Annotated in this window: 51 protein-coding genes; 26 read left to right on the forward strand and 25 right to left on the reverse strand. The window is 67.5% G+C overall.

The annotated features are described in order from the left end of the window. Positions 1-54 precede the first annotated feature (54 nt). The 3 genes from AC6LJ2_RS17610 to AC6LJ2_RS17620 form a co-directional block, all read right to left on the reverse strand. The gene (locus AC6LJ2_RS17610; RefSeq protein ID WP_263912363.1) at positions 55-849 is read right to left on the reverse strand and encodes an ABC transporter ATP-binding protein; all 795 of its coding nucleotides are present in this window, start codon (positions 847-849) and stop codon (positions 55-57) included. Between the two features lies 1 nt (position 850). Then, positions 851-1,741 carry an ABC transporter permease gene (locus tag AC6LJ2_RS17615; RefSeq protein WP_263912364.1) on the reverse strand — a complete coding sequence of 297 codons (891 nt, stop codon included), beginning with the start codon at positions 1,739-1,741 and terminating at the stop codon, positions 851-853. 388 nt (positions 1,742-2,129) lie between these two features. Then, positions 2,130-3,101, reverse strand: coding sequence for an ABC transporter substrate-binding protein (locus tag AC6LJ2_RS17620; RefSeq protein WP_025137870.1), 972 nt, complete (start codon positions 3,099-3,101; stop codon positions 2,130-2,132). A gap of 271 nt (positions 3,102-3,372) precedes the next feature. Between AC6LJ2_RS17620 and AC6LJ2_RS17625 the strand changes: the two genes are divergently transcribed. Then, complete coding sequence (locus tag AC6LJ2_RS17625; protein ID WP_263912366.1) at positions 3,373-4,329, forward strand: aldo/keto reductase; 957 nt, start codon at positions 3,373-3,375, stop codon at positions 4,327-4,329. A gap of 86 nt (positions 4,330-4,415) precedes the next feature. On the opposite strand, the gene AC6LJ2_RS17630 is transcribed toward AC6LJ2_RS17625, so the two are convergent. From AC6LJ2_RS17630 to bktB, 10 genes are all read right to left on the reverse strand, one after another. Then, positions 4,416-6,854, reverse strand: a complete 2,439-nt coding sequence (locus AC6LJ2_RS17630; protein ID WP_498151830.1) for a TonB-dependent siderophore receptor — start codon at positions 6,852-6,854, stop codon at positions 4,416-4,418. A 99-nt stretch (positions 6,855-6,953) separates the two neighbouring features. Then, a complete protein-coding gene (locus AC6LJ2_RS17635) occupies positions 6,954-7,985 on the reverse strand; it encodes a FecR domain-containing protein (RefSeq protein ID WP_498151831.1) in 1,032 nt (343 codons plus the stop codon). Beyond that, positions 7,910-8,410, reverse strand: a complete 501-nt coding sequence (locus tag AC6LJ2_RS17640) for a sigma-70 family RNA polymerase sigma factor (protein ID WP_263912438.1) — start codon at positions 8,408-8,410, stop codon at positions 7,910-7,912. Before AC6LJ2_RS17640 ends, AC6LJ2_RS17635 begins: the two co-directional genes overlap by 76 nt. A 75-nt stretch (positions 8,411-8,485) precedes the next feature. Then, positions 8,486-9,460 (reverse strand): Bug family tripartite tricarboxylate transporter substrate binding protein, encoded by a 975-nt coding sequence (locus AC6LJ2_RS17645; RefSeq protein ID WP_025137875.1) that lies wholly within the window; start codon positions 9,458-9,460, stop codon positions 8,486-8,488. A 169-nt stretch (positions 9,461-9,629) separates the two neighbouring features. Then, the gene (locus tag AC6LJ2_RS17650; protein WP_445657189.1) at positions 9,630-11,171 is read right to left on the reverse strand and encodes a malonate--CoA ligase; all 1,542 of its coding nucleotides are present in this window, start codon (positions 11,169-11,171) and stop codon (positions 9,630-9,632) included. Positions 11,172-11,176: 5 nt separating this feature from the next. Beyond that, positions 11,177-11,968 carry an enoyl-CoA hydratase/isomerase family protein gene (locus tag AC6LJ2_RS17655; RefSeq protein WP_445657190.1) on the reverse strand — a complete coding sequence of 264 codons (792 nt, stop codon included), beginning with the start codon at positions 11,966-11,968 and terminating at the stop codon, positions 11,177-11,179. A gap of 83 nt (positions 11,969-12,051) precedes the next feature. Continuing rightward, the gene (locus AC6LJ2_RS17660; protein WP_445657191.1) at positions 12,052-13,368 is read right to left on the reverse strand and encodes a malonyl-CoA decarboxylase domain-containing protein; all 1,317 of its coding nucleotides are present in this window, start codon (positions 13,366-13,368) and stop codon (positions 12,052-12,054) included. Then, positions 13,319-14,071: a GntR family transcriptional regulator gene (locus AC6LJ2_RS17665; RefSeq protein WP_263912374.1), complete on the reverse strand. Its 753-nt coding sequence runs from the start codon at positions 14,069-14,071 to the stop codon at positions 13,319-13,321. The genes AC6LJ2_RS17660 and AC6LJ2_RS17665 overlap by 50 nt, the downstream gene beginning before the upstream one ends. A 147-nt stretch (positions 14,072-14,218) precedes the next feature. Continuing rightward, on the reverse strand, positions 14,219-14,989 hold the full coding sequence (locus AC6LJ2_RS17670; protein ID WP_263912375.1) for a class I SAM-dependent methyltransferase: 771 nt from the start codon (positions 14,987-14,989) through the stop codon (positions 14,219-14,221). A 105-nt stretch (positions 14,990-15,094) separates the two neighbouring features. After that, positions 15,095-16,276 (reverse strand): beta-ketothiolase BktB, encoded by a 1,182-nt coding sequence (gene bktB, locus AC6LJ2_RS17675; RefSeq protein WP_175218453.1) that lies wholly within the window; start codon positions 16,274-16,276, stop codon positions 15,095-15,097. Positions 16,277-16,491: 215 nt separating this feature from the next. On the opposite strand from bktB, the gene AC6LJ2_RS17680 reads away from it, so the two are divergent. Next, complete coding sequence (locus tag AC6LJ2_RS17680; protein ID WP_263912376.1) at positions 16,492-17,643, forward strand: acyl-CoA dehydrogenase family protein; 1,152 nt, start codon at positions 16,492-16,494, stop codon at positions 17,641-17,643. Positions 17,644-17,652: 9 nt separating this feature from the next. Continuing rightward, complete coding sequence (locus AC6LJ2_RS17685; RefSeq protein WP_498151832.1) at positions 17,653-18,666, forward strand: acyl-CoA dehydrogenase family protein; 1,014 nt, start codon at positions 17,653-17,655, stop codon at positions 18,664-18,666. Between the two features lie 4 nt (positions 18,667-18,670). On the opposite strand, the gene AC6LJ2_RS17690 is transcribed toward AC6LJ2_RS17685, so the two are convergent. Further along, complete coding sequence (locus AC6LJ2_RS17690) at positions 18,671-19,567, reverse strand: LysR family transcriptional regulator (RefSeq protein WP_263912378.1); 897 nt, start codon at positions 19,565-19,567, stop codon at positions 18,671-18,673. Positions 19,568-19,637: 70 nt separating this feature from the next. Here AC6LJ2_RS17690 and AC6LJ2_RS17695 point away from each other — a divergent pair, with 70 nt between their 5' ends. The 3 genes from AC6LJ2_RS17695 to AC6LJ2_RS17705 all read left to right on the forward strand — a co-directional run bounded on the left by AC6LJ2_RS17695 (position 19,638) and on the right by AC6LJ2_RS17705 (position 22,465). Continuing rightward, positions 19,638-20,891 (forward strand): CoA transferase, encoded by a 1,254-nt coding sequence (locus tag AC6LJ2_RS17695; protein ID WP_263912379.1) that lies wholly within the window; start codon positions 19,638-19,640, stop codon positions 20,889-20,891. Further along, on the forward strand, positions 20,888-21,373 hold the full coding sequence (locus AC6LJ2_RS17700) for a MaoC family dehydratase (RefSeq protein ID WP_263912380.1): 486 nt from the start codon (positions 20,888-20,890) through the stop codon (positions 21,371-21,373). Before AC6LJ2_RS17695 ends, AC6LJ2_RS17700 begins: the two co-directional genes overlap by 4 nt. 126 nt (positions 21,374-21,499) lie before the next feature. Continuing rightward, positions 21,500-22,465, forward strand: coding sequence for a tripartite tricarboxylate transporter substrate-binding protein (locus AC6LJ2_RS17705; protein ID WP_263912382.1), 966 nt, complete (start codon positions 21,500-21,502; stop codon positions 22,463-22,465). Positions 22,466-22,562: 97 nt separating this feature from the next. Here AC6LJ2_RS17705 and AC6LJ2_RS17710 read toward each other — a convergent pair whose 3' ends face one another. The 5 genes from AC6LJ2_RS17710 to AC6LJ2_RS17730 form a co-directional block, all read right to left on the reverse strand. After that, complete coding sequence (locus AC6LJ2_RS17710; protein WP_263912383.1) at positions 22,563-22,937, reverse strand: tautomerase family protein; 375 nt, start codon at positions 22,935-22,937, stop codon at positions 22,563-22,565. A 144-nt stretch (positions 22,938-23,081) separates the two neighbouring features. Continuing rightward, positions 23,082-24,455 (reverse strand): quaternary amine ABC transporter ATP-binding protein, encoded by a 1,374-nt coding sequence (locus AC6LJ2_RS17715; RefSeq protein WP_263912384.1) that lies wholly within the window; start codon positions 24,453-24,455, stop codon positions 23,082-23,084. Next, positions 24,452-25,309, reverse strand: coding sequence for an ABC transporter permease (locus tag AC6LJ2_RS17720; RefSeq protein WP_263912386.1), 858 nt, complete (start codon positions 25,307-25,309; stop codon positions 24,452-24,454). The genes AC6LJ2_RS17715 and AC6LJ2_RS17720 overlap by 4 nt, the downstream gene beginning before the upstream one ends. 210 nt (positions 25,310-25,519) lie before the next feature. After that, a complete protein-coding gene (locus tag AC6LJ2_RS17725; RefSeq protein ID WP_263912387.1) occupies positions 25,520-26,521 on the reverse strand; it encodes an ABC transporter substrate-binding protein in 1,002 nt (333 codons plus the stop codon). Positions 26,522-27,082: 561 nt separating this feature from the next. Further along, positions 27,083-28,357, reverse strand: a complete 1,275-nt coding sequence (locus AC6LJ2_RS17730) for a class I SAM-dependent methyltransferase (protein ID WP_498151833.1) — start codon at positions 28,355-28,357, stop codon at positions 27,083-27,085. A gap of 171 nt (positions 28,358-28,528) precedes the next feature. Here AC6LJ2_RS17730 and AC6LJ2_RS17735 point away from each other — a divergent pair, with 171 nt between their 5' ends. The 6 genes from AC6LJ2_RS17735 to AC6LJ2_RS17760 all read left to right on the forward strand — a co-directional run bounded on the left by AC6LJ2_RS17735 (position 28,529) and on the right by AC6LJ2_RS17760 (position 34,584). Continuing rightward, positions 28,529-29,728: a Bcr/CflA family multidrug efflux MFS transporter gene (locus AC6LJ2_RS17735; RefSeq protein WP_445657198.1), complete on the forward strand. Its 1,200-nt coding sequence runs from the start codon at positions 28,529-28,531 to the stop codon at positions 29,726-29,728. Positions 29,729-30,053: 325 nt separating this feature from the next. Then, positions 30,054-30,290 carry a 50S ribosomal protein L28 gene (rpmB, locus tag AC6LJ2_RS17740; protein WP_006390601.1) on the forward strand — a complete coding sequence of 79 codons (237 nt, stop codon included), beginning with the start codon at positions 30,054-30,056 and terminating at the stop codon, positions 30,288-30,290. Between the two features lie 37 nt (positions 30,291-30,327). After that, on the forward strand, positions 30,328-30,495 hold the full coding sequence (rpmG, locus tag AC6LJ2_RS17745) for a 50S ribosomal protein L33 (RefSeq protein WP_003810296.1): 168 nt from the start codon (positions 30,328-30,330) through the stop codon (positions 30,493-30,495). A gap of 219 nt (positions 30,496-30,714) precedes the next feature. Then, a complete protein-coding gene (locus tag AC6LJ2_RS17750) occupies positions 30,715-31,938 on the forward strand; it encodes an ABC transporter substrate-binding protein (RefSeq protein ID WP_263912389.1) in 1,224 nt (407 codons plus the stop codon). A gap of 13 nt (positions 31,939-31,951) precedes the next feature. Beyond that, on the forward strand, positions 31,952-33,829 hold the full coding sequence (locus AC6LJ2_RS17755) for an ABC transporter permease (protein ID WP_498151834.1): 1,878 nt from the start codon (positions 31,952-31,954) through the stop codon (positions 33,827-33,829). Next, positions 33,826-34,584, forward strand: a complete 759-nt coding sequence (locus AC6LJ2_RS17760; protein WP_263912392.1) for an ABC transporter ATP-binding protein — start codon at positions 33,826-33,828, stop codon at positions 34,582-34,584. The genes AC6LJ2_RS17755 and AC6LJ2_RS17760 overlap by 4 nt, the downstream gene beginning before the upstream one ends. A 13-nt stretch (positions 34,585-34,597) precedes the next feature. Here the strand turns inward: AC6LJ2_RS17760 and AC6LJ2_RS17765 are convergent, their stop codons facing one another. The 3 genes from AC6LJ2_RS17765 to AC6LJ2_RS17775 all read right to left on the reverse strand — a co-directional run bounded on the left by AC6LJ2_RS17765 (position 34,598) and on the right by AC6LJ2_RS17775 (position 38,533). Beyond that, the gene (locus AC6LJ2_RS17765; protein ID WP_498151835.1) at positions 34,598-36,349 is read right to left on the reverse strand and encodes a SulP family inorganic anion transporter; all 1,752 of its coding nucleotides are present in this window, start codon (positions 36,347-36,349) and stop codon (positions 34,598-34,600) included. A gap of 73 nt (positions 36,350-36,422) precedes the next feature. Next, positions 36,423-37,295, reverse strand: coding sequence for a phosphonopyruvate hydrolase (locus AC6LJ2_RS17770; RefSeq protein ID WP_498151836.1), 873 nt, complete (start codon positions 37,293-37,295; stop codon positions 36,423-36,425). Positions 37,296-37,381: 86 nt separating this feature from the next. Continuing rightward, positions 37,382-38,533: a D-alanyl-D-alanine carboxypeptidase family protein gene (locus tag AC6LJ2_RS17775; protein WP_263912395.1), complete on the reverse strand. Its 1,152-nt coding sequence runs from the start codon at positions 38,531-38,533 to the stop codon at positions 37,382-37,384. Between the two features lie 377 nt (positions 38,534-38,910). Here AC6LJ2_RS17775 and AC6LJ2_RS17780 point away from each other — a divergent pair, with 377 nt between their 5' ends. The 10 genes from AC6LJ2_RS17780 (at position 38,911) to AC6LJ2_RS17825 (ending at position 49,008) form a co-directional block, all read left to right on the forward strand. Further along, positions 38,911-39,369, forward strand: coding sequence for an HU family DNA-binding protein (locus tag AC6LJ2_RS17780; RefSeq protein WP_049072689.1), 459 nt, complete (start codon positions 38,911-38,913; stop codon positions 39,367-39,369). Between the two features lie 211 nt (positions 39,370-39,580). Continuing rightward, positions 39,581-40,093 carry a MarR family winged helix-turn-helix transcriptional regulator gene (locus AC6LJ2_RS17785; protein ID WP_263912397.1) on the forward strand — a complete coding sequence of 171 codons (513 nt, stop codon included), beginning with the start codon at positions 39,581-39,583 and terminating at the stop codon, positions 40,091-40,093. A gap of 58 nt (positions 40,094-40,151) precedes the next feature. Continuing rightward, the gene (locus tag AC6LJ2_RS17790; RefSeq protein ID WP_263912398.1) at positions 40,152-41,372 is read left to right on the forward strand and encodes an MFS transporter; all 1,221 of its coding nucleotides are present in this window, start codon (positions 40,152-40,154) and stop codon (positions 41,370-41,372) included. An 86-nt stretch (positions 41,373-41,458) separates the two neighbouring features. After that, entirely contained in the window at positions 41,459-44,116 is a 2,658-nt protein-coding gene (gene leuS / locus AC6LJ2_RS17795) for a leucine--tRNA ligase (protein WP_263912400.1), read from the forward strand. 11 nt (positions 44,117-44,127) lie between these two features. Beyond that, the gene (locus tag AC6LJ2_RS17800; protein ID WP_263912402.1) at positions 44,128-44,790 is read left to right on the forward strand and encodes an LPS assembly lipoprotein LptE; all 663 of its coding nucleotides are present in this window, start codon (positions 44,128-44,130) and stop codon (positions 44,788-44,790) included. A gap of 3 nt (positions 44,791-44,793) precedes the next feature. Beyond that, positions 44,794-45,852 (forward strand): DNA polymerase III subunit delta, encoded by a 1,059-nt coding sequence (holA, locus tag AC6LJ2_RS17805; protein WP_263912403.1) that lies wholly within the window; start codon positions 44,794-44,796, stop codon positions 45,850-45,852. 92 nt (positions 45,853-45,944) lie between these two features. Then, positions 45,945-47,225 (forward strand): glutamate-5-semialdehyde dehydrogenase, encoded by a 1,281-nt coding sequence (locus tag AC6LJ2_RS17810; protein WP_498151837.1) that lies wholly within the window; start codon positions 45,945-45,947, stop codon positions 47,223-47,225. A 48-nt stretch (positions 47,226-47,273) separates the two neighbouring features. Next, entirely contained in the window at positions 47,274-47,654 is a 381-nt protein-coding gene (locus AC6LJ2_RS17815; protein ID WP_263912406.1) for a hypothetical protein, read from the forward strand. A gap of 5 nt (positions 47,655-47,659) precedes the next feature. Continuing rightward, on the forward strand, positions 47,660-48,442 hold the full coding sequence (locus AC6LJ2_RS17820; protein WP_263912407.1) for a fumarylacetoacetate hydrolase family protein: 783 nt from the start codon (positions 47,660-47,662) through the stop codon (positions 48,440-48,442). Between the two features lie 41 nt (positions 48,443-48,483). Next, on the forward strand, positions 48,484-49,008 hold the full coding sequence (locus AC6LJ2_RS17825) for a GNAT family N-acetyltransferase (RefSeq protein ID WP_263912408.1): 525 nt from the start codon (positions 48,484-48,486) through the stop codon (positions 49,006-49,008). 82 nt (positions 49,009-49,090) lie between these two features. On the opposite strand, the gene AC6LJ2_RS17830 is transcribed toward AC6LJ2_RS17825, so the two are convergent. Continuing rightward, positions 49,091-50,494 carry an amidase family protein gene (locus AC6LJ2_RS17830; RefSeq protein ID WP_263912409.1) on the reverse strand — a complete coding sequence of 468 codons (1,404 nt, stop codon included), beginning with the start codon at positions 50,492-50,494 and terminating at the stop codon, positions 49,091-49,093. A 142-nt stretch (positions 50,495-50,636) separates the two neighbouring features. Beyond that, positions 50,637-51,503, reverse strand: a complete 867-nt coding sequence (locus AC6LJ2_RS17835) for a LysR family transcriptional regulator (protein ID WP_263912411.1) — start codon at positions 51,501-51,503, stop codon at positions 50,637-50,639. A 213-nt stretch (positions 51,504-51,716) separates the two neighbouring features. On the opposite strand from AC6LJ2_RS17835, the gene AC6LJ2_RS17840 reads away from it, so the two are divergent. After that, a complete protein-coding gene (locus AC6LJ2_RS17840; protein ID WP_445657205.1) occupies positions 51,717-53,129 on the forward strand; it encodes an MFS transporter in 1,413 nt (470 codons plus the stop codon). A gap of 74 nt (positions 53,130-53,203) precedes the next feature. Here AC6LJ2_RS17840 and AC6LJ2_RS17845 read toward each other — a convergent pair whose 3' ends face one another. Beyond that, positions 53,204-53,854, reverse strand: a complete 651-nt coding sequence (locus AC6LJ2_RS17845) for a cysteine peptidase family C39 domain-containing protein (RefSeq protein ID WP_498151838.1) — start codon at positions 53,852-53,854, stop codon at positions 53,204-53,206. Positions 53,855-53,967: 113 nt separating this feature from the next. On the opposite strand from AC6LJ2_RS17845, the gene AC6LJ2_RS17850 reads away from it, so the two are divergent. From AC6LJ2_RS17850 to AC6LJ2_RS17860, 3 genes are all read left to right on the forward strand, one after another. Beyond that, positions 53,968-54,912: a 3-hydroxyacyl-CoA dehydrogenase NAD-binding domain-containing protein gene (locus AC6LJ2_RS17850; protein ID WP_445657206.1), complete on the forward strand. Its 945-nt coding sequence runs from the start codon at positions 53,968-53,970 to the stop codon at positions 54,910-54,912. Between the two features lie 164 nt (positions 54,913-55,076). Continuing rightward, on the forward strand, positions 55,077-55,349 hold the full coding sequence (locus AC6LJ2_RS17855; protein WP_025135608.1) for a GNAT family N-acetyltransferase: 273 nt from the start codon (positions 55,077-55,079) through the stop codon (positions 55,347-55,349). A gap of 6 nt (positions 55,350-55,355) precedes the next feature. Further along, entirely contained in the window at positions 55,356-55,745 is a 390-nt protein-coding gene (locus tag AC6LJ2_RS17860; RefSeq protein ID WP_498151839.1) for a YchJ family protein, read from the forward strand. Positions 55,746-55,777: the final 32 nt, after the last annotated feature.

Below are 55,777 nucleotides of genomic sequence, written 5' to 3' on the forward strand. Positions count from 1 at the left end.
GGCCTCGGGTCGAGGCTTGCAGCGGGCGTTTTGCCGACCGGGTCGGCGCGACGGTCAGCCGAGCAACAAGGCGTCGTCCGACAGCTTTTCGCCGCGCACACGCTCGAACATGGCCAGCAGATCAGGCACGTCCATGCCGCGGCGCTCGTCGCCGGACACGTCCAGCACCACCTGGCCCTGGTGCAGCATCACCGTGCGGTCGCCCACGTCCAGCGCCTGGCGCATGCTGTGCGTGACCATCATGGTGGTCAGCTTGTTTTCGGCCACGATGCGCGCCGTCAGTTGCAGCACGAAGTCGGCGGTGCGCGGGTCGAGCGCGGCGGTGTGCTCGTCCAGCAGCAGGATGCGCGAAGGCTGCAGCGCGGCCATCAGCAGGCTCACGGCCTGGCGCTGGCCGCCCGACAACAGGCCGATGCGGTCGGCCAGGCGGCTTTCCAGGCCCAGGCCCAGCGTGGCCAGGCGTTCGCGGAAACCGTCCTTCATCGAGGCCTTGACGGCACGGCCATAGCCGCGACGCGCGCCACGCAGCTGCGCCAGCGCCATGTTCTCTTCGATGGTCAGGTCTTCGCAGGTGCCGGCCATGGGGTCCTGGAACACGCGGGCCACGCGGCCGGCGCGGGCCCAGACGGGCTGGCGCGTGACGTCCACGCCGTTGATTTCGATCTTGCCCGAATCGATGGGCAGGTCACCCGACACGGCGTTCAGGAAGGTCGACTTGCCCGCGCCGTTCGAGCCGATGACCGTGACGAACTGGCCTTCGGGAATGTCGAGCGACAGGCCGCGCAGCGCGCGCGTTTCGATCGGCGTGCCCGCGTTGAAAGTGATCTTGAGGTCTTTTGCGGACAGCATATCAGCGCCCCTTCTTGCCGAGGAACCGGCGCTTGAGCATGGGGATGACCAGGGCGATGGTGACCAGGACCGCGGTGACGAGGTTCAGGTCTTGCGCCTTCAGGCCGATGAAATCGCTGTTGAGAGCCAACGCGATGAAGAAGCGGTAGACGATGGCGCCGATGATGACGGCCAGCGTGGCCAGCACCAGCTTGCGCGACGGCAGGATGCTTTCGCCCACGATCACGGCGGCCAGGCCGATGACGATGGTGCCGATGCCCATGGAAATGTCGGACCCGCCCTGGGTCTGCGCGAACAGCGCGCCGGCCATGGCGACCAGCGCGTTGGACAGCGCCATGCCGAACAGGATCATGCGGCCGGTGTTCACGCCCTGGGCGCGGGCCATGCGGCCGTTCGAGCCGGTGGCGCGCACCGCGAGACCCGTCTGGGTGGCGAAGAACCAGTCCAGCGCCAGCTTGGCCAGCACCACGATGACCACCAGGATCAGGGGCCGCGCCACGTAGTCCGACAGCCAGCCCGGCTGCAGGATGGTGAAGACGGTGGGTTCGGTGATCAGCGGCACGTTGGGCTTGCCCATGATGCGCAGGTTCACGGAGTACAGCGCAATCATCATCAGGATACTGGCCAGCAGATCCATGATCTTGAGCTTGACGTTGAGCCAGCCGGTGACCAGTCCGGCAGCCGCGCCGGCAAAGGTGGCCGCGATGGTGGCGACGAACGGGTCGGTGCCCGAGGCGATCAGCGTGGCACAGACGGCGCCGCCCAGCGGAAAGCTGCCGTCAACGGTCAGGTCCGGGAAGCGCAGCAGGCGAAAGGAGATAAACACGCCCAAGGCCACCAGGCTGAAGATCAGGCCGATCTCCAGTGCGCCTAACAACGAGAACAATGACATGGGTCAAATCCAATCAGGTAAGGAACGAGCATATTAGAGATTTGAAACGTCCAACTTCTTGCGTTTCGGCATCAGTTTTACCCGAGCTTTTGCAATAAACGTTTCTTGCCGCGTGATTTTCTCTCGATTCCTGCCAAGGCGTCGCCAGGCTTGGCGGCCAGGGCCGCAAGCGGGCTGCTTGATGGACGCTCCGGGGGAGCAAAACGCAGCGTGGCGGCCAGCAGCCGACATGCCGTTCAAGACCAACGCCATCGCGCCGGGCCGCGCGCACCTTGTGGATGCTGCCGCCCTGTGGACCCCGCCTGTCGGCCGGGCAAACAAGAAAACAAGATAAAAACAAGCCCCGCTCGCGCCGGGTAGGCACGAGCGGGGCGAACCAGCCGATACTTTACTTCACGACCACCGCGGCCGACTTGATGACCGCGTCGGACAGCGTCACGCCTTGCTTGGCGGCCGCGCCCGGGTTCACGTAGAGCTCGAGCTTGTTGATGGTTTCGGACGGGATGGCGCCGGGCTTTTCGCCCTTCAGGATGCGCACCACCACCTTGCCCGTCTGCACGCCCAGGTCGCGGTAGTTGATGCCCAGGGCGGCGATGCCACCGCGCTTGACGCTGTCGGTATCCGAGGCGATCAGGGGGATCTTGGCGTCGTTGCCGACCTTCACCAGCGACTCGTAGGCCGAGACCACGTTGTTGTCGGTGTTGGTGTAGATGACGTCGACCTTGCCGATCAGGCTGCGCGCGGCGGACGCCACGTCGACCGAACGCGGGGCGGCGGCTTCGACCAGGCTCATGCCCGACTTGGGCAGGATTTCCTGCAGCTTCTTGACCACCACGACCGAGTTGGCCTCGCCCGGGTTGTAGACGATGCCGACGCGCTTGGCGTTGGGAACGATCTTCTTGATCAGGTCGACCTGCTTGTCCAGCGCCAGCAGATCCGACACGCCCGTCACGTTGGTGCCCGAGGCGTCCATGCTGGACACGAGCTGGGCCGCAACCGGATCGGTCACGGCGGAATACACCACCGGCACGTCCTTGGTGGCGGCCACGACGGCCTGGGCCGACGGGGTGGCAATGGCAACGATGGCGTCGGGCTTGTCGCCGACGAACTTGCGGGCGATCTGGGCGGCGGTGCCGTTATTGCCCTGCGCGCTCTGGTACTGCCACTTCAGGTTCTTGCCCGGCTCGTAGCCGGCGGCCTTCAGGGCGTCCTGCACCCCGTCACGCACGGCATCCAGCGCCGGATGCTCGACGATGGCGGTGACCGCCACCGACTTCTGCTGCGCCGACACGGGCGCGGCGATAGCCATCGCCAGCGCCATGGCGCCAACCGTCAGAAAATGTTTTTTCCCGATCAGCATAGATAAGCTCCTTGAACCCTTGGTATTTGTTCATTGTTACGGCTGTACCGCAGGCTTCCCTGCGGTTCCGGTCCAGCCGTAAAGCCGTATAGTCTAACGTGTCGCAATACAAATTAACTTGGGGGGAATCCCTGAAATGGTGCATGCGCAGCACGCCTGCCCCATGCCGGGGCGAGCGGCGCCAATATACTAAAAGCGCCGCCCCCGCGCGACACGACATCCGCGACATAGTCGTCGCGGTACCTGATTGGCGCCACCCAAAGGCCTTACCATGATCAAACGCGCATTGGGCCGTTCCGGCCTGCAGATCCCTCCCCTGACTTTCGGCGGCAACGTCTTCGGCTGGACCGTCGACGAGGCCGGCACGTTCTCGCTGCTGGACGCCCTGGTTGACGCGGGCCTGAACTTCATCGACACGGCCGACGTGTATTCGCGCTGGGTGCCCGGCAACCAGGGCGGCGAATCCGAAGCCCTGATCGGCAAATGGCTCAAGCGCTCGGGCAAGCGCGACAAGATCCTGATCGCCACCAAGGTCGGCATGGAAATGGGCCCGGACGCCAAGGGCCTGGCGCCGGCGTACATCCGGCGGTCGATCGACGCCTCGCTGGCGCGGCTGCAGACCGATCACGTCGACCTGTACCAGTCGCACAAGGACGACCCCGACACCCCGCTGACCGACACCTTGGGCGAATACGCCAAACTGATCGAAGCCGGCAAGGTGCGCGCCATCGGCGCCTCCAACTACACGCCGGTGCGCCTGTCAGAAGCCCTGATCGCGGCCGAACGGCATAACCTGCCGCGCTACGAAAGCATCCAGCCCGAATACAACCTGTACAGCCGCGAGCCCTTCGAGGCCGGCTTGCAGGCGCTGGTGAAAGCGCAGGACATGGGCACCATCAACTACTACGCGCTGGCCAGCGGCTTTCTCAGCGGCAAGTACCGCAGCCCGGCCGACGTCGGCAAGAGCGCGCGCGGCAAGAAGATCGTCGACACCTACCTGAACGACCGCGGCTACCGCATCCTGAAAGCGCTGGACGAGGTGGCCGAAGACGCCCGCTGCACGCCCGCGCAGGCGGCGCTGGCCTGGCAGATCGCGCAGCCGGGCATCACCTCGCCGATCGTCAGCGCCACGTCGCTGGCGCAGCTGGAAGAATTGGTGAAAGCAGCCAGCCTGACGCTGACGCGTGACCAACTGGCGAAACTCAGCCTGGCCAGCGACTGGCGCTGACAGGCGGCAGGGCCGGTTCGGGCGGCGGCCCGCAGCGGTCCTCATGGTCGCGCGCCTGGCGGCGCGCGGCCCTCAACGGAGCGGCCTCAGAAGCGCTGCGTCAACGTCACCAGCGCGCTGCGGCCTTCGCCGTAGAACACCGAGTTATAGAAACCCATCGAGCGGTAGTACTTCTTGTCCGCCAGGTTGCGCACGTTCAACTGCACCTGCGTCCTGTCGCTGAAGTTGTACTGCGCCATCAGGTCGAACAAGGCATAGGGCTTCTGCACGATCGCCCCCGACTGCAGGCCGTAATAGGTCTGCGCGCTGGTCTGGCTCTGCCAGCGCACGCCGCCGCCCACCGTCAGCTTGTTCCATGCGCCCGGCAGGCGGTAGGCGGTGCTCAGCTTGAGCAGTTGTTCGGGCTGGGTGGTCAGTACCTTCTTGCCGGCATTGTCCTTGGACTGGCGGTAGGTGTAGCCCAGGAACACGTTCCAGCCCGGCATGACCTCGCCCGCCAGTTCGGCTTCGAAGCCGCGCGTGCGGGTTCCGTCCAGGATGTCGTACCAGCCGTCGTCGTGCGCATAGTCATAGCCGCCGTACTCGGCCACGTCCTTCTGGTCGGTCTGGAACACCGCCACCGACGCGTTCAGGCGCCCGTCCAGGTACGAGGCCTTCACGCCGGCCTCGTAGTTGTGGCCATAGGCCGGGCCCGCCATGCTCCAGTCCCGCGTCTTCACCATCTGCGGCTGGAAGATGTTGGTGTAGCTGACGTAGGCCGTATAGGTGTCGTTCAGGTCGTAGGTCAGGCCGACGTAGGGCGTGACCTCGGAATACGTATGCGAATAGCCGGTCACGCCGCCGCTGGTCTCGGTGGATTCCCAGCGGGTCCAGCGCGCGCCGGTCAACAGGTGCAGGCTGTCGGTCAGCCCCAGGCGCAGCGTGCCGTACACGCCCGTCTGCTTGTCGCGGTGGGTCTGCGACAGCGCCAGGATGTCCCAGTTGGGCGAGGGCCAGTCGCCGGTCCAGTGCTTCACGTCGGGAATCGGATAGCTGGCCTGGTCGCTGGTGTCCCAGCTCTGGTTCCAGGCCTTGATGACCGAATGCGAAAAGCCCAGGTTGAACTGATGGCGCCGGCCAAAGGCGTCAAAGCCGCCGTCCATGGACCCGCCGTACACGTCCTGGTCGCTGCCGCCCTTGAACTTGCGCAAGAGCGGCGGCGAGGAAAAGCCGTCGATCGTCAGCGGCACGTCGGACGTGAACAAGAGCGGCGCATTGAAGGTGTTTTCCAGCCGGGTGTACGACAGGCGCGCATTCCAGCCATTGGCAAAGCCGTGCTCGACCTGGGCGAAATACTCATGCGAATCGGTGTCCCAGCGCGACCACTTGGCGCCCATGGCCTGGCCCTTGGGCCAATCGATGGGCTTGCCGTTGGCGTCCAGCGCGGGCAGGCCGCCCCAACTGATCCCGCTGGGGCGGGTGCGCTGCACCGAGCCGCCGACGCTGACCGTGGTGGCCTCGGCTACGTCCGCCTCGATGATGCCGTACAGCACGTCGCGCTTTTTCTTGTACAGGTCCATCGTGTCGCCGCGGCGCTCCTTGGCGCCCACCAGGCGGCCGCGCACCGAGCCGGAGTCGTTGAACGGCGTGGACAGGTCGATCTCGCCGCGATAGGTGTCTTCGGTGCCGGCCGCGATCTTGGCAATGCCCTGGAATTCACGCGTGGGCCGCTTGCGGATGAAGTTGACCGAGCCGCCCGGATTGCCGGTGCCGCTCATCAGGCCGGTCGCTCCGCGGATGATTTCCACGTGGTCGTAGATCACGGGGTCCAGGTTGCCGTCGCCAAACTGGTACAGCCCGTTCAGCGGCTTGACCACACCGTCGAACTGGAAGGTATCCAGCGAAAAACCGCGCGAATAGTAGGTCAGGCGTTCGGATTCGGCCTGCTGCACGTTCATGCCGGTGGCGTTTTCCATCACGTCGCGCACGCTGGTGATCGAGCGGTCATCCAGTTGCTGGCGCGTCAGCACGCTGGTCGATTGCGGCGTTTCGCGCTGCGACAGCACCAGGCCGTTGGCCGAGCGCATCCAGTCGGCGGTGTAGAGGCCCGACCCTTCAGTCGTGGCGCCCGCGCCCAGCACCAGCACCGGCGCCAGTTGCGTGGCCTGATGGCCCGTGCGTTGCAGCAGATAATCGCCATCGCCCCGGCGCAACGCTTCCAGCGGGGTACCGGCCAGCAACGCGGCGAAACCCTGCTCGACGCCGTAAGCGCCCTGCAGACCCGTGCTTTGCAGGCCTTCGGTCAGGGCGGGGTCGAACGACAGCAGCACCCGCGCCTGCTGCGCGTAACCAGCCAGCGCCGCGCCCAGCGGCCCGGCGGGAATATCGACCACGCGGCCGGCTGCGGCGGGCGGTGCGGCCTGCGCCTGCACGGCTTGCGGGGCCAGGGCGCCGCCGGCCAGGGCGGCCAGCACCAGCGCGGCAAACGCCTTCGTGCGCAGGCTGGCCGGCGCGGCGGGATGGGAAGGGGCAAACGGCAAAGACATGATGGTCGGGGTTCCAGGCAAAGAAAGTCGGGGCTACACCCGTATGCCAATCGAAACCGCGAAAGTGACAGTCCCGCCTGAGATTTTTTTCTAACGGCCCTATGGCCTGGCGCGCAGCGTCACCCAATACCGCGTATAGCGCTGCGCCTGCACCGGCAGCGCGCGCTCCACCGCCGCCAGGATGCGGTCGGTGTCGCCCAGGGGGAACGAACCGGAAATCCGCAACCCGGCCACCGCCGGATCGCAGGCCAGCCGGCCGGGCCGGTGGCGGCCAAGTTCGTCGATGAAATCGTCCAGCCGCATGTTGTCGGCATACAGCGCGCCCTGCACCCAGGCGGCGGCGTGCGGCGCCGGGCGGGCCGGCTGCACCGCGCCGCCGTCGAAATAGGCGGAAAAGCCGGCCTGCACCGTTTCTGCCGCCTCGGCGTTGGCATGGATGGGCTGGATGCGCACGGCGCCTTCGGTCACGGCCGTCCAGGCCTGGCCGTCCAGCAGCCGCACGGTATAGCGCGTGCCCAGCGCAGTCACCTGCCCCAGCGGCGTCACCACCCGCAGCGGCCGCGGCGGCTGGCGTGCGTCCGGACGCGACGTCAGGTGCAGTTCGCCACGGCGCAGGATGACCAGCCGTTCGGTCGCGGTAAAGCGCACGTCGGCCGCGCTGTCGGTGTTCAGGGTCAGCACGCTGCCGTCGTCCAGCGCCACGCTGCGGCGTTCGCCCACGCGGGTGGAAAGCGCTGCCGTCCAGGTCTGCCATTGCAGGCCGGTGGCGGCCAGGCCGCCCGCGCCCAGCGCCAGCGACAGGACCTTGAGCGCCTGGCGACGGCCGCGCGAACGCGGCCGGTCCAGTGCGGCAATGCCGGCCTGGCGGTCCACCTGGCCGAACTGGCGCCCCAGTTGCTCGACCCGATCCCAGGCGGCGCGGTGTTGCGGGCTGGCGTCCACCCAGCGGCGCCAGGCCGCCGTGTCGGCCGCGCCGACATCGTCCGCGCCCAGGCGCACGAACCAGAGACTGGCCTCGCGGATCACATCGTCGGACAGCCTGCCCACCTGGCCGCTCACCACGCCGTCAGGCAATGCTGCATGGCGCGCGCCAGGTATTGCCGCACCGAGCTGACCGACACCTGCAGGCATTCGGCGATCTCGGCGTGGCGCAGCCCCTCCAGTTGCGACAACAGGAAGGCACGGCGCACCTTGGGCGGCAGGCCGTCGAGCAGGCGGTCGATTTCGATCAGCGCTTCCAGCGCCAGCGCACGGCGTTCGGGCGACGGCGACAGCCCGTCTTCCTGGGCGGCCAGCGTGTCCAGATAGGCGCGTTCGATGTCGCGGCGCCGGAACAGGTTGACCATCAGGCCGTGGGCGATGGTGACCAGGTAGGCGCGCGGCTCGCGGTAGGCCCGCGCATCGCCGGCCCGCAGCAGCACTTTCAGGAAGGTGTCCTGCGTCAGGTCGGCGGCATCGAACGGGCAGCCGGTCTTGCGCCGCAGCCAATCGCGCAGCCAGGACTGATGCTGCTGGTAAAGCCCCTCGACAGGCGCTTGAGAACCGCTGTGATGCATGGCCATGCGACGGACCGGGTGGATTCATTAATGATAATAGTTATCAATTGTAATCCAATCCGGCCCGCCCGACCATCAATCCAGCTTCACCCCCGAATCGCTGACCACCTTGGCCCAGCGCGAGACTTCGCTGTCGACGAACTTGCCGAACTCGGCGCCCGTCAGCGTCGGCACCGACGAGCCGTTGCTTTCCCAGGTTTCCTTGATCTTGGGTGCGTTCAGGGCCTTGGTGATTTCGGCCGTCATGCGGTCCACGGCCTCGGGCGGGGTGCCGGCGGGCGCCCAGATCGCGTACCAGGTCGACACCACGTAGTTCGGCACGCCGGCTTCGGCCGCAGTGGGCACATCGGGCAACGACGGCGAGCGCTTGTCGGCGGCCACCGCCAGCGGCTTGATGGTGCCCGAGCGGATGTGGCCGGACGAAGACCCCAGCCCGTCGAAGGCCAGGTCCACCTGGCCGCCGATCAGCGCGGTCAGCATGGGGCCGGCGCCCTGGTAGGGCACGTCCACCAGCTTGATGCCGGTCTGCATGGCGAACAATTCGCCGGCCAGATGGTGCGTGCTGCCCTTGCCGGCGGTGCCGAAGTTGATCTCGCCCGGGTGCTTCTTGGCGTAGTCGACGAATTCCTGCACCGTCTTGACCGGCAGCTTGGTGGCGTTGATGACGACCACCTGCGGCGGCTGCGCCACCAGCGCGACGGGCACGAAGTCTTTCTGGATGTTGTAGTTCAGGCTCTTGTACAGCGACGGCGCCAATGCGTGGTGCGCCCCGCCCATGAAGAACGTGTAGCCATCAGGCCGGGCCTTGGCCGCCACGCCCGCGCCGACGGTGCCGCCCGCCCCGCCCTTGTTGTCGATCACGACGGACTGCCCCATTTGCAGGGTGAGCTGCTGGGCCAGCGGGCGGGCAAAGGTATCCGTGCCGCCGCCCGCGGGGAAAGGCACGATGAGCGTGATGGGCCGTTCCGGCCAGGATGCGGCGCCGGCGGCGCCGCCAAACCCTGCGGCCGCCGTGGCCAGCAAGGCCGTGGCGAGTATGCGGTATTTCATATTGTCTCCTCTTGCTGCAGCGTGGGGACGGCGCGTTTCCCGCGTCTCGTCTCTTGTGTTTTCTGGATCGGGTGCTGCCAGGGTATTGCGGGGATGTTGTGGACTGGCGTGGGGATCGGGCTCCTTGAAAAAAATGCCGGTCCCTGGGGACCGGCACGGTGTCGCGGCGCTACAGCGTTTGATAGGTTTCGCGCAGCACGTTCTTTTGCACCTTGCCCATCGTGTTGCGGGGCAATTGGTCAACGATGTGCAGGCGCTTGGGCACCTTGAAGTTGGCGATGCGCGCCTTCAGTTCGGCCTGCATCGCCGCCGCGTCCAGCGACACGCCTTCCTTGGGCACCACCACCGCCACCACCGCCTCGCCGAAGTCCGCGTGCGGCACGCCGATCACGGCGGATTCGGCCACGCCCGGCATGTCGTCGATCAGGGTTTCGATTTCTTTCGGGTAGACGTTGAAGCCGCCGGAGATGATCAGGTCCTTGCTGCGGCCCACGATCGACAGGTAGTCGGCCGGTACGTCGCGGCCCGCGGATTCGCCGCCCCAGCGGCCGACGTCGCCCGTCTTGAACCAGCCATCGGCGGTGAATTCCTCGCGCGTCTTTTCCGGCATGCGCCAGTAGCCCGAGAACACATTGGGGCCGCGCACCTGCACGTTGCCGATCTCGCCCGGCGCCAGCGCAATGCCGGCGTCGTCCACCACCCGTACCTGCACGCCCGGCAAGGCCCGGCCCACGGTGCCGGCCAGGCGCTCGCCATCGGCCGGATCGTAGGGGTTGGACGTCAGCATCACGGTCTCGCTCATGCCATAGCGTTCCAGGATGGCGTGGCCGCTGCGCTGGGCGAAATCGGAAAACGTCTCGGCCAGCAGCGGCGCCGACCCCGAGATGAACAGGCGCATGTTGGCGCACAGTTCGCGGTTGAAGCGCTTGTCGGCCAACAGCCGCACGTAATAGGTGGGCACGCCCATCATCACCGTGCTTTGCGGCAGGTAGCGCAGCGCCAGGTCGGCATCCAGCTTGGGCAGCCAGATCATCCTGGCGCCGGCCAGCAAGGCGCCGTGCGAGGCCACGAACAGGCCGTGCACGTGGAAGATCGGCAGCATGTGCAGCAGCACGTCGTCCGAACGCCAACCCCAATATTTGTGCAGCACCTGCGCGTTGGACGCCAGGTTGCCATGCGACAGCATCGCACCCTTGCTGCGGCCGGTGGTGCCGGACGTGTACAGAATGGCAGCCAGGTCATCCGGCTTGCGCGCCACGGTCTTGAACGTCTGGGGCAGGCCGCCCGCGGCATCCAGCAGCGTCCCGCTGCGGTCTTCGTCCAGCGTATAGACATGGGCGCAGCCGGCCTTGTCGGCGGCGCGTTGCACCCAGTCGCGGTTCTTGCTGGCGCACACCACCACGGCGGGCTCGGCATTGCCCAGGAAGTACTCGATCTCGGCTTCGCGATAGGCCGTGTTCAGCGGCAGGTACACCAGCCCCGCGCGCAGCGTGGCCAGGTACAGCAGCAGGGCCTCGGGCGATTTCTCGACCTGCACCGCCACCCGCGCCCCTTCGGGCAGCTTGAGCGAGCTGAGCAGATTGGCCAGGCAGGCGGTGGCCCGGTCGATGTCGTCCCAGGTGTATTCAAGGTCGGGCGTTTCCAGCGCGACCTGCTTGCGGTTGGCGGGGAATCCGCCCTGCAGCACAGCGTATAGGTTGGCGTTGCTCACCGTATTCAGTCTCCGGAAAAAAGAGGGTCTACGCCGGCCAGGAAGGCACGCACGCCTTCCTTGTGGTCGCGGCTGTCGGCGTAGGAGAAATAATCCTGGTATTCGTCTTCGGTCAAGGTGCCGCCGCGGGCCAGCCGGGCGGACAGGCGCTTGTTGATGCGGGCGGCCAGCGGCGCGCCCTGGGCGATGCGCTCGGCGCTGCGGCGCGCCTGGGCGGCCACGTCGACATCGGCCACGATGCGGGTCAAGAGACCCAGTTCGCGGGCTTCGGCGGCGCCGAACACCCGGCCTTCCAGCAAAATGGCCAGCGTGGCCGCGCGGCCCACCAGCGCCAGCAGGCCGCGCATTTCATCGGGCGCCATGGGAAAGCCCAGCCGGTTGATCGGCACGCCGAAGCGCGCGGATTCCCCCGCAATGCGCAGGTCGCACTGGCTGGCGATTTCCAGGCCCCCGCCCACGCACACGCCTTCGATCTGCGCCACCACCGGCTGCGGGCATTCGGCCACCGCCCGCAGCGCGGGCGCCAGCACCTCGCGGTGATAGCGCTGCACGCCCGCGGCGTCGGCGCGTTCGACCGGAAATTCGCGGATGTCGGCGCCCGCGGCGAAATTGCCGCCCTCGCCGCGCACCACCACGCAGCGCAGCCCGTCATCCTGCGCGATGCGTGTGAACACGTCGCGCAGTTCGTGCCACATGGCCACCGTGATGGCGTTCAGGCGGCCCGGGTGCGATAGCGTCACCCAGGCCAGATGGCCTTCGCGCTGCAGCAGCACGCGGCCGGCCACGTCGTCTGTCATGTCCCCTCCCGAGTTTGTCTGCAGACCTGCCGGCATGGCACAGGCCCGCGCTCTTCTGTATTTATTGCCGGGCGGCGCGGCCGTCAGGCCACGCGCCCCACGCTGCGGCTGACCTGGGGCTTGCCGTCGTGCAGCCGCGCCAGGTTGTCGTCGAGTTCATCCAGGTCGTACAGGTAATTGACCATCAGCGCGCACGACTGCTTGAGCCCCTTGGCCGAGGTATCGGCCGCCCAGTTCAGGCGTTCGATGCGCGCGCCGTTGCCCAGGTGAAAGCGCGCCACGGCGTCCACGGGCAGGCCGTTCTTCATGGATTGCAGGTAATGCGCGGCCAGCCGGAAGGCCGCGCGCTTGACCACGTCGGGCGTCTTTTTCGCCTGCGCGGCGCGCGCCAGCCGGGCCACCCAGCGTTGCCCATCGGGCACGCCCTCGCGCTTGCGCGCCTTGGCCCGCGCCTTGTCTTCGCGCACGATGGCTTCCACCGCATCGGCATCCAGCTTGCCCAGCCAGTCGGCAAAGCCGGGAATCGGCGACAAGGTCGCAAACGATTTGAGCTTGGGCAGTTCTTCCAGCAATTGCTCGACCACGCGCTTGAGCAGGAAGTTGCCGAAACTGATGCCCTTCAGGCCCGGCTGCGTGTTCGAGATGGAATAGAAGATCGCCCAGCGCGCCTTGTCCAGGTCCTGGCTGGGGGCATCGCTGTCCAGCAGCACCTGCACGTTGTCGGCCATCTGGCCGGCAAAGGCGACTTCGACGAAGATCAGAGGCACGCCCGGCATCTGCGGGTGGAAATAGGCGTAGCAGCGGCGGTCGGGCGCAACGCGGTGGCGCAGGTCGTCCCACGATTTGATCTCGTGCACGGCCTCGTAGATGATCAGTTTTTCCAGCAGCGACGCCGGCGAATCCCAGGTCAGCGGGCGCAGTTCGAGCAGGCCCACGTCGAACCAGGCCGACAGCAGGCCTTCCAGGTCTTTGTCCAGCGCCTGGATGCCCGCCACCTGCTTGCGCCAGCGCAGCATGTCGGCGCGCAGTTCCACCAGGAAACGCAGCCCCAGCGGCTGCGCATTGAAGCGCTTGAACAGCCGCACGCCTTCGCCCGCCTCCCCCGCAAAGCTGCCGCGCACCTGCGCCAGCGCGGCCAGCATCAGGCGGCGGTCCTTGCCGTCGGCCGCGCCGTATTGCTCGCACCAGCGCCGCGCCAGCTTGTTGGCGGCCACGTCGGTCAGGCGCGCCTCGAACAGGCGCCGCACTTCGGATTCGCTGGGCAGGCGGCCGCGTTCCCAGAGGCGCCCCAGGCGCGTGATCAGGCTGCCGGCTTCGCTGGCGGCCGACTCCACGGTGTCGGGTTCGGGCTCAGGCGTGCGTGCGCCGCGCGCGGGCGCGAGATGGGCGGGTGCGTTCATGGGCGGGTTCCTCAGCAACGGGAAGGTCGGAAAACGGCGTGTCCTGCGGATCGTCGGCGGCCAGGGCGCGCAGCACTTCAAGCTGGCGCATCAGGTGGTGGCGCGCCAGCGCCTCGGCCCGTTCGCCATCGCGGGCGCGCAGGGCGTCGAAGATGGCCAGGTGCTCGCCGCAGGATTCCTGGATGCGGCCGGGCCAGGCCAGGCTGCGGTGGCGCGACAGGCTCAGCACCTTGCGCAGGTTGCCCACCATGTCCACCAGCCATTGGTTGCCGGCCAGCGCCTGCACGGCCTCGTGGATCAGGTAATTGGTCTGGTAATAGGCGTCGATGCGGCCGGCGGCGGCATGGCCGGCCAGCGCCTCGTGCAGCGGCGCCAGCGCCGCCAGCTGGGCATCGGTGGCCTTGCGCGCGGCTTCGAAGGCGCAGCGCCCTTCCAGCATGGCCATCAGGGGGAAAATGTCTTCGAGGTCTTGCGGGGACAGTTCATTGACGAAGCAGCCGCGGCGCGGCTCCAGCCGCACCAGGCCTTCGGTGGCCAGCACCTTGAGCGCCTCGCGCAGCGGCGTGCGGGAAATGCCCAATTCGCCGGCCAGCCGCAGCTCGTCGATCCATTCACCGTTGCGCAGGGCGCGCGCGTGGATCATGCCGCGCAGGCGATCCGCGACTTCCAGGTACAGGGCTTGCCGGACGATGGGTTGGGTCATGGGCTGACGGCCGCAATGCGCCGTAATTCATAATTATGAATAAGCCCATCATATCCCTGGCGGTCGGATTCCGGCTAGCCGGACAGCTAAGGATTTGCCCTAACCCCCCTCGACATAACGCGCGGGCGGGCAGGGACTTGCCTGGAATCAGAAGTGCAGGATCCCGTCGACCGCGTGGCGGGTCAACGAACGCGCCCAGCGGCGGGCCGGCAGGCCGTATTTGGATTCGACCACCTCGGCGCGCGCCAGCAGCTCGGCCGGCGTGATCGCCAGGCGCGGGCCGGAAAACGCCAGCACGATCTGGTTGCCGGCGTCGATTTCAGGCAGCAGCACGATGCGGTCGTCAAAGGCCTTGGACAGGTTGTCGATGTTCTTGCCGAAGCTTTCGTGGCGGCCGAACAGGTTCACCGCCACCACGCCGACCTCGCCCAGCACGCGGCGGCAGTCGCGATAGAACTTGACGCTGTCGCGCACCGGACCGGCGGCGGACGCGTCGTACAGGTCCACCATCAACACCGGGCAGCGGCCGGCATTGGCCGGGTCGGCCGCCCAGACGGCGGCGTCGTCGTGCTCGACCTTGAGCCGGTTTTCGCCGGGCAGGCGGAAGAACATATGACAGGCGGCGGTCACGCGCGGATTCCATTCCACCGCCAGCAAGGGGCTGCGCGTGTGCTTGACGCAGAAGCGCGCCAGCGACCCCGCGCCCAGGCCGAACATGCCGATGGCCTCTTCCTTGGGCGGCTCCAGGAACAGCAGCCAGGCCAGCATCTGGCTGGTGTATTCCAGCACCAGTTCCGACGGGTTCTTGATGCGCATGGCGCCCTGGACCCATTCGGTGTTGAAGTGCAGATAGCGCACGCCGTCGACTTCGGACAGGGTGGGCTGGTCCAGTTCAGAGGGGAATTTGGATTTATGCATGGGCGCGATTGTAGGGCCGGCAGCGGACCGCGCCTGACACAATTCGGTCAAGCCTGGGACGGGGCGCCATGCAAGCGGGCGGGGCATGCCCCGCCCGCCGCGCCATCAGATGCGTTCGAAGATCGCCGCGATGCCCTGGCCGCCGCCGATGCACATGGTGACCAGGGCGTAGCGGCCCTGCACCCGTTGCAGCTCGTGCAACGCCTTGACGGTGATGATCGCGCCGGTGGCGCCGATGGGGTGGCCCAGGCCGATGCCGCTGCCGTTGGGGTTGACCTTGGCCGGGTCCAGCTTCAGCTCGCGGCTCACGGCGCAGGCTTGCGCGGCAAAGGCCTCGTTGGCTTCGATGACATCCAGCTGGTCCACCGTCAGGCCGGCGCGCTTGAGCGCGGCCTGCGTGGCCGGCACCGGACCGATACCCATGATGTTGGGGTCCACGCCGGCGTGGGCATAGGCCACCAGGCGCGCCAGCGGCTTGATGCCGCGCTTGGCCGCGACCGATGCGTTCATCAGCACCAGGGCGCCGGCGCCGTCGTTCAGGCCCGAGGCATTGCCGGCCGTGACCGTGCCATTTTCTTTCTGGAACACCGGCTTCAGGCCGGCCAGGCTATCGGCGGTGACGTCGCGGCGCACGTGCTCATCGGTATCGAACACGACTTCGCCCTTGCGCGTCTTTTGCACCACCGGCACGATCTGGTCGCGGAAATAGCCGGCTTCGATGGCGGCGGCGGCGCGGCGGTGCGATTCGGCGGCCAGCGCATCCTGGTCCTGGCGGCTGATGCCGAACTTGGCGGCCACGTTTTCGGCCGTGACGCCCATGTGCATGCGGCCGAAGGGGTCCGACAGCGCGCCGGTCATCATGTCCTGCATGACGCTGTCGCCCATGCGCGCGCCCCAGCGCTGGGCCGGCGCGATATACGGCGCGCGGCTCATGCTTTCGGCGCCGGCGCCAATGGCGATCTCGGCGTCGCCCAGCAGGATGGTCTGCGCCGCCGACACGATGGCCTGCAGGCCCGAGCCGCACAGGCGGTTGACGTTGAAGGCCGGCGTTTCCTTGGCGATGCCGGCGTTCATGGCGGCCACGCGCGACAGGTACATGTCGCGCGGTTCGGTATTGATGACGTGGCCCACGGCAACGTGGCCGATTTCGTCGCCCGAGACACCGGCGCGCTCGAGCGCCGCGCGGATGACGGTGGCGCCCAGGTCGCAGGGCGGCACGTCTTTCAGCGCCCCGCCGAAATCGCCGATGGCGGTACGGACGGCGGACGCGACGATGACTTCATTCATGGTGTTTCCTCCTTGTAATGCGTTCCATCATACCCGCGGGGCCGGGGGCCTTGCCGGCCGCGAAGGACGCGCCTGTCGGTTATCGGACTAACCCCCAGCGATAGCCGATTCGTATCGCCGACCCGGAAAAAAATATTGGACACCTGGCGCGGCGCTCGCGGATAGTGGCCTCTCGCCGCGCCTGACCGGCGCCCGCCCGACCCGGACCCCGCCCCATGATCGATACGCTGGACCTGACCGCCATTCCCCCGCAAGACGAAGCGCTGCGCGCCGAGGTGCGCGCCTTCCTGGCCGAGGCCCTGGACGGCCTGGCGCCGGACCAGCGGGCCCGTTCCTGGATGGGGTATGACGCGGGTTTCAGCCGCCAGCTGGCCGAACGCGGCTGGCTGGGCCTGACCCTGCCGCGCGAATACGGCGGCGCCGCGCGGGGCCATTTCGCGCGCTTCGTGTTGTCCGAAGAATTGCTGGGTGCCGGCGCACCGGTATCGGCGCACTGGATCGCCGACCGCCAGAGCGCGCCGCTGATTCTCAAGCTGGGCACGGCGGCGCAAAAGGCCTTCTACCTGCCGCGCATCTGCCGCGCCGAGGCCTTTTTCTGCATCGGCATGAGCGAACCCGGCTCGGGCTCGGACCTGGCCAGCATCCGCTCCCGCGCTGAACCCCTTGCACAAGGCTGGCGCCTGAACGGCAGCAAGATCTGGACCACCAACGCGCACCGCTCGCATTACATGATTGCGCTGGTGCGCACGTCCGGCACGCCCGACGACCGGCACCAGGGGCTATCGCAGGTCATCGTCGACCTGTCGCTGCCCGGCATCACCATCCGCCCCATTCGCGACCTGGCCGGCGACGCGCATTTCTCGGAGGTGTTCTTCGACAACGTGGAACTGCCGCCCGACGCGCTGATCGGCGAGGAAGGCGCGGGCTGGGCCCAGGTCAACGCCGAACTGGCATTCGAGCGCAGCGGACCGGAACGCCTGTATTCCAGCATCGCGCTGCTGCAATGCTGGCTGGCGCACTGCCGCGGCGAGGGCAGCACGGAAGGCCCCGACGCCGCGCTGCTGGGGTCCGTGCTGTCGCAGATGGCGGTGCTGCGCGCGATGTCGCTGGCCGTGGCGGGCAAGCTGGCCGCGGGCCAAAGCCCCGCCATCGAAGCCGCGCTGGTGAAAGACCTGGGCACCGAGCTGGAACAGGACATTCCACGCCTCATCGCCGACGCGCTGGGCCGGCGCCCCAACCAGCCGCCCCCCGCGCCGCTCGTGCGCACGCTGGCCTACCTGGAGCAGGCCGCGCCCACGTTTTCGCTGCGCGGCGGCACCCGCGAAATCCTGCGCGGCATCATCGCGCGCGGCCTCGGCCTTCGATAAGGACACCTCATGGATTCTCTTTTTGGCGACGCCGCCGAACGCCTTTTCGCCCAGACCAGCACCCCCGACCTGATCCGCCGCGCCGAACAGGGCCAGCCGCCCATCGACGCCTGGAAGGCCTGCGAGGCCGCGGGCTTTGCCGATGCGCTGGTGCCCGAAGCGCAGGGCGGCGCGGGGTTGACGCTGGCCGATGCTCTGCCGCTGGCCGCTGCCGCCGGCCGTCACCTGTGCCCCTCCCCCATCGTCGACACGATGCTGGCGCGCGCCTGGCTGGCGCAGGCGGGCGCCGCGCAATCGCGCGGATCGATCGCGCTGGCGCCGCATGGCTGGACCTTGCAAGGCCGCGAAGTCGCCGGCATCCAGGTGCCCTGGGTGCGCAGCGCAGATGCCGTGCTGGCGTATATCGACGGCCAGGCCTGGCTCTTGCCGGTGGCCCAAGCCGCGATCGCTGCCGGCGGCGTGCACGGCAGCCTGGCCGCCCCCGCGCGCTGGTCGCTGGACGACGGCGAGCGCATCGACGCGCCCGCCGCCTTGCCCGCATTGGAAACCCTGGCGGCCACGGCCTGTGCCGGCTTGATCGCCGGCGCCATGGACCGGGTGTTGGCGATGACGCTGGACTACGCCAATACGCGCAGCCAGTTCGGCAAGCCCATCGGCCGCTTCCAGGCCGTGCAGCAGCAGATCAGCGTGATGGCCGAACAGGTCTGGGCGGTGCGCATGGCGGCGCAACTGGCCTTCCAGGGCCGCGCCGGCCTGCCGCAGCCGCTGCTGGCCGCGCTGGGCAAGGCCCGCGCCAGCCAGGCGGTAGCGCCGGTGGCCGACATCGCGCACGCGGTGCACGGCGCCATCGGCATCACCGACGAATGCGACCTGCAGTTGTATACGCGGCGGTTGCGCGAATGGCGCCTCGCGGCAGGCGCCGAATCGTACTGGCACGAGCGTATCGGCGCACAGGCCCTGGCCAGCGACCTGGATGCGCTACCGTTCCTGCGCGAAGCGCTGTTCGACAAGGAAACGGCCTGACGTCTTACGCGCCCTGCCCCAGCATGCTGTCGCGCAACCGCAGCACCGACGCGCACGACGTGCCCCGATGCGTCACCAGCGACAGCGACAACGCGTTGCGCGCCTCCGCATCCGTCAGCGCCACGAACGCCACGTGCGGCGTGGAATAGGCCCGCGTCACGCCCGGCACCAGCGCCAGGCCCATGCCGCTGGCCACCAGGCTGACCAGGGTCTGCACCTGGATCGCCTCCTGGCTGATGCGCGGCGAAAAGCCGGCCTTGCGGCACAACGCCTGCGCCACCCCGTGCAGGCCCGGCACCTTGGCTGGCGAATACATCACGAAGCTCTCGCCGCGCGCACGGGCCAGGTCCACCGGCCCGCCGCTCGCCAACGGATGCCCCGCCGGCACCGCCAGGATCAGGTCGTCGCGCTCGACCACCCAGGACGCCAGCGCCGCGTCCTCTGCCAGAGGGCCGCGCACCAGGCCGGCGTCGATTTCATTGGCGCGCAACATCGCCGCCAACCCTACCGTGCTGTCTTCGCGCAGCTCCAGTTGCAGGTCCGGGTACTGAGCCCGAAACACCGGCAGGCAACGCGGCAGCAGCATGTAGGTGGCCGACCCGACAAAGCCCAGCCGCAGCGTGCCCCATTCGCCCAGCGCCACGCGGCGCGCGGCCTGGCGGGCCTGCTCGGTGTGAAACAGCGCGCGGCGCGCGTCGGCCATCAGGGCCTCGCCTGCCGGCGTCAACGTCACACCCTTGGCGCCGCGCACCAGCAGCGGCACGCCCACGGCATGTTCGAGCTTCTGGATCGACACCGACAGCGCGGGTTGCGCAATGTGCAGCGCGTCGGCGGCGCGGCGGTAACTGCCCAGTTCGGCAATGCAGACGAACTGGCGCAACTGCCGTAGATCGATAGCCATAACAGATTCCATATCACGCAATACCGAAGCCATATTAGACGCGTATACGCCACGCCGATAGGATTCCCCCATGACCTCCCCTTCCCCCTCCCTTGCCCACGCCGCCGCGCTGGGCGGCGTGCGCGTGCTGGACCTGACGTCGGTCGTGTTCGGCCCCTACGCCTCGCAAATCCTGGCCGACTACGGCGCCGACGTCATCAAGGTGGAGGCGCCGGGCGGTGACTCCACCCGCCGCACCGGCCCCGCGCAGGAACCCGGTCTGGCCGCCATTTTCCTGGGCCTGAACCGCAACAAGCGCAGCGTGGTGCTGGACCTGAAGCAGGACGCCGCACGCCAGGCGCTGCTGGCGTTGGTGGACCAGGCGGACGTGCTGATGCACAGCATGCGGCCGGCCAAGATGGCCGCGCTGGGCCTGGACCCGGCCACGCTGTGCGCCCGCAATCCGCGGCTGGTGTATGCCGGCCTGTACGGCTTTGGCGCGGGCGGCGCCTACGACGGCCGGCCCGCCTACGACGACATCATCCAGGGCCTGGCAGGCTTTGCCGACCTGGCCGACCGCCAGACCGGTACGCCGCGCTACCTGCCCACGGTGGCCGCCGACAAGACCTGCGGCCTGGTTGCCGCGCACGCCATCCTGGCCGCGCTGTTCCAGCGCGAACGCACCGGCCAGGGCCAGCAGCTGGAAGTGCCCATGTTCGAAAGCATGGCCTCCTATGTGCTGGTCGAGCACTACTACGGCCGCCACCTGGCCGATACGTCCGACGGGCAGGCCGGCTATCCGCGCGTGCTGACGCCCTGGCGCAAGCCTTGCCGCACGGCCGATGGCGACGTCTGCCTCATGCCGTACACCGATGCCCACTGGCGCAACCTCTTTCGGGCCACGGGCCACCCCGACCTGGCTGACGACCCGCGCTTTGCCGATATCACGTCGCGCACCCAACACATCGCCGCCCTATACGAACTGCTCGCCGGCATCGTTGCCGCGCACAGCACCGCCCATTGGCTGGCGCTGTGCGAAAGGTTGGAAATTCCGGCCGCCCCCGTCAACCGCCTGCAAGACCTGGAAAACGATCCGCACCTGCGCAGCGTGGATTTCTTCCAGCCGCTGCAAAGCGAGTCCGGCAGCCACTACCGATTCACCCGCAACCCCGTGCGGCTGCAACGCTCGCAGGTGCCGCCCGCCATGCCGCCACGGCTGGGCGAACACACCCGCGACGTGTTGCGCCAGGCCGGCCTGGACGAAGCCGGCATCGAGGCCCTGCTGCATAGCGGCGCCGCGCAGCAAGCCGACCCCCCACCCGTTTCCCTCAAGGACCCCGCATGACTTCAGACCGCAATGCTCCCGCCCAGCTCGGCCAGGGCTTCTACTGGCAGGACCTGGCCGTCGGCCAGCGCTTTCGCACCTTCCGGCGCACCGTCACCGAGACCGACATCGTCAACTTCATCAGCGTCACCGGCATGCTGGAAACGATCTTCATCGACGCCACCTATGCGCACGGCGCCATCCAGGGCCGCCCGGCGCCCGGCGCGCTGACCTACGGCCTGATCGAAGGCCTGATCATGCAGGGCATGGTGCAGGGCACCGGGCTGGCGCTGCTGGAAGTGCACAAGAAGATGCTGGCGCCGGTCGTGGCCGGCGACACCGTCTGGGCCGAGATCGAAGTGACCGGCGTGCGCCCGACCTCGCAGCACAACCGTGCGGTCGTCTCGTCCACCATCGATGTCTATAACCAGCACGGCAAGGCCGTCATGACCTACACCGCCACGCGCATGCTGGCGGGCCGGCCGGATCGGAAGCCGGACTGAAACGCCCATTTTTCCGGCACCCAGCGGACAAGCGCCCCACCCAGAGGGCGCTGCCGCGCTGAGGCCGCGCCACGCGACATCCCGCGGGCAGCGGCCTCATTCCCAGAAAAGCACAAGGAGACAACCATGAAGCACGCATTGCGCGCGGCCCTGCTGGCCGCCCTGGCGCTGGCCGGCGCCCCCGCCGCCCAGGCCGCCTGGCCCGAACGTCCCATCACGATGGTGGTGCCCTTCCCGCCCGGCGGGCCCACCGACCTGGTCGCTCGGGTGCTGGCCAAGCAACTGACCGATCAACTGGGCCAGACCGTGGTGGTGGAGAACAAGGGCGGCGCGAACGGCAACATCGGCATGCAGTACGCAGCCGCCGCCAAGCCCGACGGCTATACGGTGCTGTACAACACCTCGTCGATCGCACTCAGTCCCAACCTGTACCGCTCGCTGGCGTTCGATCCGGTCAAGGATTTCACGCCGGTTTCGTCCACCGCCGTGATTCCCCTGGTGCTGCTGGTGCATCCGTCGGTGCCCGCCAAGGATGCGCAAGGCTTCGTGGACTATGCGCGCCAGCATCCGGGCAAGCTGTCCTATGGATCGGCGGGCGCGGGCAACGTCACGCACCTGGGCGCCCTGCTGCTCTTGCGTTCGCTGCAGATCGACGCCGTACACGTGCCGTACCGTGGCAGCGCGCCGGCCATGACGGATCTGGTCGGCGGCCAGGTGCAGTTGATGACCAATACGTTGAATGATTCGCTGGGCTTCATCCGCGAAGGCAAGCTGCGGGCGCTTGCCGTCACCAGCCGTGCGCGCAGCGAGCAACTGCCCGACGTGCCCACAGTGGCGGAAACGGTGGCGCCCGGGTTCGAGATGGGGGCCTGGCAAGGCGTGGTGGTGCCCGCCGGCACGCCGGACGCGGTGGTGCAGAAACTGAATGCCGAAATCCGCCGCGCGTTGCAGTCGGAACAGATGCAGAAGCAGTTGAAGGTCCAGGGCGCGCAGGCCCTGGGATCGACGCCGCAGGAATACGGCGCCTACATCAAGAGCGAGATCCAGCGCTGGGGCGCCGTCATCAAGGACGCCGGCGTCAAGCTGGATTGAAGCGCTGGGCAATGGCGGGCGATCGGGCTGGGCGCAGACGCCCGGCAAGATACCGCCGCGCCGGCGCCGGGGCCTGCCCGGACCGGCGCCCTGGGCCTCAGCGGCCGGCGGCCTTGGCGCTCAGGCCGTTGGCCACGCCCATGTCGGTCTTGGGCACGTCGCGGATCAGCACGCGCACGTCTTCGCCCGAAATGCCGATGCTGTCGCACACGGCCTGGTTCAGCGCCGCGATCAGGGCCGCTTTCTTGGCCTCGTCGCGGCCTTCGATCAGGGCGGCGTCCACGCGGGCCATGGCCTTGCCGATCTCGCCGGCCACGATGACGTGTTCGGCCGGCACTTCCTGCAAGACGATGCGCACGCTGGCCAGCGGCGCGGCAATGCTTTCCACCACCGCCTGCGAGGCCGCCTTCAGCAAGGCGGTCTTCTGGGCGGCCGAGTGGCCCTGCATGATCTGGACATTCAAGATAGGCATGACGGGTTCCGATATTCCGAATAGGGACGAACCGGCGATCCGTGCCGGCCAGCCATCATATCCGGAGCCGGCGCCAGGGCAAGCCCTGGCACGCGGCAAGCGGCCGCCGGTTCGCCGGCCGCCGGATCGCCGGCCGCCACGCCGTCAGGCGGCTTCGCCCCGCTTGGCCGGCTGGGGCTGGCCTTCCAGCTCAGCCTGGGCAGGTGTGCCGTCGGCCGCCGGCGCACTGTTGGCCGCGCCATCGGTTGCCACGGGCTGGCCCGACGCCGGTTCGCCCGCCGCGGGTTGACCCGTGCCACTGGCTTGCGCCGCGTCACCCGCCGCGGCCTCGGTGGACGATTCCGCCAGCGCCGGCGTCACCAGTTCCACCACCTTCTTGCGCGACAGCATGCCCAGGAACTCGTCGTTCTCGCCCGTCACGGCCACCGGCTGGTCGCTGTGCACCAGTTGCGCCAGCACCTCGCCCAGGCCAGCCGTGGCCGGCACCGACGCCAGGTCCTCGACAAAGCGCGACACGTCGCGCCCGCCTTCGCGCACCGCCTGCTCGGCCGCCACCAGCGTCAGCACGCCGGCCAGGCGCTTGCCGTCCAGCACCGGCGCATACTCGTAGTTCAGCGCCCGCATGCGGTCCACGGCATGCGCGGGACGCGAACGCATGGTCAGCGTCAGGCGCGCGGGGTTCACGGCGTGGGTTGCGTTCAGCACCTTGGTGCGGTTCACGTCCTGCAGGAACGACTGCACGTAATCGTTGGCCGGGTTCAGCAGAATGTCTTCCGGCGTGCCTTCCTGCACCAGTTCGCCGTCTTTCAAGATGGCGATGCGGTTGCCCAGGCGCAGGGCTTCGTCCAGGTCATGCGTGATGAAGACGATGGTCTTGTTCAGCTTGGATTGCAGCTGCAGCAGCTGGTCCTGCATCTCGCGGCGGATCAGCGGGTCCAGCGCCGAGAAGGCTTCGTCCATCAGCAGGATTTCGGCATCGGTGGCCAGCGCGCGCGCCAGGCCCACGCGCTGCTGCATGCCGCCCGACAACTGGTGCGGATACTGCTGCTCGAAGCCCGACAGGCCCACCTGGTCCAGCCATTCGCGAGCGCGCTTTTCGCGTTCGGCGCGGCCCACGCCCTGCACGGTCAGGCCGTACGCGGCGTTGTCCAGCACGGTGCGGTGCGGGAACAGGCCGAAGCGCTGGAACACCATGCTCATCTTCTTCTGGCGGAAGGTTTCCAGGTCGCGCTTGTTCAGGCTCACCACATCCACGCCATCCACCAGGATGTGGCCCGCGCTGGGCTCGATCAGGCGATTGAAGTGGCGGATCAGCGTCGACTTGCCCGAGCCCGACAGGCCCATGATGACGTAGATGCTGCCTTCGTCGATCGACAGGCTGATGTCGCGCAGGCCCAGCGTGTGGCCGCTTTCGGCCAACAGCGCTTCCTTGGTCATGCCGTCCTGGGCGGCCTTCAGCCACTTCTTCGGATGCGGTCCAAAAATCTTGTAGATGTTCTTGACTTCGATCTTGCTCATCGCTGGCCTCCCATGCGCATGCGCTGTCCATACGATTGCGTGATCCGGTCGAACAGCACGGCCAGCACCACGATGCCCAGTCCGGCCAGCAGGCCGCGGCCCACCTCCAGACGGTTGATACCCAGCAAGACTTCATAGCCCAGGCCGCGCGCGCCGATCATCGACGCGATCACCACCATCGACAGCGCCATCATCGTGGTCTGGTTGATGCCAGCCATGATGTTGGGCAGGGCCAGCGGCAGTTGCACGCCGAACAGTTGCTGGCGCGGATTGGCGCCGAAGGCGCGCGAGGCTTCCAGCACTTCGCGGTCGACCAGGCGGATGCCCAGGTCGGTCAGGCGGATCAGCGGCGGCACGGCGTAGATCACGGTGGCGATGATGGCGGGGATCTTGCCCAGGCCGAACAGCATCACCACGGGGATCAGATACACGAAACTGGGCATGGTCTGCATCACGTCCAGCACCGGCAGCATGATCGAACGCAGCCAGTTCACGCGGGCCATCAGCACGCCCAGCGGAATGCCGATGATGACCGACAGGCCGGCCGCCATGATCATCAGCGCCAGCGTCTGCATGCCGGCGTCCCACAGGCCCAGCACGCCGATGACGCACAGCAGCGCGCCCATGGCCAGGCTCAGCACGATGCGGCGGCTGACCAGCCAGGCGATGACGACGGTGACGGCCACGACGGCCCACCAGGGCGAGCTGCGCAGCAGCTGCTCCAGCCAGACCAGCGCGTGCAGCACAGGCTGCGACAGCGTTTCCAGCGTGTCGGCGTAGTTGGTCACCAGGTGATCGACGAAACCGTCGATGGCTCCCCGCACTTGGCGGGCAGGAATAATTTCAGGAAACATGCTTTCGACTCCATTTCAGCGCGTACGCCGCGAAGGCGTGCCGCTGGCGCAAGAGAAAATGCTCTTGCGCATTGCCCGCGCATGCGGGCCCTGTGCCGGCCGAGGGGCTTTTTCCCCTTGGGGGCATCCCAAGGGGAAAAAGTCCAACTGGCGGCGCGCCCGGGCGGAGGATGCCCGGGCGGCTGCGCCGCCAAGGATGGCGGCGGGCGGTTACAGCGCGCTTTGGACGCGCCCGGCGACGTCAGCCGGAACCCACTTGGTCCAGACGTCGGGCTTGGTCTTCAGGAACCACTTGGCCACGGCGGCGGATTCGTCACCGGACTCTTCCATGTGGGCCAGGGTTTCGTTCATCACGGGCAGCGGCACCGAGACCTTGGACAGGAATTCGGTCAGCACCGGCGCTTCCTGCGAGAACTTGGTGTTCACGGCCGTGAAGACGGGGTTGTCGGGATAGGCGCTGGCCTCGGGCTTGGCGCACTTGGGCGACGTCAGGCACTTGTGCTTTTCTGCGTCGTAGGGCGGCATGTCCAGCTTGACCAGGTCCATGGCGCCGACCAGCGGCGTGGGCGACCAGTAATAGAACACCACGTTCTGCTTGCGCTTGTAGGCCGACATCAGGGCCGCCTTCTGCGCCGCGCCCGTGCCGGGCGAGTACAGCGTGTAGGTGTCGTCCAGCTTCAGCGCATGGAACAGGTTGGTGCTGGTGACTTCGCAGCCCCAGCCCGCCGGGCAGCCGTAGAAGCGGCCCTTGCCGGGTTCTTCGGGGTCCTTGAACTTGTCCTTGAACTTGGGCAGGTCGGCCGCGGACTTCAGCTCGGGCAGGCGCTCGGCCGTGTAGCGGGGGATGTACCAGGCCTCGCCGCCCATGTAGAGGTCGCCGATCCGCTTGACGCGGCCGGTCTTTTCAGCGCGCTCCCAGGGGTCGGCCACGCTGTTCAGCCAGATCTCGGTATTGATATCCAGGTCGCCGCGCTCGAGCGCGGCCAGGGCGGGCAAGGTCTCGGTGGGCAGGGTTTCGGTTTTGCAGCCGTAGCCCTTTTCCATGATGAAACGCTCAACGTCGACCAGGACCAGGTTGGATTCCCAGTTCATGGCGCCGAAGTTGATCGGACGCTTGAGTTCGCATTGCGGGGCATCGGCGGCTTGGGCCGTGCCAGCAAAGGCGAGCAAGACGGCCGCGGCGGCCAGGGTCTTGACGGGGGTGAAACGCATTGGCTTTTGCCTCCATAGGTTCAGGGACACGGCGGCGCGAAAACCAGCCGTGCCATGGAGCTAAGGGGGTTGTGCGGAAGACGGGCAGAACCGCCAATACAAACCGACACTAGCAACAAGAGGATCCACAGGGTGCGGACTCTTGCAAGACAGGAGTCTCAAAAACTAAGTTTTCGAGAACCCACAGAAAGTGAACAAACTGAAAGAAGAAGGCAGCATCTTAAACGAAATTGCCGCATGACCCAACCCCAGGCCTGAATGAAACAGATACATTCCGGCCAAAAAACGTGCGGGACAACCCCGATTCCCAAGGGGTGATTCCTCGTTTTTCCCTAGGAAATCGTCCTACAAAAATAACGATGCATTTAGTTAATCTTTTGTTCGTATAAATACATTTGAAAAGCAAAACCGGACCCGAATCGGACCCGAATCGGCGCAAAAAAAGGCTTGATTCAGCCCGTGTTCAGAATCAAACCGCCCCGCAAACAAGAACGGATTCGATCCCGGACAGGATCGAATCCGCTCAAAACCCGCACCGCCGCACGCCCGGGCGCCAGGCGTTCAGCTCCCCTGCCCGCCCTCGGTCCGGTACATGTAATCGCGCCGCCAGGGGTAGGCCAGGCCAGGCGGGTTGTCCAGTTCGTCCGCCCGCCCGCCGGCCGGCGGCTGGCCCAATATCTGGTGCAGCGCAATCCACCCGTGCTCGAATGCCATGGCGCAGCCCGCCAGGTACAGGCGGTAGGCGCGCAGCGAGCGCGCGCCCTGCTCACCGCTCAAGATCTGCGCGGCCTCGGGCAGGCGCGCTTCCAGTGCGTCGCTCCAGGCCCACAGCGTGCGGGCGTAGTGCGGCCGCAGGTTTTCCACGTCCACCTCTTCCAGGCCGCCGTTGGTCATGGCTTCCATGACCACGCTGATGTGCGTCAGCTCGCCGCCCGGGAAGATGTACTTTTCGATGAATTCGCCCATGCCATTGCCCAGCTCGGCGTTGTAGACGCCGGCCGCGGTGATGCCGTGGTTCATGATCAGCCCGCCCGGCTTGAGCAGGCGGCGCAGCTTGGCGAAATAGCTTTCCAGCTGGGCCCGGCCGACGTGCTCGAACATGCCCACCGAGGCGATCTTGTCGTAGGGCGTGGCCTCGTCCAGCTTGCGGTAGTCCAGCAGCTCCATCCGCACCCGGCCCGACAGGCCTTTTTCCTGGATCAGCTTGCTGACGTGCGCGTGCTGGTTGCGCGACAGCGTGATGCCCGTGGCGTCCACCCCGTAGTGCTCGGCCGCCCACAGCAGCAGGCCGCCCCAGCCGGCGCCCACGTCCAGGAAGCGCTCGCCCGGCTGCAGGCGCAGTTTGCGGCAGATGTGGTCGAGCTTGGCCTCTTGCGCCTGGGCCAGGTTCATGTCCGCCGTGCGGTAGTAGGCGCAGGAATAGACCCGGCGCGGGTCCAGCCACAAAGCGTAGAAATCGTCGGAAAGATCGTAGTGAAACTCGATCTGGCGCGCGTCGCGCTCGACCGAATGGCGCCACACCGACATCACCTTGCGCACCAGCTCGGTCAGCCAGCCGCCGCGTGCCGCATCCACCGGCGACCCCGGCAGCATCGCCGACGCCGCCGCCATCACGTCGCGCATCGAGCCTTCGATATCGATGCGGCCCTCGACGTAATCCTGCCCCAGCACGCCGACCGCGCCTTCGGCCAGGTGGGCCAGCGCCGTCTTGTCATGCGTGACGAAGCGAACCCGCGGGTCCGGCGGCCCCACGACGGTGCCGTCGGGCAGGACGAGCTGGACGGTCACGGGCAAGGCCTGGAGCTTGCGTTCCACAACAGACAACAAAGGACTCACAGCATCTCCTCTGAAATACGTACGGACACGCCAGACTGTATCGGAAATCTATTGCCATTTGCGTGTAAGGTGCCCCGTGATACAGTCATCGGCTCGGTGCAAATCGCGCAATAAAGCGCGACGCGCCCTGTCCCTCGCGCCGTGTTCCCCGCGCGACCCTTCGCGATCCACATGCCCCCAACACTCTCATCCCGCGGCTCCCTGCCGGGCTGGCTCATTCTCATGGGCGCCCTGACGGCAATCGGCCCCTTCGCCATCGACATGTACCTGCCCGCGTTCCCCACGATCGCGGCAAACCTGGGCGTGCCGCGCGGCGACGTCGAACGCACGCTGGCCGCCTACCTGATCGGCCTGGCCATGGCACAGGTCTTCTACGGCCCGATGGCTGACCGCTTTGGCCGCAAGCCGCCGCTGATGGTGGGGCTGGCGCTGTTCATGATTGCGTCGCTGGGCTGCGCGCTGGCGGGCTCGGTCGAGGCGCTGACCGGCTGGCGGGTGGTGCAGGCGATGGGCGGTGCGGCCGGCATCGTCATCCCGCGCGCGGTCATCCGCGACCACTACGAAACCCACGAGGCGGCGCGCGCGATGTCGCTGCTGATGCTGATCATGGGCCTGGCCCCCATCCTGGCGCCGCTGGCCGGCGGGCAGTTGCTGGCCATCACCAGCTGGCGCAGCCTGTTCTGGGTAATGCTGGCCGGCGGCGCCATGCTGATGGCCGCCGTCGTCCTCATCATGAAAGAATCGCTGGCGCCCGAACGCGTGGTGCCGCTGCGCTGGCAGACCATCCTGCAGAACTACCGGGCGCTGTTCGCCCACCGCGGCTTCATGTCGCACAGCCTGGCCGGCGGCTTCGGCCAGGCCGGCATGTTCGCCTACATCATCGGTTCGCCGCGGGTGTTCATCGAGCTCTACGGCGTCGACCCCAAATACTATGGCCTGCTGTTCGGCACCAATGCCCTGTCGCTCATCATCTGCTCGCAGATCAGCGCGCGCCTGTTGCGCACCCACACGCCGCGCCAATTGCAACGCCGCGCCCTGACCACGCTGGCCGCGGCCAGCCTGGCCGCGGTCGGGCTGACCCTGGTCGGCTGGATGACGCTGCCGCTGCTGATGGCCTGCCTGATCTGCTATATGGGCAGCCAGGGCTTCGTCAATCCCAATTCGGCGGCGCTGGCGCTGTCGGACCAGGGCAAGCGCCTGGGCGCCGCGTCGGCGCTATTGGGGACGCTTCAACTGTCCTGCGGCGCCCTGGCCGGTTTTGCCGTCAGCGCCTGGCAGACCGATAGCGCGCTGCCCCTGACGACCACCCTGGCGACCTGCGCCTGCCTGTCCTGGATCTCGGGCCGCGTGGCGCAATCGCACACCGCCTAGCCCTATCGCTTGATTTGTCTGGCTTTTTCGTATTAGAATCTATGTCTTCACATGAAGTTTCCCGTGCTGGACTACTATGCTTTGTAGTTCAACACTCTGACCCCCAAACCGCGCATGTTGTGCAGGCGGATGGCAGGCAGCGGGTATAAGCACTGGGCGGAATCCCAGGCAGCGGGCGAAATCCCGGTTGTTCCAGATTCCCCCTCATCCACTAAGACTGGGTGGCCGGCAGAATGCTGCAGCATGCAGCGTCCACAGCCCGGCGGCTGAAACCCTGTCTACTCCCCCGGCGATGCGCGCAAGAACGACATAAAGAGGTGCATCCATGGCACGCGTATGCCAAGTGACCGGCAAAGGCCCGATGGTGGGCAACAATGTTTCGCACGCGAACAACAAGACCAAGCGTCGCTTCCTGCCCAACCTGCAATCGCGCCGGTTCTGGGTTGAAAGCGAAAACCGCTGGGTGCGCCTGCGCGTCTCGGCCAAGGCCATTCGCACGATCGACAAGAACGGCATCGACGCCGTGCTGGCCGACATGCGTGCCCGCGGCGAACTGGCCTAATCGGCCCCCCGCCAATCTGACATACTAGGAGCACGACATGGCCAAAGGTATCCGCGAAAAGATCAAGCTCGAGTCGACTGCCGGCACGGGTCATTTCTACACGACCACCAAGAACAAGCGCAACATGCCCGAGAAGATGCTGATCAAGAAATTTGATCCGGTCGCTCGCAAGCACGTGGACTACAAGGAAACCAAGCTGAAGTAATTCAGCCGGTATTCCGCGAGTCGAAAAGGCCCTGCATCGCAGGGCCTTTTTCATTGGCGCCTGGCGCGGCGCCCCCTAGGCGTTTTTCCCAGGATGGCCCGTTTTCCTTGGCGAGCGGCGTCGCCCATGCTTCAATTGGGCCGAAACCGACCCCGCGCCGGCCATCGTCACCCTGCCCAGCGCGGCTTCATTCAAGCCCTCCAGCCTGCGATACCCGCCATGCTCCGTCCCTGCCTGACCCTGCTGCGCCGCGCGCTCGCCCCCGCGCTCCTGGCCCTGGCGCTGACTCCGGTCGCGTCCGCCAAAGACTCGGAACCGCCGATCCGCATCGGCGAGATCAACAGCTACAAAGCCATCCCCGCTTTCCTGGGCCCCTATAAAAAAGGCTGGCAACTGGCGCTGGAAGAGGTCAACGCGGCGGGCGGCGTGCTGGGCCGCAAGCTGGAAGTGATCTCGCGCGACGACAACGGCAACCCCGGCGACTCGGTGCGCGCCGCCCAGGAACTGCTGGCGCGCGAAAAGGTGGACCTGCTGTTCGGCGGCTTCCTGTCCAATACCGGCCTGGCCCTGACCGACTTCGCCAAGCAGCAACAGGTGTTCTTCCTGGCCGCCGAACCGCTGACGGACAAGATCACCTGGCAGGAAGGCAACCGCTATACCTACCGCCTGCGGCCATCCACCTGGATGCACGTGGCCGCCCTGGCGCCCAAGGCGCTCGCGCTGCGCAAGAAGCGCTGGGCCATCGTCTACCCCAACTACGAATACGGGCAGTCCGCCGTGGCCACCTTCAAGGCCATGATGAAGTCGTTCCAGTCCGACGTCGAATTCGTGGCCGAACAGGCCGTGCCGCTGGGCAAGGTGGACGCGGGCGCCGTGGTGCAGGCGCTGGCGGACGCCAAGCCGGACGCGATCTTCAACGTGCTGTTCGCCGCCGACCTGACGCGCTTCGTGCGCGAAGGCAACACCCGCGGCCTGTTCGAGAACCGTGCCGTGGTGTCGGTGCTGTCCGGCGAACCGGAATACCTGGAACCGCTGGGCGCCGACACGCCCACCGGCTGGATCGTCACCGGCTACCCCTGGTACGCCATCGACACCCCCGCCAACAATGCCTTCGTCGAGGCCTACCGCAAGCGCTACAACGAAACGCCCAAGGTCGGTTCGGTGGTGGGCTACGCCTCGCTCATGTCGATCGCCCAGGGCTTGAAAGCCGCGGGCCAGGTCGACACCGAAAAACTGGTCGACGCCTTCGCCGGCCTGAAAGTGGATACCCCCTACGGCCCCATCCAGTACCGCAAGATCGACCACCAGTCGACCATGGGCGTGTACGTCGGCGTCACCGCCGTGGAAGACGGCAAGGGCATCATGAAGGACTTCGCCTACATCGACGGCGCCCGCCTGCAGCCGCAGGACGAGCAGGTGCGCAAGATGCGCCCGGCCCACTGACGCGCCGGCCCCGATGAGCCTGTCCGGGCTGCTGTCGCAGCTGCTCAACGGCCTGGCCGACGCCAGCGCGCTGTTCCTGGTGGCCGCCGGCCTGTCGCTGATCTTCGGCGTCACGCGGGTGGTGAACTTCGCGCACGGCTCGTTCTACATGCTGGGCGTGTACCTGGCGTGGACCTTCACCCGCTATTTCGGCGACGGCCCGGGCTACTGGGCCGGGCTGCTGCTGGCAGCGCTGGCCACCGGCCTGGTCGGGGCGGCCGCCGAGCTGCTGGTGCTCAAGCGCCTGTACCGCGCCCCCGAACTGTTCCAGTTGCTCGCGACCTTTGCCCTGGTGCTGGTCATCGGCGACGCCGCGCTGGCGCTGTGGGGCCCCGAAGACCTGTTCTCGGCGCGCGCGCCGGGCCTGTCGGGCGCCGTCGACATCCTGGGCCGCCGCTTTCCCCAATACGACTTGCTGCTGATCGCCGCCGGCCCCGTGGTGCTGGGCCTGCTGTGGCTGCTGCTCATGCGCACCCGCTGGGGCCGTTTGCTGCGCGCCGCCTCGGAAAATCGCGACATGCTGGCCGCGCTGGGCGTCAACCAGGCCTGGCTGTTCACCTCCGCCTTCACGCTGGGCGCCTTCCTGGCCGGCCTGGGCGGCGCGCTGGCCGCGCCGCGCGTGCCCGCCACGCTGGGGCTGGACCTGGAGATCATCGCCAGCGCCTTCGTGGTCGTGGTGGTGGGCGGCCTGGGCTCGATTCCCGGCGCCTTCCTGGCAGCGCTGCTGATCTGCTGCGTCAAGGCCGTGTTCGTCTTCATCGGCCAGGTGCAGTTCGGACCGTGGGCCTTCAATCTGTCCAAACTGACCCTGCTGGCCGAATTCGCCGTCATGGCGGTGGTGCTGGTGACGCGGCCCTGGGGCCTGCTGGGCAAGCCGCCCGCACCGTCGTCGCAGGCCCCCGCCGCCGAACCGCCCATCGTCCCCGCCGGCCGCCGCGTGCGCCTGGCCTATGGCGCGCTGCTGGCGCTATTGGTGCTGGCGCCGCTGGCGGCGGCGCAGTGGCCGTACCTGGGCATCCTGCTGACCGAAGTGCTGATCGCCGCCCTGTTTGCCGCCAGCCTGCATTTCCTGACCGGACTGGCCGGCATGACCACGTTCGGCCACGCCGCGTGGTTCGGCCTGGGCGCCTATGGCGCCGCATTGCTGCTGAAAATGGCGGCGCTGCCGATGGAGGCCGCGCTGCTGCTGGGCCCTTTTGCTGCCGTGCTGGGCGCGTTGCTGTTCGGCTGGTTCTGCGTGCGCCTGTCGGGCGTGTACCTGGCCATGCTGACCCTGGCGGTGGCGCAGATTCTCTGGGCCACCGCCTACCAATGGGACGACGTGACGGGCGGCAGCAACGGCCTGATCGGCCTGTGGCCCTCACGCTGGCTGACGCAGGGGCCGGGTTTCTATTACGTGACGCTGGCGCTGTGCGTGCTGGGCGTCTGGTGGCTGCGGCGGCTGGCGTTTGCGCCGCTGGGCTACGCCCTGCGCGGTGTCCGTGATTCGGCCTTGCGGGCCGAGGCGCTGGGGATGGATACGCGCCGCATCCAATGGGCAGGCTTTGTCGCGGCCTCGCTGGCGGCGGGGCTGGCGGGCTCGCTGTATGCGTTCTCGAAAGGCAGCATCGCCCCCGATGCGCTCAGCGTCAGCCGCTCGGTCGACGGCCTGGTGATGGTGCTGCTGGGCGGCTTGCAGACGCTGGCCGGCCCGCTGGTCGGCGCGGCGGCCTACACCTGGCTGCAGGACACCGCGGCCCGCAGCACCGAATACTGGCACGCGGTGCTGGGCCTGGCCATCCTGGCGCTGGTCATGCTCTTTCCCGAGGGCCTGGCCGGCGCGGCCCGGCGCCTGCGCCGGAGGCACGCATGAGCGGTCCCTTGCTGCAAGTACGCAAGCTGCGCAAGTCGTTCGGCGGCATCGACGCGCTGGCCGATGTCTCGTTCGACCTCGACGCCGGCCAGATGCTGGCGCTGATCGGCCCGAACGGCGCCGGCAAGTCCACCTGCTTCAATGCGCTGGGTGGCCAACTGCGTCCCGATGCCGGGTCCGTGCGGCTGGATGGCCAGGAACTGGTGGGCCTGGCGGCCGGCCGGATCTGCCGGCTGGGCGTGGGCCGCACGTTTCAGACCGCCGCCACCTTTCGCTCGATGACGGTGCTGGAAAACGTGCAGACCGCGCTGCTGTCGCGCGACCGCCTGCTGTTTCGGCCCTGGCGCCGCGCCGCCGCGCACGCCGTCGACGAAGCCCGCGCCTTGCTGGCGCAGGTGCAGATGGCCGACCAGGCTGCCACGCCCTGCGGCGTACTGGCTTATGGCGAGGTCAAGCGGGTGGAACTGGCCATGGCGCTGGCACACCGCCCGCGCCTGCTGCTGATGGACGAACCCACCGCCGGCATGGCCACCAACGAGCGCCACGCGCTGATGCGCCTGACGCGTGAACTGGCCGATACGCAGCGCATGGCGGTGCTGTTCACCGAGCACAGCCTGGACGTCGTCTTCAAGCATGCCGACCGCATCGCAGTGCTGGTGCGCGGCAGCCTGCTGGCCGAAGGCCCCCCTGACGCCATCGCGGCCGACGAACGGGTCAAGGCCGCCTACCTGGGCACCGAAACGCCGCGGGCCTGAACGGCATGCGCGATCAACCGCCGGACTGCGGGCTGTCCGGCTGGCATTCCCAGAACACCTTGGCCTGGCAGCCCGCACAGATGCCGCGGTCCAATTTGGCGTAGATGGCGTGCAGCGCCGTGGCCTTGTCGGGAAACACGTGGTCCGCGCCCAGCCTGTCCAGAAAGCCCGTGCGGCGCCACATGGCCAGCACTTCGGGCCGGGGCCGGTGGAAGTACAGGTCGCCCCCCATCGCACGTCGCGCCGCCAGCTCGTCATCCCAGACCTGGGCGCCGGCCAGGTCGATGAAATTCATGCTCTTGGCCATGACCAGCAGATGGCGCGGCGCATCAGGCGCGGTGCGCAATTCCTGCAGGCGCTGCGCTACGTGCGCGGCGGCCCCGAAATAGACCGACCCTTCCATGCGCAGCAGCTTGAGCTGCGGGCATTCCGGCAGTGCTTCCGGCTGCGCCTCGAGCACCACGAAGCGGCGGTCCAGCCCGCGCGAATCAAAGCCCATGGTGCGCATCGCCGGTCGCGACGTGCGGTGCAGATAGACCATCAGCGACAGTACGGTGCCCAGCAGAATGGCCACTTCCATGCGAATGGTGATGGTGGCCGCCAACGTGGCCGCGGCAATCGCGCATTCGCCCGGCTGCGTGCGGATCAGCTGGCGCCAGCGCGGCACGTCCAGCAAAGTCCACGCCACCAGCAGCAACAGGCCGGCAATGGCCGCATGCGGAATCTGCGACAGCAGCGGTCCGGTCAACGCGACCAGCGCCATCAGCAGCAACGCCGAAAATACCGAAGCCAGCGGCGTGCGGGCACCCGCCTCGTAATTGGGAATCGACCGGTTCAGCGAGCCGCAGGACAAATAGCAGGAAAAGAACCCACCCACCACGTTGGACAGCCCCTGCCCGATGAATTCACGATTGGCATCGATGCGCTGCCCCGAGCGCGCGGCCACCGCCTTGGCGATGGAAATCGACTGCGCCAGCGCCACGATGGTCAACGCAAACGCCAGGCTGAGCAGGTCCGGCAGGGCCCGCCAGTCGACGCTGGGCACGTGGAACGGCGGCCAGGGTTGCGCCAGGTCGCCCAGCACCGGCACGGGCGCAGCCCCATGTTGCGCGGTCAATGCATTGAACGCCGCGGCGACCAGCGCCCCCGCTGCCAAGCCCGCCAACATGTAGGGTTTGCGCTTGTCCCAGCGCTTGACCAGCAGCGCGCAGACCAGCGTCACGGCCGTCACCAGCACCGCGCCCGCCTGGATCTGGCCAGCGTTCGCCACCACGCTGGCCAACAGGGTGCCCGCCCCGTGCGAGGCCGGCGCCGGCAGGCCCAGCGCGTCTTTCAAGGCATGCACGGCGATCAGCACGGCCGCGCCGCTGGTGAAGCCGAACAGCGCCGAAGGTGAAATGAAATGCGCCAGCGAGCCCAGCCGCAGCGTGCCGACCAGCCACTGCATCAATCCGACCAGCACCGTCACGGCCAGCGCCAGCTCGATATAGCCGGGGCTGCCTGCCACCGCCAGCGGCGTCAGCACCGCGAACAGCGCCAGCGAATTCGCATTGGTGGGGCCCGACATGACATGACGGCTGGAGCCGAACAGCGCCGCGACAATACAGGGCACGATGGCCGAATACAGGCCGTATTGCGGCGGCAATCCCGCCAGCGTGGCAAACGCCACGCCCTGCGGCAGCACCAGCAAGGCGCCCAGCAGGCCGGCGGCCAGGTCCGCGCGCAGCGTCACGGCGCCCACTTCCGGCACCCAATCGCCAAACATGCGCGTCAGCCACGCCCTGCGTCCTACCGCCCCCATTGCCCCACCCCTGGTTTTTCTTCGAATGGCAACGCGTTCACCGCAGGAACTTGCGTTCCAGTTCGCGCATGCCCGCATCGCCTTGAAGGTCGATGATATCGCGCACCGTCGGCAACGCCGCATCCACGGCATGGATGCCGCCATCGCGCCGGATGCGGGCGAACACGTCGCGCATCGCCCCCACGGCCGCGCGGATCGCATGGTTGCCGTAGATCACCAGCCCCACCTTGCCCAGCGCCTGGATGTCGGCCTCGCGCAGTTGCGGGTAGGCCGTGGGCACCAGCACCAGCGGCACCCGACCCTGCCAGGCTGCGATGAAGGCCAGCACTTCGTGGGGCGTGGTCTGCTTGGAATGGATCAGGATGGCGTCGGCGCCGGCGGCTTCATAAGCCGAGGCGCGTGCCAGGGCCTCGGCCTGGCCCAGGCCGGCGATCAGCGCCTCGGTGCGCGCAATGACGCAGAAATCCGGGTCGCGGCGTGCGGCGCAGGCCGCTTCGAGCTTGCCCTGGAATTCTTCCGTACGCACCAGTTCCTGCCGGCCGTCGGCGCGCAGGCTGGTGTCCTTGGGAAAGGTCTTGTCTTCCATCACCACGGCCGATACGCCCGCCGCTTCGTATTGCGGCACGGCGTAGGCCACGTTGATGGCGTTGCCGAAACCCGTGTCGATGTCCGCAATGACGGGGATATCGACGACGGCGGCGATGGCCCGCATCATGTCCAGATGCTGGCCGGCCGACAGGATGTTGGCATCCGGCACCGCATAGCTGGCCGACAGTTCGAAGCCGCTGCCCCAGATCGCGTCGAATCCTGAGTCGGCCGCCAGCCTGGCCGACAAGGGATTGTGCGCCGACATGGCGTGCATCAGGGTGGCATGCTGCAGTTGCTGGCGAAAACGGGCGTTGCGGGACATGGGGGGCAACCTGAAGATCCGGCGCACAGTGCCCCGGCCAAGGCATTTTTTACACTAAATGCCCTGCCCGCTCTTCGATATTGCCGTTAGCCGCGCCACCACAGGCGGATGGAATCCCAGGTGCGGCCGACGAATCCGGCCTCGGCCACGGGCTCCAGCGCCACCACCGGAAACTGCATGGCCGGCTTGCCGTCGACCATCACGCGCAGCGATCCCACCGTGGCCTGCGCCGCGATGGGCGCCACCAGCGGGTCCTGCGGCGTCCAGACCGACTCCACCTTCGCGCCCGCCGGCACCGTCACATAGGCGTCGCGCGCAAAACCCGCCTTCAGCATGTCGGCCTGGCCTTTCCAGACCTCGGGCGTTGCCACCGGCTGGCCCTTGGCATACAGCTTGACGGTCTTGAAGCCCTGGAAGCCCCACTCCAGCAACTCCCGGCTTTCCTGCGTGCGCAGCTTGTCCGAGGCCGTGCCCACCACCACCGTCACCAGGCGCCGCTGATCCGTGCCGTTCGGGCGCCGGGCAGTCGCCACGATGCAATAGCCCGCCGCCTCGGTGTGGCCGGTTTTCAGGCCGTCCACGCTGGGATCCAGCCACAACAGGCGGTTGCGATTGGGCTGGGTAATATTGTTATAGGTAAAGGTCTTGGCCGAGTCATAGGACTTGTACAGCTCGGGATAATCGCGGATGAAGCGCGTGGCCAGGATCGACAGGTCACTGACCGTGGAATACGTGCCCGCGTCCGGCAGGCCATGCGGACTGGCGAAATGCGTGCCGTGCAGGCCCAGTTTCACGGCCGTATCGTTCATGCGGGCCACGAAGGCCTCGACACTGCCCGACACCGCCTCGGCCAGCGCAATGGCCGCATCGTTGCCCGACTGGATCATCAGGCCGCGCAGCAACAGGTCCACCGACACCTTCGAACCGGGCTCCAGGAACATCTTCGAGCTGCCCGCCGGCACCTTCCAGGCCCGCGTCGAGATGGTCACTTTCTGGTCGGGCGAAATTTCCTTGTCGTGCAGCGCGCCGAACACCACGTACGCCGTCATGATCTTGGTCAGCGACGCCGGCTCGATCCGGGCATTGGCGCCTTGCGAGGCAATCACCTGCCCGCTGGTCTCATCCAGCAACAGCCAGGCTTTGGCCGACAGCGCCGGTTGCGGCATCGATTGCGCCAGGGCGCTGGACATACACGCGGTCGCAACGAGCACGCTCGCCGCCAACTTCTTCATCAACATATGACTGCTTCACTTCCATGCGGGGTGGGAATGGCGCGCCGGCGGCCGACAGGCAAACGGCCGCGAAGCCGCCGTCCCACCCGGCCGATGCGCGCCGCGATGCATTGGAACACGTTGCGCGCGGATGGTTCAAAACCCCTTCAATCAAGCGTTTTTCGCGCTGCGCGGCGCACTGAAAAAATCGCTGCGATTGTCACGACATTTTGCGCGAGCCCTTGCAGAAAGGGTTTTTCTGCGTGGAAAACAACAAACATTGATCGAAAGGCCCGTAGAAAGGCGCAAAAACCGCCGAGGTTCCGCTATCATCGGGCGCGTAGCGTCAAACGCCGATATTCGGCGCGCGCTGCCCCAATGTCCTCAACATACGGATTTTGACCATGGCCACGAAAGCAAAAGCTCCTGCCAAGAAAGTCACCAAGCCCGCCGCCAAGGCGCCCGCAAAGAAGGCTACCGCCGCCAAACCCGCAGTGAAGCCCGCTGCCAAGAAGGTCGTTGCCGCCAAGAAGGTTGCTGCCGCCCCCAAGGCTATCAAGGCTGCTCTGAACAAGACCCAGCTGATCGCCTACATCGTCGAGCAGTCCGGCGTTGAAGCCAAGGCCGTCAAGGCCGTCCTGGCCAGCCTGGAAACCTCGGTGCTGAGCTCCGTGGACAAGAAGGGCGCTGGCGAATTCACGCTGCCCGGCCTGTTCAAGGTTGCCGTGCAGAAGGTTCCCGCCAAGGCCAAGCGCTTCGGCAAGGATCCGTTCACCGGCGAAGAGCGCTGGTTCCCCGCCAAGCCGGCTTCGGTCAAGGTGAAGGTTCGCCCGCTCAAGAAGCTGAAGGACGCCGCGCAGTAATTTCCGCGCGAGTATCCGGTCAAGCCGGAAAGGGCCTGCCCCGCAAGGGGCGGGCCCTTTCTTTTTTCACGGTCCGATGTTCCTCCCTGACCGCGCGCCTGAGGCCACGGCGCGTTCGGCAGACCTGTCGTCCCGCATGCTCGCTTTGCATGACCTGCGGCCAAGCTGCTAGAATTTATCTTTATGTAAAGAAACTTCATATAAAGCCATCATGAACGATCTGGTCGATCAGGTGCTGTCGCAATGGGCCCGCGAGTGCCCCAACCTGGATATCTCGCCCATGAGCGTCGTCAGCCGCGTGTTTCGTTTCAACGCTTTCGCCGCGCGCGACGTGAACCGTGCGTTCAAGCGCTATCACCTGCATCAGGGTGAATTCGACGTGCTGGCCACGCTGTACCGCACCGGCGCACCCCACGCGATGAACCCACAGAAACTGGTGGACGCGCTGCTCCTGACCTCCGGCGCCATGACCAACCGCCTGGACCGCCTGGAACAGGCTGGCCTGCTGGCGCGCACGCCCAACCCCGAAGACCGCCGCGGCGTCATCGTCGCGCTCACCGCCGAAGGCCTGCGCGTCATCAAGCTGGTACTCAAGGACTATCTGCGCGAGCTCGACGCCCTGCTCGCCCCGCTGACCGCCACCGAACGCCGCCAGATGGCCGGCCTGCTGAAAAAACTGCTGATCCCTCACGACCAGGAAACGCCTGGCGGCGTCGACGCCTGATCCGTCGCCTCGGTACCGGGCCCCGCTTGCCCGGCTCTTCATCCACGCATTGCTCCGCATGAACTCCCCCTCCCGCACCGCCCAGCCCGCCCCGCTCACCGCGCCCGTCATCCTGCTGATGTCGGTCGCCACCGGCCTGGCCGTCGCCAGCAACTATTACGCGCAACCGCTGCTGCACACCATCAGCCAGCAGTTCACGCTGTCCACCGCCGCCGCCGGCAGTATCGTCATGACCGCGCAGCTCAGCTATGCGATCGGCCTGCTCCTCCTGGTGCCCCTGGGCGACCTGTTCGAGCGGCGCAGCCTGATCGTGCTGATGACCTTCCTGTCCGCGGGCGGACTGCTGGTTTCCGCATTCGCCCCCGATATCACCACCCTGATGCTCGGCACCGCCATCACCGGCACGCTGTCGGTAGTGGCACAGATCCTGGTGCCCTTCGCGGCCACGCTGGCCGCTCCGCACGAACGCGGCAAGGCCGTGGGCACGGTCATGAGCGGCCTGCTGCTTGGCATTCTGCTGGCCCGAACCGTCGCCGGCGCACTGGCCGACCTGGGCAGCTGGCGCACCGTCTACTGGGTCGCCGCCATCCTGATGCTGGGCATGTCGTGCGCCCTCTGGAAGGTACTGCCGCGCCACGCGCCCCAGGCCGGCATGAGCTACCCGCAACTACTGGGATCGATCTTTCGCATGTACGCCGAAGAGCCCCTGTTCCGCGGCCGTTCGCTGCTGGGCTTCCTGCTGTTTGCTGCCTTCAGCATGCTCTGGACGCCCCTGACCTTCCTGTTGTCCAGCCCGCCCTACCAATTCAACAACACGACGATCGGGCTGTTCGGCCTGGCCGGCGCGGCCGGGGCCTATGCCGCCAACCGCTTTGGCCGGCTGGCCGACCGCGGCCTGGGCAACCAGGCCACCCGGATCGGGCTGCTGCTCCTCGTGGCCTCCTGGGGCCTGATGGCCTTCGGCCAGGCCTCGGTGATCGCCCTGCTGGCCGGCATCCTGATCCAGGACCTGGCCATCCAGGGCGTCCACGTCACCAATACCAGTTCGCTCTACCGCCTGCGCCCCGAGGCCCGCAGCCGCCTGACCGCCGGCTACATGACCAGCTATTTCATCGGCGGGGCCACCGGATCGCTGGTATCGTCCTGGCTGTACTCCCATTTTGGCTGGCCCGGCGTGGTCACCGCGGGCGCCGTTCTCGGGGCCATAACCCTGGCGTATGGCATGCTGGCGGCCAGTGCCCGCATCCCGGAAACGGCCCCGTCCCCTATCCGCGCCTAGCACCTCCTATAATCAGGGGTTTTGACCGCCCCCGCGCCCCGTGCGCGAGGGCGGCTCACCCCTTTTTCGCCATCGCGCACGAGCCCATGCAGGAACGTTACCTCCCCACTACCGTCGAAGCGGCCGCCCACCAAGACTGGCAGGCCCGCGACGCCTATCTGGTCCAAGAACACGCAAAGAACCCGGACGGCTCCGAGAAGCCGAAGTTCTACGCCTGCTCGATGCTGCCCTATCCCAGCGGCAAGCTGCACATGGGCCACGTGCGCAACTACACCATCAACGACATGATGGCTCGCCAGTTGCGCATGCGGGGCTACAACGTCCTGATGCCGATGGGCTGGGACGCCTTCGGCATGCCGGCCGAGAACGCCGCCATCAAGTCCAAGGTGCCGCCGGCCAAATGGACCTACGACAACATCGCTTATATGAAGAAGCAGATGAAGTCGATGGGCCTGGCAATCGACTGGTCGCGCGAAATGTGCGCCTGCGACCCCGAATACTACAAATGGAACCAGTGGCTGTTCCTGAAGATGCTCGAAAAGGGCGTCGCCTACCGCAAGACCCAGGTCGTCAACTGGGACCCGGTCGACCAGACCGTGCTGGCCAATGAACAGGTCATCGACGGCCGCGGCTGGCGCTCGGGCGCGCCGGTTGAAAAGCGCGAAATTCCCGGCTACTACCTGCGCATCACGGACTACGCCGACGAACTGCTGGGCGCCGTCCAAAACGACCTGCCCGGCTGGCCCGAGCGTGTGCGCCTGATGCAGGAAAACTGGATCGGCAAGTCCGAAGGCCTGCGCTTTGCCTTCCCGCACCAGATCGCCGGCCAGGACGGCCAGCTGATCCAGGACGGCAAGCTGTACGTCTTCACCACCCGCGCCGACACCATCATGGGCGTGACCTTCTGCGCCGTGGCCCCCGAGCACCCCCTGGCCACGCACGCCGCGCAGTCCAACCCGGCGCTGGCCGCCTTCATCGAGCAATGCAAGCTGGGCGGCACCACCGAAGCCGAACTGGCCACGCGCGAAAAAGAAGGCATGCCCACCGGCCTTTACGTCACCCATCCGATCACCGGTGACCAGGTCGAAGTCTGGGTCGGCAACTACGTGCTGATCACCTACGGCGACGGCGCCGTCATGGGCGTGCCCGCCCACGACGAACGCGACTTCGCCTTCGCCAAGAAATACAACCTGCCGATCCGCCAGGTCGTGGACGTGGCCGGCAAGGCCTATTCCACCGACGCCTGGCAGGAATGGTACGGCGACAAGCAGGCCGGCCGCACCATCCATTCCGGCAAGTACGACGGCCTGTCGCACAAAGAGGCCGTGGACGCCATCGCCGCCGACCTGGGCGCGCAAGGCCTGGGCGAAAAACAGACCACCTGGCGCCTGCGCGACTGGGGCATCTCGCGCCAGCGCTACTGGGGCACCCCGATCCCCATCATCCACTGCGCCGATTGCGGCCCCGTGCCGGTCCCCGAAAAAGACCTGCCGGTCGTCCTGCCCGACGACCTGATCCCGGACGGCAGCGGCAACCCGCTGACCAAGAACGAAGCCTTCCTGTCCTGCGCCTGCCCCAGCTGCGGCAAGCCCGCGCGCCGCGAAACGGACACGATGGACACCTTCGTGGATTCGTCCTGGTATTTCATGCGCTACACGTCGCCGGGCAACAACACCGCCATGGTCGACGCGCGCAACGACTACTGGATGCCGATGGATCAATACATCGGCGGCATCGAGCACGCGGTCCTGCACCTGCTGTACGCCCGTTTCTGGACCAAGGTCATGCGCGACATGGGCCTGCTCAATTTCGACGAGCCCTTCACCAAGCTGCTGTGCCAGGGCATGGTGCTGAACCACATCTACTCGCGCAAGAACGCCCAGGGCGGCATCGAATACTTCTGGCCCGAAGAGGTCGAAAACGTCTATGACGCCCGCGGCGCCATCACTGGCGCCAAGCTCAAGTCCGACGGCTCCGACATCACCTATGGCGGCGTGGGCACCATGTCCAAGTCCAAGAACAACGGCGTCGATCCGCAATCGCTGATCGACACGCTGGGCGCGGATACCGCACGACTGTTCGTCATGTTCGCCAGCCCGCCCGAGCAGACCCTTGAATGGTCCGATTCCGGCGTCGAAGGCTCGAACCGCTTCCTGCGCCGCCTGTGGTCCATCAGCTACGCACAGCGCGACACCGTGGCGCGCGGCCTGGCCGCCGGCGCCAACTGGGCCGACGCCCCCGCCCCCGTGAAGGATCTGCGCCGCGAGGTCTACAACCTGCTCAAGCAGGCCGACTACGACTACCAGCGCATCCAGTACAACACCGTCGTGTCGGCGTGCATGAAGATGCTCAACGCCATCGACGACGCCAAGCTGCCCGAAGGCGCCCATGCCGACGCCGCCTACACGGAAACGCTGGGCGTGCTGCTGCGCGTGCTGTATCCGGTGGTGCCGCACATCACCTGGCACCTCTGGCAAGACCTGGGCTACGCCAAAGAGCTGGGCGACCTGCTCGACGCGCCGTGGCCGCATGTCGACGAAGCCGCGCTGGTGGCGGACGAAATCGAACTGATGCTGCAGGTCAACGGCAAGCTGCGCGGTTCGATCCGCGTGGCCGCCAAGGCCGCCAAGGAAGAGATCGAACAGCTCGCCGCCGCCCAGGAAGAAGTCGCCCGCTACCTGGAAGGCCGCCCGCCCAAGCGGGTTATCGTGGTCCCGGGCAAACTGGTCAACGTCGTAGGCTGATGAGGTCAAGCATGTACTTCGCCGGGCAACAAACGCACTCCCCCCGCCAATCATGGCTGCTGCGCGGCGCCTGCCTGGCGCTGTTCATGCTGCTGACGGCCTGCGGCTTCACGCTGCGAGGCGTCACGCCTCTGCCGTTCGATACGCTGTACATCGGCATTCCCGACAACACCCTGTTTGGCGCCGACGTGCGCCGCGCGCTGCGCGCGGCCTCGCCCAACACCAAGCTGGTCGCCTCGCCCAAGGAAGCGCAAGCCATCCTGCAGCAGGTCGCCAACGACCGTTCGCTGCGCGAGGTGTCGCTGAACGCCCAGGGCCGCGTCGAGGAATACGAACTCGGCATCAACTACACCTTCCGTCTCATCGACGACAAGGGCCGCGCCCTGATCCCGGACACCACGCTGTCGATCTTCCGCGAAATGCCTTACGACGACCAGATCGTCCAGGCCAAGCAGGGCCAGATCGAAACGCTGTACAACTCCATGCAGCGCGATCTCGTTGCCCGCCTGCTGCGCCGCATGACCGCGCCTGAGGTCCGCAAGGCCTTCGAGACGCGCGAGCAGCGTGGCGAAGACGGCGAAATCCCGCTGTACGACCCGACCGCGCCGCAGCAGCGCAGCACGCCGGCGCCGTGGCAGACCCCGTCCACCACCGATCCGGCCAACCTGCGCTGACCGATGGCACAACCCCTGGACGCGGATCGGCTGGCTGACCACCTGCAGCGGGCCGGCAACCGCCTGGCCCCGCTGTACACGGTATCGGGCGACGAGCCGCTCCTGGTCACCGAGGCCGTCGACGCCCTGCGCGCCGCCGGCCGCAACGCCGGCTACACCGACCGCCTGTCGATGGTGATGGACGCGCGCAGCGACTGGAGCTCGGTCACCGCCGCCACGCAAAGCGTCTCGCTGTTCGGCGACCGCCGCATCCTGGAAATCAAGATCCCCACCGGCAAGCCCGGCAAGGCCGGCGCCGATACCCTGGCACGCCTGGCCGAGCAAGCCGAAAAGCAGGCGGACAATCCCGATACGCTCGTCCTGATCGCCCTGCCGCGCCTGGACAAGGCCACCCGCGAAAGCCGCTGGGTCCAGGCCCTGGGCCGCGGCGGCATGATGGTCGATATCGCGAGCATCGAGCGCACCCGCCTGCCCGCCTGGGTCGGCATGCGCCTGGCCCGCCAGAACCAGCGGGCCGACAACGCCACCCTGCAATGGATGGCCGACAAGGTCGAAGGCAACCTGCTGGCCGCCCACCAGGAAATCCAGAAGCTCGGCCTGCTCTACCCGGAAGGCCAACTGGCCGCCGAAGACGTCGAACGCGCCGTGCTCAACGTGGCGCGCTACGACGTGTTCGGCCTGCGCGACGCCATGCTGGCCGGTGACGTCGCCCGCACCATCCGCATGATCGACGGCCTGCGCGCCGAAGGCGAAGCGCTGCCCCTGGTGCTATGGGCGGTGGGCGAAGAAATCCGCCTCCTGGCACGCGTGGCCGAAGCCCGCAGCCTGGGACAGGACGCCAACGGCCTGATGCGCCGCCTGCGTATCTTCGGCGCCCATGAACGGCTGGCGCTGCAAGCGCTGGGGCGGGTGCATCCCGCCGTCTGGCCCGCCGCAGTGCAGCACGCCCATGAAGTCGACCGTCTCATCAAGGGGCTGTCCGTCCCTGGGCGGCTATCCGACCCCTGGGAAGAAATGACCCGCCTGGCCCTGCGCGTGGCCGCTGCCGGCGGCCGACCGTGAAGGCGGCCTAGCCGCCCCACTCGTCCCCTCCGGCCGCCCGGCCGGATAAACTATCCCCATTCCGCTGGCGGTCTCCCTACCGCCCCAACACTATGAACGACGCCGTCATGTCCTCGTCTTCCATCGAACAAGCCATGCTGACCCTGGGCGAGAACGCACGCCGGGCCTCCCGCGCCATGATGCGCGCCAACAGCGCCGCCAAGAACCAGGCCTTGCTGGCCATGGCCGACGCGCTGGCCGCCAACCAGGACGAGCTGCTGGCCGCGAACGCCAAGGATGTCGCCGCCGCCCGCGCCAACGGCCTGGAAGCCGCCCTGCTCGACCGCCTGACCCTGTCGGAAAAGACCCTGGCGCACATGGCCGAGGGCCTGCGCCAGATCGCCGCCCTGCCCGACCCCATCGGCAGCATCACCGCCACCACCGTGCGCCCCAACGGCATGCGGGTGGCCCAGATGCGCGTCCCGCTGGGCGTGATCGGCATCATCTACGAGTCCCGCCCCAACGTCACCATCGACGCGGCGGCGCTGTGCCTGAAGTCGGGCAACGCCGCCATCCTGCGCGGCGGCAGCGAAGCCCTGCATTCCAACGTGGCCCTGGGCCGCATCGTGCAGCTGGGCCTGGCCGCCGCCGGCCTGCCGCAGGATGCGGTGCAGGTCGTCGCCACGGCCGACCGCGCCGCGGTGGGCAAGCTCATCACCATGACCGAACACATCGACGTCATCGTGCCGCGCGGCGGCAAGGGCCTGATCGCCCGGCTGGCGCAGGAAGCCCGGGTGCCGCTCATCAAGCACCTGGACGGCAACTGCCACATCTACATCGACGCCGCCGCCGACCCCGACAAGGCCCACGCCATCGCCTTCAACGCCAAGACCTATCGCTACGGCATCTGCGGCGCGATGGAAACCCTGCTGGTCGACGCGGTCGCAGCGGTGTCGATCCTGCCGCGCCTGGCGGCGGCCCTGAGCGAACACGGCGTCGAACTGCGTGGCTGCCCGCGCACGCTGGCGCTGTTGCCCCACGCCACACCGGCCACCGAAGAAGACTGGGCCACCGAATACCTGGGCCCGATCCTGGCGATTCGCATCGTCGACTCGCTGGACGACGCCATCGAACACATCGCGCGCTGGGGCTCCGGCCACACCGACGCCATCGTCACCGAAGACCTGTCCTCGGCCCAGCGCTTCCAGCGCGAAGTCGATTCCAGCTCGGTCTACGTCAACCTGCCGACCTGCTTTGCGGACGGCTTCGAATACGGCCTGGGCGCGGAAATCGGCATCTCGACCAACCGCCTGCACGCCCGCGGCCCGGTCGGCCTGGAAGGCCTGACCACCCTCAAGTGGGTGCTGACTGGCGAAGGCCAGACCCGCGGCTGACCCTTCACATTGACCCTGCGGCGCCGCCGCACACCTGTCGGAATTTCCATGCATTCACCCGCCATGGCCATGGCCTTCAGCCTTTTCGTGCTGTGCTTCATCACCTGCTCGCTCTGCGGCATCTGGTTGTTCTTCGTCAAAAGCAAAGAGATCAACGCCGTACTCAAGCACCCCTACCTGCAGCACCGCCCGTTCAAGGCCTATCCGCTGGCCATCCAGGCCGCGATCATGCTGGACTATTTTTTCCGCCTGATGTTTCCGGGCACCCGCTTCTGGCTCATCGGCAACGCCAACGACCTGCTCCCCCATGTGGATCCCAAGAAGACGCCGCTGGCCCTGAAATGGCCCATCGTCGGCTTCTGGGGTTCGTGCTGGCTGGGCCTGATCGCCATGATCGTGCTGTGGACCCTGCTCTACCTGGGAGCCTGACCCGCATGCATCTCCAGATCGAAGACTATCCCGGCTGCGCCGACGCCGCGCGCGCCCTGATCGCCGCGCGCGAATCCGGCGTGGCCGGCCCGCGCCTGCCCGTGGCCTGCCGGCCGCAAACCGTGGGCCAGGCCCTTGCCGTGCAGCAATGCACGGCCCGGTTGCTGCTGCAAACCCGGCAGGACGCCATCGCCGCCTGGAAAAGCGCGCTGCCCTCGCCCGAAAAAACCGTCGTCGCCCCCATCTACGCATCGACGGTGGCCCAGGCCGGCGTCATCGCCAGCCGCACGCCGATCGTGCGCATCGAACCCGAAATCGCGTTCGAACTCGCACGCGACCTGCCTGCCCGCAGCGAGCCCTACAGCCACGCCGAGATCGATGCCGCCATCGGCGATGCGCGGCTGGCGCTGGAAGTGCTGGGCTGCCGCTACGCCGCCCCCGAACACGCCAGCCTGCCCGAACTGCTGGCCGACCACATGTTCAACGGCGGCCTGGTGCTGGGCCCGCGCCTGGCATCGCCCGATGACGCCCCCGCCACCATGACGCTCACCCTGTCGGTGGACGGCGCCGAAGTCGAACAGCACGCCGGCATCCACCCCAACGACCATCCCAAGGCCGGGCTGTACTGGCTGGCGAACTTCCTGCGTGAGCAAGGGCTGGGCCTGCAAGCGGGCCAGCACGTCATCACGGGTTCGTATGCAGGGTTCCTGGACGTGCCCGCCAACCGCGACATCGACATCGCCTATGGCGATCTTGGCGTCTTGAGCCTGCGCTTCACGGCCCCCTGATTTTCCCGGCGTTTCACTCGCATCCCGACTTCAGGACTTCCATGCTGACCCTGCGCCCGTTCACCCCGTCCGACTACACCCTCCTGGCCAGCTGGTTCACGAGCCTGCCCGACGTCGTGCAATGGGGCGGGTCACACGTCTCGTACCCGATCACGTCGGCCGACCTGGACATCATGCTGCGGGAAGGTGAAACGCAGCCGCCCTCGCGGCGCTGCTGGATGGTCTGCCGCGACGGCGCCCCCGTGGGCCATGCGCAGCTGGCCTACGATTGGCGCGACGGCAACGCCCGCCTGGGCCGCGTCGTCATCGCCCCCGACCAGCGTGGCCAGGGGCTGGGCCGCCCCATGGTGACCCTGCTGATCGACGAAGCCTTCCGCACGCCGGGCATCGAGCGCCTGGAACTCAACGTCTACACCTTCAACGAACGCGCCATCCACCTGTACCAGGCCCTGGGTTTCACGTTCGAAGGCGTGCGGCGTTCGTCCACGCAGGCAGGCGACGTGCGCTGGGACACCGGCATGATGGGCCTGCTGCGCGCCGAATGGCGCCAAGCGGCGGCCGCCTGACAACGCCAGAAACGGCAAGGCCCCGGATGCCGGGGCCTGCCAGACAGCGCCGCGGGCGTCGTGCCCGCCACCCATCACACGTTCAGCGCGGCTGCGGCTGCGCGATGTCGACCGGCGGCCCCGCCGTTTCAATCGCTTCGCCTGCCGCCAGGCACAGGTCCTCGCGGTAGCGTCCCGCCACCACCTGCACGCCCACCGGGCTGTCGCCCGCGCTGCCCATGGCCACGGTCAGGCCGGGCAAGCCCATGAACGGCAGCCCGATCTGCGTCATCTGCGCGCGCCACACGCGGTCGTAGGCTGCGTCGCCTTGCAGATCCAGATCGTCGGCAAACGGCAATTCGGCGGACACCGGCAACAGCAGCACCGGATAGTCCGCCAGGAACAGTTCCCAAAGACGCGTCAACGTCGCGCGGCGCGTCAGGATGGCCGAAAACCGCGCCAGGTCCATGCCGGCCGCACGCTCGCGCTGGCCCGCCAACGCCGCAATCGCCCCGGCGTCGCCTTCCTTGCGGGCGGCCTCGACCATGCCCTCGTAGCCGTCGGCCATCCACATGCGGATCTGCAGATCCGCCGCTTCCTGCAAGGGCGGCACGGCATCCAGCGTGTCCACCGACCAACCCGCCTCGCTCAGGCGGCGGGCGGCCTCCTGCAGGGCCTTGACCACCGCCGGCTCGGTCTGCATGCCATCCGGGTTCAGGCACAGCGCCGCGCGTCGCGGCACGTCCGGCCCCGTGAGGGGCGCAGGCACCCACCAGGGATCGCGCGGATCGGGCGCGGCCATCGCGGCCAGCCCCAGGCGCACGTCGGCAATGCTGCGCCCCATCGGCCCCGACACCGCAGTGATCTGTCCACCGATAGTGCGTTCGGGCAAGGCGGCGTTGTAGGCGGGCACCCGTCCCAGCGAAGGCCGCAAGCCATGCACGCCGCAGGCATAGGCCGGGTAGCGGATCGACCCCGCGATGTCCGTGCCATGCGCCAGGTGGCCGATGCCCGCCGCCACGGCCGCGGCCGCGCCGCCCGAAGAACCGCCTGGCGTCAACGCCGGATTGCGCGGATTCAGGGTGTGGCCGTGCAGCCGATTGCTGGTGAACCAGCGCAATGAAAAGGCCGGCGTGTTGGTGCGCCCCACGATTACCGCGCCGGCGCGGCGCAGATTGTCCACGACCGGGTTGTTGACGGCAGCGATCAGGTCCTTCTGCAGCGTCACGCCGTTGGTGGTGGCGAAGCCTGCCTGGTCCACGTTGACCTTGACCGTCACCGGCACGCCCGCCAGCAGGCCAGGCGCCTCGCCGCGCGCCAGGGCCTCGTCCACCTGCGCGGCCTGCGCCAGCGTGTCTTCGGGGCGATAGTCGACCACCGCGTTGATGGACGGGTTCACGGCCTGCAGCCGCGCCAGCGCGCTTTGCGCGGCCTCGACCGCGGACACCTCGCGCCGGCGAATACGCGCGGCCAATTCAACTGCGGACAAACGCCAAAGCTCGGACACACGCAACTCCTTGTTCCAGGTCAGGGAAGACATCGCGGCGACGCGCGGCCGCCGAACGGTCAACCTTAGCGCCTGCCACGCGCCGCCACAACCCGGGCTGGCCCGGCCCCACAGGCCTTCCCGCCGAACGCGCCGCCACGCCTCAGTCGTCCTCGAACACCTCGATGATCGCGTCCGCCACGGCCCGCACCCGCGCCGTGCGGTTCAGGTCCCCGTGCATCACCAACCACAGGTCGTAGGGCTCGCTGCGATTCGGCCAGATGCGCACCAGGTCCGGGTACTGCGGTGCCATGTGCACCGGCAGTTCACCGATTCCCAGCCCCGCCGCCACGGCCTCGATGATCATCAGGCCCGAATTCAATTCCATGGCGATGCGCCCATTGCCCGTCGGCTCGCCACAGAACGTATCGGACCAGCCCGGCAACACCGACTGCTGATAGGTCACCAGCGTATGACCCGCGAATGCCGTGCCGGGCTTGGGCTCGCCGTGCGCCTCGAGGTAGGACTTGGACGCATACAGCCCGACCTCCTTGCGCGTCAGGTGGCGCTGGATCAGGTCGGGGTTGTCGGGCTTGATATTGCGGATCGCCAGATCGGCCTCGCGGCGCGTCAGGTTGCTCAGCTGAATCGCTGTCGACAGCGCGATGCGGATGTCCGGATGCTGCTGGTGCAGGCGGCCGATGGCTTGCATGATGAAGTAACGGGCAACCGTCTCGGACGTCGCCACCCGCACCACACCGGACAGGCGATGATCCAGCCCCTGCATCTGGCGTTGCAGTTGGTCGGCCGCCTGCTCCATGCGCTCGGCCGCTGCAAACGCCTGTTCACCCGCCGCCGTCGGCACATAGCCGGTCGGCGTGCGCAGGAACAGGCGGGCATCCAGCGAGGTTTCCAACGCCGCCAGCCGACGCCCCGCGGTGGCCTGGTCGATTTGCAGCAACGCGGCCGCACCGCGCAGCGTGCCATTGCGGTAAATGGCCAGGAATATCCGCGCGTTGTCCCAATCCATGGAGCCGGCTCCTTGCCGCGGTGGCGGCGTGTGTCTGTGTGCATGCGCCCGTTCGGCGGCCGCCGGGCGGGCATGAGGATAGCGGCACGGTGACGGCGTCCAGCCCCTCACAGGATGCAATTTTGCATCACGATAAAGCAATTATTCCTCTTTTTTGCATCACGGAAAGCTCCTAAGCTGTGCACCTCGGAAAGTCCCCCCGGAATGCTTGCCATGCGCACCGCCTGCCCCACCGCCCCTGTCACACCCGCCGTCCCGGCTCCCGCCCAGCGGCCCGCCACGACGGGCCTGTTGCCTCTGGTCACCCTGGCCATCGGCTTCGTCATGGCCATGCTGGACGTCACCGTCGTCAACGTCGCCCTGCCCAGCATCGCGCTGCAGTTCACCGTGCCGCTCACCGACCTGGTCTGGATCGTCGACGGGTACACCCTGACCTTCGCTGCCCTGTTGCTGGTGGCCGGCGCCCTGGCCGACCGCTACGGCGCCAAGACCATCTACCTGGCCGGCCTGGGTGTCTTCACCCTGGCTTCGCTGCTCTGCGGCATCGCCCCCAACGGCGATATGCTGATCGCCGCCCGCATGCTGCAAGGCCTGGGCGCGGCGCTGTTCATGCCCAGCTCGCTCAGCCTGCTGACCCACGCCTATGAAGACGAACACGTGCGCAACCGCATGCTGGCCGCCTGGTCGGCCATCGTCGCCGTGGCCGGCGCCGCCGGCCCCTTGCTCGGCGGCGTGCTGATCCACCAGTTCGGCTGGCGCGGCATCTTCCTCATCAACCTGCCGCTGGGCCTGGCCGGCCTGTGGCTGGCACGGCGCCGCATCCAGGCCGCCCCGCGCCGGCCGCGCGCGCTCAATCCGCTCAGCCATGTGCTGGGTGTCATCGCCTTGTCCTCGCTGTGCTTTGTGCTGATCCAGGGCAATGCCTACGGCTGGTCGTCGGCGCCCATCCTGGCCGCCGTCGCGCTGTGCGCAGCCACCGCCGTCCTGCTCGTGCGCCGCGAACGGCGCCACGCCGAACCCATCATCCCGCGCACCTTGTTCCAGACCTCGCAATTCGCCGCGGCCAACGGCGTCGGTTTCCTCATCAACCTCGCGTCGTACGGCCAATTGTTCCTGCTCAGCCTGTTCCTGCAGCACGCCCGCGGCGCCGACGCCTTGCAGACCGGCATCCAGCTCGTGCCCATGCTGGCCGTGTTCTCGATCGGCAACTTGATCTCTGGCCGCGTGTCTGCCCGCTGGAATGTGTCGGCCTCGCTGCTGGGCGGCATTTCGCTCGCCACCCTCATGAGCGCAGTCGGCCTGGCCGCGTTTACACCGGACATCGCCTACTGGCCCTTTGCCATCGTGGTGGCCCTGGCCAATCTGGGCGTCGGTATCGCCGTTCCGGCGATGACCAGCGTCGTCATGCAAGTGTCCGGCAAGCACCACGCCAACAGCGCCGCGGCCGCCTTGAACGCGAACCGCCAGTCGGGGGCCCTGGTCGGCGTGGCGCTGATGGGCACCGTGCTGCACCTCTTGCCCGACTGGCACGCCAGCCTGCCCGTCGCCTACAGCATCATCGCCGTGGCCTACCTGGTCGCCGCGATGCTGGTCTGGAAGCACCTGCGCCGCGCCCGCAACGCCTGACGGGCGGCACGAATGCGTCCCCCGCCCGCGACGCCTGGCTTGCGGCACGCGGGGGCTTCGCCTGCGACGGCCCGCTACGCGTCCAGACCGGGCCGGCCGCCTTGCGGCAGGATCGCCACCCCGCGGCCCGCGAAAAACGTATCGAACACGTGCAGCGGAACCCTGGCGTCCGCTTGCACGCCCGGTTCGCCGGAAGGGTTGTGAAACGTCACGCCGTCAGCCGTGGCGCGCGTCACCAGCACCAGATGCCCGCCCTTGGCGGGCGGTTCGCGCTCGGACCAGCGTATCCACGGATGCACCGAGGCCATGAAGTACTCGGCCTTCGCCATCAGCGCCGGCAGGTCTGCGGTGCGTACCCCCACCCGCACGTCGGCCTGCAGGCCGAAGTCTTCCGCCACGAAGCGCACGAACGGCGCATAGATCAGCCCCTTGATGTGGCCGTCCACGTCCGTATACGCGCCATACGGCAGGCTGCGTCGGGCCAGTTCCAGCGTCGGATGGACTTGGCCCGTGCGCGCGGCCAGCACCATCTTCAAGCAAGCCATGCCACAGACGTGGCTGGCCCAGCGCGCGTATTCCGCCACGCTGTTCGCCCCGGAATCGCGCCACGCGGGATCATCCTCCAGGCGCAACGCCTTGCGGATGATGTCGCCCGCCAGGTGCGCGGATTCCCATTGGCAGAAGTAGGGCACCGCCGGCTGCGCGCCCGATCGCGAATCGTCCATCCACCGCTCCAGTCCAAATCAGAAGCCCCATCTTGCCGTCCGCCGCGCCGCGTGGCAACACCGCCGTCTTTGCTTCACAATGGCCCTTCCCCGACCCGCTTCCGGAGCGCCGCATGACCGACCCGTCCACTCCTCCCGCCATCCGCCGCGTCGCCATCGTCGGCGCGGGCACCATCGGCGCCAGCTGGGCCGCGCTGTTCCTGGCGCACGGTCTCGACGTCGTGGTCAGCGATCCCGCCGCCGACGCCGAATCCCAGACGCGCGCCCGCGTCGCTGCCGCGTGGCCCGTACTGACCGAACTGGGCCGCGTCAGCCGCGGCGCCAACCCCGACGCGCTGCGCTTCGAACCCGACCTGGCCACCGCCCTGCAAGGCGTCGACTTCGTCCAGGAGAACGCGCCTGAACGCGAAGACTTCAAGACAGACCTCTTCGCCCGCATCGACGCCATCCTGCCGCCGCACGTCATCGTGGCATCCAGTTCATCGGGCCTCATCATGACCCGCCTGCAAGCGCGTTGCCAACACGCCGGGCGCTTCGTCATCGGCCACCCGTTCAACCCGCCCCACCTGATCCCGCTCGTCGAAGTCGTGGGCGGCGAGCAGACCTCGGCCGACACCATCGACCGCAGCATTGCCTTCTACCGCGAACTGGGCAAGCACCCTATCCGCCTGAACAAGGAAGTGCCCGGCCACATCGCCAACCGCCTGCAAGCCGCCCTATGGCGCGAAGCCATCCACCTGGCTGCGGAAAACGTCGCCAGCGTCGCCGACATCGATGCCGCCGTCTCGCAAGGCCCGGGATTGCGTTGGGCCCTGTTCGGGCCGCACATGACCTTCAACCTGGGCGGCGGCGCCGGCGGACTTGCGCACTTCATGGATCACCTGCTCGGCCCCGTGCAGACCTGGTGGGACGACCTGGGCGCTCCCGACGTCACCCCCGACCTGCAACGCCGCCTGATCGACGGCGTCAACGCCGAAGCCGGATCCCGCAACATTGCCGACCTGGTCCAGACCCGCGATGCGCAACTCACCGCGCTGCTGAAGGTCCTGCAGCGCTGAGCTGCTGGACATCCTGCCATGTCGATCCACCACCGAACCGTGGAAGATCCTTCGGGCTTGCGCGCCGGACATGGCATGCAGACCGCCCATCGGAAGCGCGTGGCGCCGCTGGTATCCTATGACTCATCCGGCCACGCTGGCCTCTCAAGCACAGGATTTTTCCCATGATTTCCGTGACCCACGACACCGCACATTCCCGCTACACGGCCACCGTCGATGGCGTGCTGTGCGTCCTGGATTACCACTTGCAAGACGGTGTGATGACCATCACCCACACGGGTGTTCCCAGCGAAGTCGGCGGTCGCGGCATCGCCGCTGAACTCACCCGCGTCGCACTCGACAGCGCCCGCGCCCAGGGCTTGAAAGTCCGGCCCAGCTGCTCCTACGCCGCCGTCTACATGCGCCGTCACCCTGAATACAACGACCTGCTGGCCTGACACCCGATGCTCAATCCTGCCGCCTGCCCCTGCGGCTCCGCCAAATCCTACGCTGCCTGCTGTGGCCGCTGGCACGAAGGTCCGCAGGCCTTGCAGGCCCCCACCGCGCAAGACCTGATGCGTTCGCGCTATAGCGCCTTCGTGCTGGACAAGCTGCCGTATCTGCTCGACACCTGGCACCCCAGCACGCGTCCGGCCTCGCTCGACCCCAATCCGCCCGGATTGAAATGGCTGGGGTTGGCGATCAAGCAAGCCCGCACCCAGGACACCGACCACGCCACCGTCGAATTCGTCGCCCGCAGCCGACTGGCCGGACGCGCCAGCCGCCTGCATGAAGTCAGCCGTTTCGTGCGCGAATCCGGGCGCTGGTATTACGTCGATGGCGATCTAAGCTGACTTGGGGGCTCAGGTACTGCGTCGACGGCAGC

The sequence above is a fragment of the Achromobacter sp. 1014246743 genome, assembly GCF_059760725.1.

What these genes read in the sequence shown, in the direction of transcription:
- AC6LJ2_RS17790 (WP_263912398.1), top strand. Translation starts at nt 40,152, where the DNA reads ATGAACTCCCCCTCCCGCACCGCCCAGCCCGCCCCGCTCACCGCGCCC.
- AC6LJ2_RS17670 (WP_263912375.1), bottom strand. Translation starts at nt 14,989, where the DNA reads ATGCATAAATCCAAATTCCCCTCTGAACTGGACCAGCCCACCCTGTCC.
- AC6LJ2_RS17775 (WP_263912395.1), bottom strand. Translation starts at nt 38,533, where the DNA reads ATGTTGATGAAGAAGTTGGCGGCGAGCGTGCTCGTTGCGACCGCGTGT.
- AC6LJ2_RS17690 (WP_263912378.1), bottom strand. Translation starts at nt 19,567, where the DNA reads ATGGCTATCGATCTACGGCAGTTGCGCCAGTTCGTCTGCATTGCCGAA.
- AC6LJ2_RS17645 (WP_025137875.1), bottom strand. Translation starts at nt 9,460, where the DNA reads ATGAAATACCGCATACTCGCCACGGCCTTGCTGGCCACGGCGGCCGCA.
- bktB (WP_175218453.1), bottom strand. Translation starts at nt 16,276, where the DNA reads ATGAATGAAGTCATCGTCGCGTCCGCCGTCCGTACCGCCATCGGCGAT.
- AC6LJ2_RS17700 (WP_263912380.1), top strand. Translation starts at nt 20,888, where the DNA reads ATGACTTCAGACCGCAATGCTCCCGCCCAGCTCGGCCAGGGCTTCTAC.
- AC6LJ2_RS17710 (WP_263912383.1), bottom strand. Translation starts at nt 22,937, where the DNA reads ATGCCTATCTTGAATGTCCAGATCATGCAGGGCCACTCGGCCGCCCAG.
- AC6LJ2_RS17695 (WP_263912379.1), top strand. Translation starts at nt 19,638, where the DNA reads ATGACCTCCCCTTCCCCCTCCCTTGCCCACGCCGCCGCGCTGGGCGGC.
- AC6LJ2_RS17755 (WP_498151834.1), top strand. Translation starts at nt 31,952, where the DNA reads ATGAGCCTGTCCGGGCTGCTGTCGCAGCTGCTCAACGGCCTGGCCGAC.
- AC6LJ2_RS17705 (WP_263912382.1), top strand. Translation starts at nt 21,500, where the DNA reads ATGAAGCACGCATTGCGCGCGGCCCTGCTGGCCGCCCTGGCGCTGGCC.
- AC6LJ2_RS17835 (WP_263912411.1), bottom strand. Translation starts at nt 51,503, where the DNA reads ATGGATTGGGACAACGCGCGGATATTCCTGGCCATTTACCGCAATGGC.
- AC6LJ2_RS17765 (WP_498151835.1), bottom strand. Translation starts at nt 36,349, where the DNA reads ATGTTTGGCGATTGGGTGCCGGAAGTGGGCGCCGTGACGCTGCGCGCG.
- rpmG (WP_003810296.1), top strand. Translation starts at nt 30,328, where the DNA reads ATGGCCAAAGGTATCCGCGAAAAGATCAAGCTCGAGTCGACTGCCGGC.
- AC6LJ2_RS17760 (WP_263912392.1), top strand. Translation starts at nt 33,826, where the DNA reads ATGAGCGGTCCCTTGCTGCAAGTACGCAAGCTGCGCAAGTCGTTCGGC.
- holA (WP_263912403.1), top strand. Translation starts at nt 44,794, where the DNA reads ATGGCACAACCCCTGGACGCGGATCGGCTGGCTGACCACCTGCAGCGG.
- AC6LJ2_RS17715 (WP_263912384.1), bottom strand. Translation starts at nt 24,455, where the DNA reads ATGAGCAAGATCGAAGTCAAGAACATCTACAAGATTTTTGGACCGCAT.
- AC6LJ2_RS17825 (WP_263912408.1), top strand. Translation starts at nt 48,484, where the DNA reads ATGCTGACCCTGCGCCCGTTCACCCCGTCCGACTACACCCTCCTGGCC.
- AC6LJ2_RS17735 (WP_445657198.1), top strand. Translation starts at nt 28,529, where the DNA reads ATGCCCCCAACACTCTCATCCCGCGGCTCCCTGCCGGGCTGGCTCATT.
- AC6LJ2_RS17665 (WP_263912374.1), bottom strand. Translation starts at nt 14,071, where the DNA reads ATGACCCAACCCATCGTCCGGCAAGCCCTGTACCTGGAAGTCGCGGAT.
- AC6LJ2_RS17660 (WP_445657191.1), bottom strand. Translation starts at nt 13,368, where the DNA reads ATGAACGCACCCGCCCATCTCGCGCCCGCGCGCGGCGCACGCACGCCT.
- AC6LJ2_RS17610 (WP_263912363.1), bottom strand. Translation starts at nt 849, where the DNA reads ATGCTGTCCGCAAAAGACCTCAAGATCACTTTCAACGCGGGCACGCCG.
- AC6LJ2_RS17620 (WP_025137870.1), bottom strand. Translation starts at nt 3,101, where the DNA reads ATGCTGATCGGGAAAAAACATTTTCTGACGGTTGGCGCCATGGCGCTG.
- AC6LJ2_RS17860 (WP_498151839.1), top strand. Translation starts at nt 55,356, where the DNA reads ATGCTCAATCCTGCCGCCTGCCCCTGCGGCTCCGCCAAATCCTACGCT.
- AC6LJ2_RS17685 (WP_498151832.1), top strand. Translation starts at nt 17,653, where the DNA reads ATGGATTCTCTTTTTGGCGACGCCGCCGAACGCCTTTTCGCCCAGACC.
- AC6LJ2_RS17850 (WP_445657206.1), top strand. Translation starts at nt 53,968, where the DNA reads ATGACCGACCCGTCCACTCCTCCCGCCATCCGCCGCGTCGCCATCGTC.
- leuS (WP_263912400.1), top strand. Translation starts at nt 41,459, where the DNA reads ATGCAGGAACGTTACCTCCCCACTACCGTCGAAGCGGCCGCCCACCAA.
- AC6LJ2_RS17680 (WP_263912376.1), top strand. Translation starts at nt 16,492, where the DNA reads ATGATCGATACGCTGGACCTGACCGCCATTCCCCCGCAAGACGAAGCG.
- AC6LJ2_RS17770 (WP_498151836.1), bottom strand. Translation starts at nt 37,295, where the DNA reads ATGTCCCGCAACGCCCGTTTTCGCCAGCAACTGCAGCATGCCACCCTG.
- AC6LJ2_RS17750 (WP_263912389.1), top strand. Translation starts at nt 30,715, where the DNA reads ATGCTCCGTCCCTGCCTGACCCTGCTGCGCCGCGCGCTCGCCCCCGCG.
- AC6LJ2_RS17840 (WP_445657205.1), top strand. Translation starts at nt 51,717, where the DNA reads ATGCGCACCGCCTGCCCCACCGCCCCTGTCACACCCGCCGTCCCGGCT.
- AC6LJ2_RS17855 (WP_025135608.1), top strand. Translation starts at nt 55,077, where the DNA reads ATGATTTCCGTGACCCACGACACCGCACATTCCCGCTACACGGCCACC.
- AC6LJ2_RS17785 (WP_263912397.1), top strand. Translation starts at nt 39,581, where the DNA reads ATGAACGATCTGGTCGATCAGGTGCTGTCGCAATGGGCCCGCGAGTGC.
- AC6LJ2_RS17635 (WP_498151831.1), bottom strand. Translation starts at nt 7,985, where the DNA reads ATGCCTGCAGGTGTCGGTCAGCTCGGTGCGGCAATACCTGGCGCGCGC.
- AC6LJ2_RS17820 (WP_263912407.1), top strand. Translation starts at nt 47,660, where the DNA reads ATGCATCTCCAGATCGAAGACTATCCCGGCTGCGCCGACGCCGCGCGC.
- AC6LJ2_RS17615 (WP_263912364.1), bottom strand. Translation starts at nt 1,741, where the DNA reads ATGTCATTGTTCTCGTTGTTAGGCGCACTGGAGATCGGCCTGATCTTC.
- AC6LJ2_RS17640 (WP_263912438.1), bottom strand. Translation starts at nt 8,410, where the DNA reads ATGCATCACAGCGGTTCTCAAGCGCCTGTCGAGGGGCTTTACCAGCAG.
- AC6LJ2_RS17625 (WP_263912366.1), top strand. Translation starts at nt 3,373, where the DNA reads ATGATCAAACGCGCATTGGGCCGTTCCGGCCTGCAGATCCCTCCCCTG.
- AC6LJ2_RS17845 (WP_498151838.1), bottom strand. Translation starts at nt 53,854, where the DNA reads ATGGACGATTCGCGATCGGGCGCGCAGCCGGCGGTGCCCTACTTCTGC.
- AC6LJ2_RS17725 (WP_263912387.1), bottom strand. Translation starts at nt 26,521, where the DNA reads ATGCGTTTCACCCCCGTCAAGACCCTGGCCGCCGCGGCCGTCTTGCTC.
- AC6LJ2_RS17780 (WP_049072689.1), top strand. Translation starts at nt 38,911, where the DNA reads ATGGCCACGAAAGCAAAAGCTCCTGCCAAGAAAGTCACCAAGCCCGCC.
- AC6LJ2_RS17800 (WP_263912402.1), top strand. Translation starts at nt 44,128, where the DNA reads ATGTACTTCGCCGGGCAACAAACGCACTCCCCCCGCCAATCATGGCTG.
- AC6LJ2_RS17720 (WP_263912386.1), bottom strand. Translation starts at nt 25,309, where the DNA reads ATGTTTCCTGAAATTATTCCTGCCCGCCAAGTGCGGGGAGCCATCGAC.
- AC6LJ2_RS17630 (WP_498151830.1), bottom strand. Translation starts at nt 6,854, where the DNA reads ATGTCTTTGCCGTTTGCCCCTTCCCATCCCGCCGCGCCGGCCAGCCTG.
- AC6LJ2_RS17815 (WP_263912406.1), top strand. Translation starts at nt 47,274, where the DNA reads ATGCATTCACCCGCCATGGCCATGGCCTTCAGCCTTTTCGTGCTGTGC.
- AC6LJ2_RS17655 (WP_445657190.1), bottom strand. Translation starts at nt 11,968, where the DNA reads ATGACAGACGACGTGGCCGGCCGCGTGCTGCTGCAGCGCGAAGGCCAT.
- rpmB (WP_006390601.1), top strand. Translation starts at nt 30,054, where the DNA reads ATGGCACGCGTATGCCAAGTGACCGGCAAAGGCCCGATGGTGGGCAAC.
- AC6LJ2_RS17810 (WP_498151837.1), top strand. Translation starts at nt 45,945, where the DNA reads ATGAACGACGCCGTCATGTCCTCGTCTTCCATCGAACAAGCCATGCTG.